The organism is Streptomonospora alba (genome assembly GCF_000826685.1).
Taxonomy (GTDB): Bacteria; Actinomycetota; Actinomycetes; order Streptosporangiales; family Streptosporangiaceae; genus Streptomonospora; species Streptomonospora alba.
On sequence record NZ_JROO01000036.1, the window covers coordinates 1 to 57671 of the forward strand.

At 72.3% G+C, this 57671-nt stretch carries 47 protein-coding genes, 1 tRNA gene and 1 pseudogene (1 of these 49 running past the window's edge); 9 read left to right on the forward strand and 40 right to left on the reverse strand.

Annotation, left to right across the window (positions count from 1 at the left end; all coding sequences use genetic code 11):
• Positions 1–488: pseudogene (locus tag LP52_RS18405) on the reverse strand (hypothetical protein); the annotation flags it as partial.
• 283 nt (positions 489–771) lie between these two features.
• Positions 772–1701, reverse strand: coding sequence for a sugar phosphate isomerase/epimerase family protein (locus tag LP52_RS18410; protein WP_040275329.1), 930 nt, complete (start codon positions 1699–1701; stop codon positions 772–774).
• A 111-nt stretch (positions 1702–1812) separates the two neighbouring features.
• Here LP52_RS18410 and LP52_RS18415 point away from each other — a divergent pair, with 111 nt between their 5' ends.
• Positions 1813–2511, forward strand: coding sequence for a class I SAM-dependent methyltransferase (locus LP52_RS18415; RefSeq protein ID WP_238580981.1), 699 nt, complete (start codon positions 1813–1815; stop codon positions 2509–2511).
• A 25-nt stretch (positions 2512–2536) separates the two neighbouring features.
• Here the strand turns inward: LP52_RS18415 and LP52_RS18420 are convergent, their stop codons facing one another.
• The gene (locus LP52_RS18420; protein ID WP_040275331.1) at positions 2537–3454 is read right to left on the reverse strand and encodes an SGNH/GDSL hydrolase family protein; all 918 of its coding nucleotides are present in this window, start codon (positions 3452–3454) and stop codon (positions 2537–2539) included.
• A 247-nt stretch (positions 3455–3701) separates the two neighbouring features.
• Here LP52_RS18420 and radA point away from each other — a divergent pair, with 247 nt between their 5' ends.
• Entirely contained in the window at positions 3702–5063 is a 1362-nt protein-coding gene (radA, locus tag LP52_RS18425) for a DNA repair protein RadA (RefSeq protein ID WP_040275332.1), read from the forward strand.
• A gap of 91 nt (positions 5064–5154) precedes the next feature.
• On the opposite strand, the gene LP52_RS18430 is transcribed toward radA, so the two are convergent.
• Positions 5155–5931 carry a hypothetical protein gene (locus LP52_RS18430; RefSeq protein ID WP_238580982.1) on the reverse strand — a complete coding sequence of 259 codons (777 nt, stop codon included), beginning with the start codon at positions 5929–5931 and terminating at the stop codon, positions 5155–5157.
• 96 nt (positions 5932–6027) lie between these two features.
• Here LP52_RS18430 and LP52_RS18435 point away from each other — a divergent pair, with 96 nt between their 5' ends.
• Complete coding sequence (locus LP52_RS18435; RefSeq protein WP_040275334.1) at positions 6028–6903, forward strand: HhH-GPD family protein; 876 nt, start codon at positions 6028–6030, stop codon at positions 6901–6903.
• 30 nt (positions 6904–6933) lie between these two features.
• Here the strand turns inward: LP52_RS18435 and LP52_RS18440 are convergent, their stop codons facing one another.
• The 4 genes from LP52_RS18440 to LP52_RS28475 all read right to left on the reverse strand — a co-directional run bounded on the left by LP52_RS18440 (position 6934) and on the right by LP52_RS28475 (position 11759).
• The gene (locus tag LP52_RS18440) at positions 6934–7797 is read right to left on the reverse strand and encodes a DUF3105 domain-containing protein (RefSeq protein WP_157036390.1); all 864 of its coding nucleotides are present in this window, start codon (positions 7795–7797) and stop codon (positions 6934–6936) included.
• 157 nt (positions 7798–7954) lie between these two features.
• Positions 7955–10462 carry an ATP-dependent Clp protease ATP-binding subunit gene (locus LP52_RS18445; RefSeq protein WP_040275336.1) on the reverse strand — a complete coding sequence of 836 codons (2508 nt, stop codon included), beginning with the start codon at positions 10460–10462 and terminating at the stop codon, positions 7955–7957.
• A gap of 449 nt (positions 10463–10911) precedes the next feature.
• Positions 10912–11250, reverse strand: coding sequence for a histone-like nucleoid-structuring protein Lsr2 (locus tag LP52_RS18450; RefSeq protein WP_040275338.1), 339 nt, complete (start codon positions 11248–11250; stop codon positions 10912–10914).
• Positions 11251–11474: 224 nt separating this feature from the next.
• A complete protein-coding gene (locus tag LP52_RS28475; RefSeq protein WP_052810013.1) occupies positions 11475–11759 on the reverse strand; it encodes a hypothetical protein in 285 nt (94 codons plus the stop codon).
• A 590-nt stretch (positions 11760–12349) separates the two neighbouring features.
• Here LP52_RS28475 and LP52_RS18460 point away from each other — a divergent pair.
• On the forward strand, positions 12350–15739 hold the full coding sequence (locus tag LP52_RS18460; RefSeq protein ID WP_040275340.1) for a UvrD-helicase domain-containing protein: 3390 nt from the start codon (positions 12350–12352) through the stop codon (positions 15737–15739).
• 134 nt (positions 15740–15873) lie between these two features.
• Here LP52_RS18460 and LP52_RS18465 read toward each other — a convergent pair whose 3' ends face one another.
• The 21 genes from LP52_RS18465 to dacB form a co-directional block, all read right to left on the reverse strand.
• Positions 15874–16419, reverse strand: coding sequence for an amino-acid N-acetyltransferase (locus LP52_RS18465; RefSeq protein ID WP_040275342.1), 546 nt, complete (start codon positions 16417–16419; stop codon positions 15874–15876).
• A 154-nt stretch (positions 16420–16573) separates the two neighbouring features.
• A complete protein-coding gene (locus LP52_RS18470) occupies positions 16574–16825 on the reverse strand; it encodes a LuxR C-terminal-related transcriptional regulator (RefSeq protein ID WP_394298214.1) in 252 nt (83 codons plus the stop codon).
• A 687-nt stretch (positions 16826–17512) separates the two neighbouring features.
• Complete coding sequence (gene lysX, locus LP52_RS18475) at positions 17513–19009, reverse strand: bifunctional lysylphosphatidylglycerol synthetase/lysine--tRNA ligase LysX (protein ID WP_040275345.1); 1497 nt, start codon at positions 19007–19009, stop codon at positions 17513–17515.
• Positions 19010–19076: 67 nt separating this feature from the next.
• The gene (locus LP52_RS18480) at positions 19077–19856 is read right to left on the reverse strand and encodes a type III pantothenate kinase (protein WP_040275346.1); all 780 of its coding nucleotides are present in this window, start codon (positions 19854–19856) and stop codon (positions 19077–19079) included.
• A gap of 32 nt (positions 19857–19888) precedes the next feature.
• On the reverse strand, positions 19889–22504 hold the full coding sequence (locus tag LP52_RS18485; protein WP_040275408.1) for an L-aspartate oxidase: 2616 nt from the start codon (positions 22502–22504) through the stop codon (positions 19889–19891).
• 50 nt (positions 22505–22554) lie between these two features.
• Complete coding sequence (gene panC, locus LP52_RS18490; protein WP_040275348.1) at positions 22555–23430, reverse strand: pantoate--beta-alanine ligase; 876 nt, start codon at positions 23428–23430, stop codon at positions 22555–22557.
• 32 nt (positions 23431–23462) lie between these two features.
• Positions 23463–24353: a Rossmann-like and DUF2520 domain-containing protein gene (locus tag LP52_RS18495; RefSeq protein ID WP_040275350.1), complete on the reverse strand. Its 891-nt coding sequence runs from the start codon at positions 24351–24353 to the stop codon at positions 23463–23465.
• A gap of 280 nt (positions 24354–24633) precedes the next feature.
• Positions 24634–24876 (reverse strand): chaplin family protein, encoded by a 243-nt coding sequence (locus tag LP52_RS18500; RefSeq protein WP_040275352.1) that lies wholly within the window; start codon positions 24874–24876, stop codon positions 24634–24636.
• Positions 24877–25202: 326 nt separating this feature from the next.
• Positions 25203–27884, reverse strand: coding sequence for a PH domain-containing protein (locus LP52_RS29010; RefSeq protein ID WP_394298213.1), 2682 nt, complete (start codon positions 27882–27884; stop codon positions 25203–25205).
• 3 nt (positions 27885–27887) lie between these two features.
• Entirely contained in the window at positions 27888–28388 is a 501-nt protein-coding gene (locus LP52_RS18510) for a PH domain-containing protein (RefSeq protein WP_238580983.1), read from the reverse strand.
• Positions 28389–28783: 395 nt separating this feature from the next.
• Positions 28784–29323 carry a DUF3180 family protein gene (locus tag LP52_RS18515; protein ID WP_084723319.1) on the reverse strand — a complete coding sequence of 180 codons (540 nt, stop codon included), beginning with the start codon at positions 29321–29323 and terminating at the stop codon, positions 28784–28786.
• 49 nt (positions 29324–29372) lie between these two features.
• Positions 29373–29888 carry a 2-amino-4-hydroxy-6-hydroxymethyldihydropteridine diphosphokinase gene (gene folK / locus LP52_RS18520; protein WP_040275356.1) on the reverse strand — a complete coding sequence of 172 codons (516 nt, stop codon included), beginning with the start codon at positions 29886–29888 and terminating at the stop codon, positions 29373–29375.
• Between the two features lie 59 nt (positions 29889–29947).
• Positions 29948–30319: a dihydroneopterin aldolase gene (gene folB, locus LP52_RS18525; RefSeq protein WP_202966141.1), complete on the reverse strand. Its 372-nt coding sequence runs from the start codon at positions 30317–30319 to the stop codon at positions 29948–29950.
• Positions 30316–30777, reverse strand: coding sequence for a nuclear transport factor 2 family protein (locus tag LP52_RS18530; protein WP_040275357.1), 462 nt, complete (start codon positions 30775–30777; stop codon positions 30316–30318). The genes folB and LP52_RS18530 overlap by 4 nt, the downstream gene beginning before the upstream one ends.
• Positions 30774–31625 (reverse strand): dihydropteroate synthase, encoded by an 852-nt coding sequence (gene folP, locus LP52_RS18535; protein ID WP_040275358.1) that lies wholly within the window; start codon positions 31623–31625, stop codon positions 30774–30776. Before folP ends, LP52_RS18530 begins: the two co-directional genes overlap by 4 nt.
• 334 nt (positions 31626–31959) lie before the next feature.
• The gene (folE, locus tag LP52_RS18540) at positions 31960–32550 is read right to left on the reverse strand and encodes a GTP cyclohydrolase I FolE (protein ID WP_202966142.1); all 591 of its coding nucleotides are present in this window, start codon (positions 32548–32550) and stop codon (positions 31960–31962) included.
• 35 nt (positions 32551–32585) lie between these two features.
• The gene (ftsH, locus tag LP52_RS18545; protein ID WP_040275360.1) at positions 32586–34679 is read right to left on the reverse strand and encodes an ATP-dependent zinc metalloprotease FtsH; all 2094 of its coding nucleotides are present in this window, start codon (positions 34677–34679) and stop codon (positions 32586–32588) included.
• Positions 34680–35156: 477 nt separating this feature from the next.
• On the reverse strand, positions 35157–35711 hold the full coding sequence (gene hpt, locus LP52_RS27945; protein ID WP_084723321.1) for a hypoxanthine phosphoribosyltransferase: 555 nt from the start codon (positions 35709–35711) through the stop codon (positions 35157–35159).
• A gap of 243 nt (positions 35712–35954) precedes the next feature.
• Positions 35955–36977: a tRNA lysidine(34) synthetase TilS gene (tilS, locus tag LP52_RS27950; protein ID WP_040275363.1), complete on the reverse strand. Its 1023-nt coding sequence runs from the start codon at positions 36975–36977 to the stop codon at positions 35955–35957.
• Between the two features lie 25 nt (positions 36978–37002).
• Positions 37003–38139, reverse strand: coding sequence for a zinc-dependent metalloprotease (locus LP52_RS18560; RefSeq protein WP_052810014.1), 1137 nt, complete (start codon positions 38137–38139; stop codon positions 37003–37005).
• Between the two features lie 125 nt (positions 38140–38264).
• Entirely contained in the window at positions 38265–39626 is a 1362-nt protein-coding gene (dacB, locus tag LP52_RS18565; RefSeq protein WP_040275365.1) for a D-alanyl-D-alanine carboxypeptidase/D-alanyl-D-alanine endopeptidase, read from the reverse strand.
• 80 nt (positions 39627–39706) lie between these two features.
• Between dacB and LP52_RS18570 the strand changes: the two genes are divergently transcribed.
• The gene (locus LP52_RS18570) at positions 39707–40228 is read left to right on the forward strand and encodes an inorganic diphosphatase (RefSeq protein WP_040275366.1); all 522 of its coding nucleotides are present in this window, start codon (positions 39707–39709) and stop codon (positions 40226–40228) included.
• 153 nt (positions 40229–40381) lie between these two features.
• Here LP52_RS18570 and LP52_RS18575 read toward each other — a convergent pair whose 3' ends face one another.
• The gene (locus LP52_RS18575) at positions 40382–41077 is read right to left on the reverse strand and encodes a hypothetical protein (protein WP_040275368.1); all 696 of its coding nucleotides are present in this window, start codon (positions 41075–41077) and stop codon (positions 40382–40384) included.
• A gap of 737 nt (positions 41078–41814) precedes the next feature.
• On the opposite strand from LP52_RS18575, the gene LP52_RS18580 reads away from it, so the two are divergent.
• Positions 41815–42351 carry a hypothetical protein gene (locus LP52_RS18580; protein ID WP_040275369.1) on the forward strand — a complete coding sequence of 179 codons (537 nt, stop codon included), beginning with the start codon at positions 41815–41817 and terminating at the stop codon, positions 42349–42351.
• 8 nt (positions 42352–42359) lie between these two features.
• On the opposite strand, the gene LP52_RS18585 is transcribed toward LP52_RS18580, so the two are convergent.
• Together LP52_RS18585 and LP52_RS18590 are read right to left on the reverse strand one after the other, a co-directional pair.
• Positions 42360–42728 (reverse strand): hypothetical protein, encoded by a 369-nt coding sequence (locus LP52_RS18585; RefSeq protein WP_040275371.1) that lies wholly within the window; start codon positions 42726–42728, stop codon positions 42360–42362.
• Between the two features lie 99 nt (positions 42729–42827).
• Positions 42828–43082: a hypothetical protein gene (locus LP52_RS18590; RefSeq protein ID WP_040275372.1), complete on the reverse strand. Its 255-nt coding sequence runs from the start codon at positions 43080–43082 to the stop codon at positions 42828–42830.
• A 260-nt stretch (positions 43083–43342) separates the two neighbouring features.
• Between LP52_RS18590 and LP52_RS18595 the strand changes: the two genes are divergently transcribed.
• Positions 43343–44191, forward strand: coding sequence for an exonuclease domain-containing protein (locus tag LP52_RS18595; protein WP_040275373.1), 849 nt, complete (start codon positions 43343–43345; stop codon positions 44189–44191).
• Between the two features lie 137 nt (positions 44192–44328).
• Here LP52_RS18595 and LP52_RS18600 read toward each other — a convergent pair whose 3' ends face one another.
• Positions 44329–45489, reverse strand: a complete 1161-nt coding sequence (locus LP52_RS18600) for a carbohydrate kinase family protein (protein WP_052810018.1) — start codon at positions 45487–45489, stop codon at positions 44329–44331.
• 169 nt (positions 45490–45658) lie between these two features.
• Between LP52_RS18600 and LP52_RS18605 the strand changes: the two genes are divergently transcribed.
• On the forward strand, positions 45659–47038 hold the full coding sequence (locus LP52_RS18605; RefSeq protein WP_040275374.1) for a family 4 glycosyl hydrolase: 1380 nt from the start codon (positions 45659–45661) through the stop codon (positions 47036–47038).
• 253 nt (positions 47039–47291) lie between these two features.
• On the opposite strand, the gene LP52_RS18610 is transcribed toward LP52_RS18605, so the two are convergent.
• The 6 genes from LP52_RS18610 to topA all read right to left on the reverse strand — a co-directional run bounded on the left by LP52_RS18610 (position 47292) and on the right by topA (position 56756).
• Positions 47292–47642 carry a hypothetical protein gene (locus tag LP52_RS18610; protein WP_040275376.1) on the reverse strand — a complete coding sequence of 117 codons (351 nt, stop codon included), beginning with the start codon at positions 47640–47642 and terminating at the stop codon, positions 47292–47294.
• A gap of 130 nt (positions 47643–47772) precedes the next feature.
• Positions 47773–47845, reverse strand: a tRNA-Thr gene (locus tag LP52_RS18615).
• A gap of 115 nt (positions 47846–47960) precedes the next feature.
• Positions 47961–49511 (reverse strand): alpha/beta hydrolase, encoded by a 1551-nt coding sequence (locus LP52_RS18620; protein ID WP_040275377.1) that lies wholly within the window; start codon positions 49509–49511, stop codon positions 47961–47963.
• Positions 49512–49666: 155 nt separating this feature from the next.
• Complete coding sequence (locus LP52_RS18625) at positions 49667–50866, reverse strand: DNA polymerase III subunit delta' (RefSeq protein ID WP_040275420.1); 1200 nt, start codon at positions 50864–50866, stop codon at positions 49667–49669.
• A gap of 187 nt (positions 50867–51053) precedes the next feature.
• Entirely contained in the window at positions 51054–53450 is a 2397-nt protein-coding gene (tmk, locus tag LP52_RS18630) for a dTMP kinase (RefSeq protein WP_040275378.1), read from the reverse strand.
• A 402-nt stretch (positions 53451–53852) separates the two neighbouring features.
• Positions 53853–56756 (reverse strand): type I DNA topoisomerase, encoded by a 2904-nt coding sequence (topA, locus tag LP52_RS18635; RefSeq protein ID WP_040275379.1) that lies wholly within the window; start codon positions 56754–56756, stop codon positions 53853–53855.
• A 231-nt stretch (positions 56757–56987) separates the two neighbouring features.
• On the opposite strand from topA, the gene LP52_RS18640 reads away from it, so the two are divergent.
• Positions 56988–57173 carry a DUF5703 family protein gene (locus LP52_RS18640; protein ID WP_040275380.1) on the forward strand — a complete coding sequence of 62 codons (186 nt, stop codon included), beginning with the start codon at positions 56988–56990 and terminating at the stop codon, positions 57171–57173.
• 430 nt (positions 57174–57603) lie between these two features.
• Here the strand turns inward: LP52_RS18640 and LP52_RS18645 are convergent, their stop codons facing one another.
• On the reverse strand, positions 57604–57671 hold the 3' portion of the coding sequence (locus LP52_RS18645; RefSeq protein ID WP_040275381.1) for a hypothetical protein. The gene runs 1345 nt beyond the window's last position; only the last 68 of its 1413 coding nucleotides appear in the window; its start codon lies beyond the right edge, outside the window — the gene reads right to left on this strand; its stop codon occupies positions 57604–57606.

Genomic DNA, 57671 nt, shown 5'->3' on the forward strand with positions numbered 1-57671 from the left:
GACTCGCCGTCGTCCGGCGGCGGAGTCGCGTCGTCGTCCTCGCAGCCGACCCACAGCACCTTGTGCTTCTTGCCCTTGAGCTGCGGCTTGCCCTCGAACTCCCACGTGACCTTGTAGTGCCCGTCGGTCAGGCCGATGTCGTCGGTGCGGCCGTGGCCGTTCTCGTCGAGTACGAGGGTGCCCTCCTCGGCGACCGTCGTGTTGTCGCCGGTGGGCTTCCACTCGACGGCCTTCCAGGAGACCTCCTGAGCGGAATCGAACCCGTTGCCGACGAGATAGAACTCGCAGACGTGCGGCTCGTTCTTCTTCAGCCACTCGTCGGTGGTCGATTCGTGGACCTTGATCGATCCGTTGTTGCCCTTGTGGCCGCCGTTCAACGCGCTGACGTCCGCGGTGGCGGTACCGCCCAGGGCGAGCGAGACGGATCCGATGAGGAGCGCACCTCCGGCGAGGCGCGCGGTGTTCTTCAGCCGGTAGCCGTGTGACAAGTGAGTCCTCTTCGCGAGTACGGGGGACGGACATGACTGTCGCGACTCACACGTCTCCGCCTGAGGCGGTAGCGGGGGGACGGGAGTGACCCGAGTGAAGATATCGCTGGCCAGGGCTTTTCGGACACCCGCAAACGTCACATCTGCACAACACCCGCACCCGGAACACCCGGAGCGATCGATCTCTCACCCGCGGCCTTCGCAGGCCGCGTCGCCTGCGCCGGTCGAGCCACGGCCGCCGGTGACCCGGATCCGCCGAAAGGGCCGGGTTTCGGACGGGCGCTCAGCCGGTCTGGGCCACCGTGCCTTCGGCGGAGACCGCGAAGGTGCGCGGCGGCGCCGACTCGGCGGTCTCGCGCAGCAGAGTGGTGCGCTCGCGTCGAGGGCCGCCGTCCGCGACCGGGTCGGTGCTGACTCCGGCGAAGTGCAAGCGGGTGAAGGCCAGTGCCTCGGCGAGCTCCAGGTGACGGGTCTCGGAATCGGCGGCCTTGCGTGTGTTGACCTCCAGCACGATCTGCCCGCCGTAGCCGGTGGTGGCCAGATGCTCCAGCAGGTCGGCGCAGGGCTGGGTGCCGCGGCCGGGGATCAGGTGCTCGTCGAAGTTCTGCGTACCGGTGCCGTCGGTCAGGTGCACGTGCGAGAGCCGGTCGCCGAGCCGCTTGGCCATCTCCAGCCCGTCGGAGTGGGACATGGCCGCGTGGGACAGGTCCAGCGTGACGTCGGGGTAGTCGCGCTCGATCGGGTTCCAGCTCGGGGCGTAGGGGACGACCTCGCGGTCGCGCATCCGCACCGGGTACATGTTCTCGACGGCGAAGACGACGTCGGTCTCCTCCTGCATCCGGCTGATGCCGGTCTCGAAGTCGCGGGCGTACTCGCGCTGCCAGCGGAAGGCCGGATGCACCACGACGGTCCGCGCGCCCAGCGCCTCGGCCATCTCCTTGGACTTGATCAGCTTGCCCCACGGCTCGCGGCCCCACACCCACTGGGTGAAGATCAGGCACGGTGCGTGCACCGCGAGGATGGGAACGCCGTGGTAGTCCGACAGCCGCCGGAGCATGTCGACGTCCTGGCTGACGGGATCGGTGGAGACCAGCACCTCGATGCCGTCGTAACCGAGCTTGGCGGCGATCTCGAAGGCGGCGGGGGTCTTCTCCGGGTAGACGGACGCCGTCGACAGCACGACCGGCGCGTCTGGGACCTGGACGGAACTCACTCCACCAAGACTATGCGCTGTCGCGGCCGAGTTGATCGGCACACGGCGCGGGCGCGGCGCACACGGGGGTCTGCGATGCGGTTCCGCCCTCGGGTCCCTATCCTTCCCCGGGTGAGAGCAGCGTTGGAGGGGGCCGTTCCCAGCCCCAACATCTGGCGGCACCCGCACGTCTACGAACTGGAGAACGAGGCCGCCGACCCGGACGGGGTCGTCGACGCGGCGATGCGCGCCGTGCGCGGCACGGCCGGCGCCCACGTGCTCGACATCGGCTGCGGCGACGGCTACCACCTTGCCCGCTTCGCGCGCGACGCCGCGCGCGTGACCGGGGTCGAGCCGCACGCCCGGCTGGCGCGGGCGGCACAGGCCCGCACTGCGGGGCTTCCGGGGGTCGAGGTGCGCACCGGCGTAGCCCAGCGGCTGCCCGTCCCCGACGCCTCGGTCGACGTCGCCCACGCGCGCCTGGCGTACTTCTTCGGTCCCGGCTGCGAACCGGGGCTGGCCGAACTGCGGCGTGTCGTGCGGCGGGGCGGCGTCGCATTCGTGATCGACAACGACGCCACCCGCAGCACCTTCGGCGGCTGGTTCCGCCGGTTCCTGCCCGACTACGATCCCGAGCGGGTCGAGCGGTTCTGGGTCCGGCAGGGTTTCCAGCGCACTCCCCTGACGATCCGCTGGTGCTTCGCCACCCGCGCCGACTTCGAGGCGGTCGTGCGCATCGAGCTGTCGCCGCAGGTGGCCGACGAGGTCGTCGCCGAGCACCCGGGCCTGGAGGTCGACTACGCCCTCAACCTGTGGTGGAAGGAGTACTGACCCGCCCCGCCCCGCCGCGTGGGGCTCAGACCTGCGGGCTGTCCTGCTGTACCCCCAGGGCCTCAAGCACCCTGTCGCCCACCTCGGCCATGCCGGCGGCGTTGGGGTGCACGGGGGCCGCGGGGCGGTTGGGGAAGATGCCCTCGACCCACCGCTGATCGGCCGGCGCGCACATGTCGTGGCCCGGTCCCGAGGTGTCGACGAAGACGGCTCCCGCGTCGGCGGCCTCCTTTTCGAGCACCGCGTTGAGCTCCTCCCAGACGCCGTAGAGGTACTCGATGTCGCCGTCGGCGTAGGGGGCCTGCAGGCAGGCTTCCTCCCGGGGAAGCAGTTCCAGGTAGCCCACGACCGCGACCGTCGCATCAGGGCTGCGCCGGCCCACGGCCTCCAGCACCTCGCCGACGCTCTCGCCCGCCTCGGGCAGGCGGTCGCGCAGCTTGTCGCCGTCGGGACCGGTGTAGTGGTCGCGGCAGGGGGCGCCGTCCAGGTCGGTGGCCGCCAGCGTCAGGCACGTGATCGCCATCTCGGCGTAGCCGAGGTCGTTTCCGCCGATGCCCAGGGTGACCAGTGTCGTCTCGGGGGTCAGCGCGTCCAGCTGGGGCGGGTTGGTGGCAAGCCCGAGCCCCTGCGGGGCCGCCATGTCGTCGGTCTCGGCACCGATGCAGCTGGCGTCGGTGAACTCGGACGCGCCCGTCGCCTCGGCCACCCGGTTGGGGTAGTTGGAGCGCGATCGCAGGCACAGCGCGGGGTCGCCGTAGGGCGACGGGATGAACGGGCCGGCGGTGAACGAGTCGCCCAGAGCGACGTATTCGGCGGCGAGTCCCTCGGCGCCGCCGTCGGTGTCGGCTCCGGCCGGTGCGGCGGTGGCTGTGGCGGTGAGAACGAGCGCCCCGGCGAGCGCGTAGACCGGGGCGCGGCGGCGAGATGCACTGTATGCGGACACGGGCGGCTCCTGGGTGCGGGCGGGCGGATCACGGGTCGTCCGGAGGCGGAACGGGCGCGGATGGGATCGCGGAGTGGGCCGACCTCGAATGTGACCGCACGCATCCGCGGAGTCGACCTCCCTGACCGCAACCGGTCAGCGACTCTCTGCAATCGAAGATAACTCAGAGTGTCTCTGATGGTCGGCGGCTTCCCCAGGCGCGCCAGGACCGGTCGGCGATGTCTGCGCCGGACGCTACGGTGCAGCCATGGCCAAGGCTGCGAAGACCACCTTCCGCTGCAGTGAATGCGGCTGGACCACCCTCAAGTGGGTCGGGCGCTGCGGCGAGTGCCAGGCGTGGGGCACCGTCGAGGAGGCCGGCGCACCCACCTCCACCGTGATCGCCCCCGCGCGGGTCACCACCGCCGCCCGCCCCATCACCGAGATCAGCGTCGAGAGCGCGCACGCCGTCCCCACCGGCCTGGACGAACTCGACCGCGTCCTCGGCGGCGGCGTGGTGCCCGGCGGCGTCCTGCTGTTCGCGGGCGAGCCCGGCGTGGGCAAGTCCACGCTGCTGCTGGAGGTCGCCGCGCTGTGCGCCGACTCCGCCCCGGTGCTCTACGTCACCGGCGAGGAGTCCACCGGCCAGGTGCGGCTGCGTGCCGACCGGCTCGGGGCCCTGTCGCCGCACCTGTACCTGGCGTCGGAGACCTCGGTGGCCTCGCTGGTCAGCCACGTCGACGCCGTCTCGCCCTCGCTGCTGATCGTCGACTCGGTGCAGACCATGAGTTCGCCCGACGTGGCCGGCGTGCCCGGCGGCGTCAGCCAGGTCCGCGAGGTCGCGGGCGCGCTGATCCGGCTGGCCAAGGAACGCGACATCCCCACGGTGCTGGTCGGCCACGTCACCAAGGACGGCTCCATCGCCGGTCCCCGACTGCTGGAGCACCTCGTCGACGTCGTGCTGCAGTTCGAGGGCGACCGCCACTCCCAACTGCGCATGCTGCGCGCCGTGAAGAACCGCTACGGCCCCACCGACGAGATCGGCTGCTTCGAACTCACCGACTCCGGCATCCTCGGCCTGCCCGACCCCAGCGGCCTGTTCCTCACCCGCCGCAACGAACCCGTCCCCGGCACGTGCGTCACCGTGACGCTTGAGGGCAGGCGGCCGTTGATCGCCGAGGTGCAGGCGCTGGTGGCCTCCTCCAACCTGCCCCAGCCCCGCCGGGCCAATTCCGGGCTCGACTCCGCGCGGGTGAACATGGTGATGGCGGTGCTGGAGCGCCGCGCCCGGGTGCGCATCGCCAACTCCGACGTCTACGCCTCCACCGTCGGCGGCGTGCGGCTGGGCGAACCCTCGGTGGACCTCGCGCTCGCCCTGGCGGTGGCCGGCTCGGTGCGCGACGAGGCGCTGCCGCGGGGCCTGGTGGCCATAGGCGAGGTCGGCCTGGCCGGCGACGTCCGGGCGGTCACCGGCGTGCAGCGGCGGCTGGTCGAGGCGCAGCGGCTGGGCTTCACCCGGGCGATCGTGCCGCGCAACAGCGAGGAGCCGATCGAGGGCTTGGAGGTCGTGGGCGTCGACGACGTCGGCGCGGCGCTGCGCTCGGCGTTCACCGCGCCGCAGCCGAGCTGAGTGGCGTCCGCCGCCGCTGCGCCGTGAACGGCGCCGAAACGAACGAGCGCCGACCGGGCCCGCCGGTCGGCGCTCGCGGTCGCGTCGGGGGTCAGTTCAGCCGGAACACCTGCGGTTCGGCGCCCTGGTCGTATTCGCTGTGCAGCCGCACCACGTAGGTGCCCGGGCGCTTGGCCGTGACGTCCTTGTCGGGGCAGTCCTTCCACGAGCGCTTGCGGTTCCAGGTGACGGTCGTGGTGTCGGGCACGCCGCGCTGGAGCTTCTGCTTGTCGCTGTCGGAGCCGTCGGCGCAGTCGGCCGTGGAGAACACGCGGTCGTCACCGGAGGTGACGCGCAACTCCATACTCTCGGGCCCCACGTCGACGGTGCAGGTCTGATCCTCGGTGTTGACCAGGGTCAGCTTGAACTTCGGCTTGTCGTCCCACGCGTAGTCGCTCTTGTCGGTTTCGAGGGTCACCACCACGTCGGAGGGCCGGCAGGGGTCGCCGGGCTCCTCGGGGGCGGCATGGCCGTCGGAGCCGCCGGATCCGCCGTCGGATCCGCCCCCCGACTCGTCGCCGGAGTCGCCCCCGCCTCCGTCGCCGGAGCCGTCTTGGGAGCCGCCGTCGCCTCCCTCGGCGTCCTCGCCCTCGCCGCCACCGCCGTCCTCGCCGACACCGGCGGAAGCGCTGGGGGAGGCCTCGGGGGACTCCGAAGGTGAGACACTTGGCGGCGATGACTCCTCAGGCGTCGGGTTCGGAGACGTGCCGGAGGCCTCATCGCCGTCGTCCGTCGAGGGCCGCGTGCACGCGTAGGTGATCAGGGCTACGACGACGAAGAGCCCCACCAGCACGAAGACACGCCTTCTCCAATATGTTTCGGGACTCACCGGCCCCGGTTGTCCAGCACTTGACGCCATAGGCGTAGTATTCCGGGTTTCCCGGCGCCACACCTACTCAACCCGCCGATCCGCACATCGATTGACATGTTCGACAACCCTTACAGCACAGCCGTTCTCGCGTGGTACGAGACCAATGCCCGCGATCTGCCCTGGCGCCGCGACGACGCCACCCCCTGGTCGATCCTGGTCAGCGAGATCATGCTGCAGCAGACCCCCGTCTCACGGGTGCTTCCCGCCTGGGAGGCGTGGATGGAGCGCTGGCCCACTCCCGCCGACCTCGCCGCGGAGCCCTCGGGCGAGGCGGTGCGCATGTGGAACCGGCTGGGATACCCGCGGCGGGCGCTGAACCTGCACGCGGCCGCGTGCGCCGTGGTCGAGCGGCACGGCGGCGAGGTCCCCTCCTCCCACGCCGACCTGCTCGCGCTGCCGGGCGTGGGCGCCTACACCGCGGCCGCTGTGGCCAGCTTCGCGTTCGGCCAGCGGCACGCGGTACTCGATACCAACGTGCGGCGGGTGCTGGCGCGCGCCCACACCGGTGTGCAGTACCCGCCCAAGACCCAGACCAAGGCCGAGGCGGAGCTGGCGGGCTCGCTCGTGCCGGCGGATCCGGACGTGGCCGCCCGCTGGGCGGTGGCGGTGATGGAGCTGGGCGCGCTGGTGTGCACGGCCCGCTCGCCGGCGTGCGCCGACTGCCCCATCGCCGCGCAGTGCGCGTGGCGGCTGGCGGGCAAGCCCGCCTACGACGGCCCGCCGCGGCGCGGCCAGACCTATGCGGGGACCGACCGGCAGGTACGCGGCCGCCTGCTGGCCGTGCTGCGGGAGTCGCCCGCGCCGGTGCCCAAGTCGGCGCTGGACGTGGTCTGGCAGGAGCCGGTGCAGCGCGAGCGGGCGCTCGACGCGCTCGTGGCCGACGGTCTGGTGGATCCCCTGGAGGACGGCACCTACGCCCTGCCGAACTGACCGGTCCTGACGGGCGGGACCGCCCGCCCGTCAGGCCGCCTGCATGGTCTCGTCGGTGCCTCCGGTGCAGGGCGCCCCCGGCTCGGGGGTCTGCGGACCCTGCACGTAGGTGTTGAGGAAGTCGATCAGGCTCTGATCGTCGCCGAGGTCCTCGACGACGAGCCGCTTGCCCCAGGCCACCGCGACGATGTCCTCCTGCTGGCGGGGGTGCGCGGGGCTCACGATCAGGTAGTCGCCCTGCTCGTAGAGCCGCTCCAGCTCCTCCGCCTGGCCGCCGGGTAGGTCCTCGCGGTAGCTGATCCACACGGCGCCGTGCTCCAGGGAGTGGACGACGTGCTCGGGTACCAGCTCCCGGCTGTAGACGCCGCAGTTCTGCCACACCGGGTGGTGCTCGCCGCCGGGCGGCGGATAGACGTCGTAGGAGACCGGGTCCTCGGTGTGCTCGCGGGACACGTCGGCGAAGGTCCGCACGCCCTCGATGTCGCCGGGTTCGACGCGGCCGGGCTGCGGCGCCCCTCCGGCGGCGCCGGAGTCGCCGGAGTCGCCGAGGTCGCCGAGCATCACGTAGGCGGCCACGCCGCCGCCGGTCAGAACCAGGACCAGCACGAGCGCGGCGGCCCCCAGGACCCACCACAGCGTGGCCGAGGACCCCTTCTCGGGAGCCCCGCCGGCCGGCGGGGGCCAGGCCCCGTAGCCGCCGTAAGGCGGTTGCCCCGGAGGCGGGCCGTACTGGCCGGGCGGACCCGGCGGCTGCGCCGGCTGCGGGCCGTAGCCGTCGTGGCCGGGAGGCGGCACGGCACCGCCCTGCGGGGGAGGCGGCGGGGGTCCGCCCTGCGGTTGCTCAGCGCCGCCGGAGGGGCGCTGGTGCGGAGGATTGCTTTCGGGATGAACCACGGCCGAAACCTTATCGGGCGGCGCCGCACACGGCACGTCGCGCACGCCGCACCCCTCGCACGGCAGCCCCGGCACACCGAAGGGGGCGGCCCCGAAGGACCGCCCCCTTGGTTACCGTTCGCGCTACGGCGCCGGGTTCACCCGCCCGGCTCGGGCTCTACTCGTTCGATCCGGCCTTCTCCTCCACAGCGGGAGTGTCCGGGACGGAGTCGGGCTTGGGCACGCCGCTGAAGGTGAACTTCCCGTCGGTCCCCTCGCCCTCGGCGTCGATCACCACGATCTGGCCGGGCTTGAGGTGGCCGAAGAGGATGTTCTCCGACAACTGGTCCTCGATCTCGCGCTGGATCGTCCGGCGCAGCGGCCGGGCGCCCAGCACGGGGTCGTAACCGCGCTCGGCCAGCATCTTCTTGGCCGCCGGGCGCAGCTCCAGCCCCATGTCGCGGTCCTTGAGCCGCTCATCCAGGGCGTTGACCATCAGGTCGACGATGTCCATGATCTCGCGCTGCGTGAGCTGGTGGAAGACGATGACGTCGTCGACGCGGTTGAGGAACTCGGGCCGGAAGTTCTGCTTGAGCTCTTCCTGGACCTTGGCCTTCATCCGGTCGTAGTTCGTCTGCTCGTCGTCCTCGCGGGCGAAGCCCATGGCCGCGCCCTTGGAGATGTCGCGGGTGCCGAGGTTCGTCGTCATGATGATGACGGTGTTCTTGAAGTCGACGTTGCGACCCTGGGCGTCGGTGAGGCGCCCTTCTTCCAGGACCTGCAGCAGCGAGTTGAAGATGTCGTTGTGGGCCTTCTCGATCTCGTCGAACAGCACCACGGAGAACGGCTTGCGGCGCACCTTCTCGGTGAGCTGACCGCCCTCCTCGTAACCCACGTAGCCCGGAGGCGAGCCGAACAGCCGCGAGACGGTGTGCTTCTCCATGAACTCGCTCATGTCGAGCTGGATCAGCGCCTCCTCGTCGCCGAAGAGGAACTCCGCCAGCGTCTTGGACAGCTCGGTCTTACCCACGCCGGACGGGCCGGCGAAGATGAACGAACCACCCGGGCGCTTGGGGTCCTTCAGGCCGGCGCGGGTGCGCCGGATGGCCTGCGAGAGCGCCTTGATGGCGTCCTCCTGGCCGATGACCCGCTTGTGCAGCTCCTCCTCCATGCGCAGCAGCCGGGAGGACTCCTCCTCGGTGAGCCGGAAGACCGGGATGCCGGTGGCGGTGGCCAGGACCTCGGCGATGAGCTCCTCACCGACCTCGGCGACCGTGTCCATGTCGCCGGCCTTCCACTCCTTCTCCCGCTGCGCCTTCTGGTTGAGCAGGTTCTTCTCGTCGTCGCGCAGCGACGCCGCCTTCTCGAAGTCCTGGCCGTCGATCGCCGACTCCTTGTCCTTGCGGACGTCGGCGATCTTCTCGTCGAACTCGCGCAGGTCCGGCGGCGCGGTCATGCGGCGGATGCGCATCCGCGAACCGGCCTCGTCGATGAGGTCGATCGCCTTGTCCGGCAGGAACCGGTCGCTGATGTAGCGATCGGCGAGCTGGCCCGCGGCCACCAGGGCGCTGTCGGTGATCGACACCCGGTGGTGGGCCTCGTAGCGGTCCCGCAGGCCCTTGAGGATCTCGATCGTGTGCGAGATCGAGGGCTCGTCGACCTGGATCGGCTGGAAGCGGCGCTCCAGGGCCGCGTCCTTCTCCAGGTGCTTGCGGTACTCGTCCAGCGTCGTCGCGCCGATCGTCTGCAGCTCGCCTCGCGCCAGCATGGGCTTGAGGATCGAGGCCGCGTCGATCGCGCCTTCGGCCGCACCCGCGCCCACCAGCGTGTGCAGCTCGTCGATGAACAGGATGATGTCGCCGCGGGTGCGGATCTCCTTGAGGACCTTCTTCAAGCGCTCCTCGAAGTCACCGCGGTAGCGGCTGCCGGCCACCAGGGCGCCGAGGTCGAGCGTGTAGAGCTGCTTCTCCTTGAGCGTCTCGGGGATCTCCCCCTTGACGATCTTCAGAGCCAGCCCCTCGACGACGGCGGTCTTGCCGACACCGGGCTCGCCGATGAGCACCGGGTTGTTCTTGGTCCGGCGCGACAGCACCTGCATCACACGCTCGATCTCCTGGTCCCGCCCTATGACCGGATCCAGCTTGCTCTCGCGCGCCGCCTGGGTGAGGTTGCGCCCGAACTGGTCCAGCACGAGCGAGGTGGAGGGGGTGGACTCCGAGGAGGCACCCGTGGCTTGGGGCTCCTTGCCCTGGTAGCCGTGCAGGAGCTGGATGACCTGCTGGCGCACCCGGTTGAGGTCGGCGCCGAGCTTGACCAGCACCTGGGCGGCCACGCCCTCGCCCTCGCGGATGAGGCCGAGCAGGATGTGCTCCGTGCCGATGTAGTTGTGCCCGAGCTGCAGGGCTTCCCTGAGGGAGAGCTCCAGAACCTTCTTAGCGCGGGGGGTAAAGGGGATGTGGCCGGAGGGGGCCTGCTGGCCCTGACCGATGATCTCCTCTACCTGCTGCCGAACCGCTTCGAGGCTGATTCCCAGGCTCTCCAGAGCCTTCGCAGCGACGCCCTCACCCTCGTGGATGAGGCCGAGCAGGATGTGCTCTGTACCAATGTAGTTGTGGTTGAGCATCCTGGCCTCTTCCTGGGCCAGGACCACCACGCGCCGCGCGCGGTCGGTAAACCTCTCGAACATGTCTCGTCGCTCCTCACAGAGCGGTCAGGCAGGGACGGAAGTTCCGACCCTCGCTTTCCGCATTTCGGCCCCTCAGGGGAAAGCCCCGTGGAGGCGCTGCCGCACCGGTCCACCAAGCGGCCGACGTCGCGGCGCGCCCGACGAACACATCCGCACGGAAGGAGGCTGCCCGCCTCCCGTGCCGGAGACTTTCCCCGACGATAGGGCGTTCATCCTCATCCAACTACCTATCAGGGGGTCCGTGTTCCGGCTACGCCGCAAGCGAACGGCCCGTGCACCCTGGTATATCGAGGGCACACGGGCCGTGAACATGCTCTCGCGCGCATATTTGCTCTGAGCGAACACCGGCCGCCGCCGACCGGCCCGGCAGTAATGGCCTTGCGCGGGTCTCCCGGGTCCGAAAGAGCTCCGCGCAACCGCCACTCGCACACCGGCGCCGGCCGTCGGGGTCAGCGCTGGGCGGCCTCGTATTCGGCCACGATGGCAGCCGGGATCCGGCCGCGCTCGTTGACCTGCTTTCCCGCTGCCTTGGCCCACGCACGGATCTCGGCGCTGCGCTCGCGGCTGGGGGCGTTGCGCTGCTGGCGCTTGCCGCCGCGCCCACTGCTCTTGGACGGGGCCTTGCGGGCCGCCTCGACGTAGGGAGCCAGAGCCTCGCGCAGCTTGGTGGCGTTGTCGGCGCTGAGGTCGATTTCGTAGGCGGAACCGTCGACCCCGAACGAAACGGTCTCCTCGGCCTCGCCGCCGTCCAGATCGTCGACGAGAAGCACCTGAACCTTTTGTGCCATAGATAGAACCTTTCCAGCAGAGCGGTGCGATGGCACCTGAATATAAAGCTATCCCGGAAGAACGCCGAAGACAATTCTCCGCGCGATCGAAATCCCGGCCAGCCTATGCCCCGGCCGTGTGCGGGGAGCAAATCCCGACTCGACGGCCGATACGACCCCGCGCCTCCCCGGGCCCGCGGCCGTTAACGCCTCAGGCGCGCCGCTTCCATTCGTGCGCATGCCGGTTAGCCGTCGGCGCGCTCCGTACCATCGCCGGGAACTTCCGGTCCGGAACCCTCTGCGCTCTTTGCCCGGCCTTCCGCCGCGGCGCCGTCCGCCTCAGGACGCGACGCCGTCGCGGTACTCGAAGTTCCCCTGCCGGATGCCGTGCTGCTCGCATCAGCTTCACTCGCGAGCCGCCCGTCCGACGTTCTCGGCGCCATCTCCTTACGGAGGAGCTTCACCACGAACGTGCAGAAGACGGCCGCGACCACAGCCGGGGGAAGCAGCGCCGCCAAAACGTCCCCCATCGAGCGCACACCCTTCCTTGATGTCACTTTATGCAGCAATTACCCCACGGAGGGACGCCGCCGACTCGGATCGGTGACCGGCCGCGGCACCCGCTCATTCAACGGGAGCTGACTCCGACATCATAGACACCGTTCGCACCTGTATGGACCCGCCCCCGCGGGACGGCTTTAGCCGAGTTCCAAAAGCCCGTCGTATAAGGGGTTCCGGGCACGGCGGAGGTGTCGCGGAGCCCCTCCGCCGAGTCGACCGCAACCGAATCGCCATTGAAAAGACGGCGGTTCGTAGCCGACCGCCGCCGTGATTGGATCCGCGAACGGATCGGGCATATCGATCGGCGTCGCGCCAGGCGGAGGCGGCGGCGAAGAAGCCCTGGACGCCGCACCGCAGATCTCCGCAATCCACACATTACCTGGCCGGATACGCATCCCCCGGCCAGGTCGGCATAGGCTTCGAAGGCGCGCGTCGTTTGTGGGACCGTGGCCCCCCGACCGCGAGTCCGGCATCGGCGGCTGCGCGCCGGCGGGAGTTCCCGCGCGTCCCCCTTACGCTTGCGCGGCCCGGTCACTGTGGGCATTGAGAGGACCTCACCGTGGAGTTCCACGCAGATCTGCATATTCACTCCAAGTACTCGCGGGCTTGCAGCAAGGATTGCGACCTGGAGCACCTGGCGTGGTGGGCCGCGCGCAAGGGCATCGCAGTGGTCGGCACCGGTGATTTCACTCACCCCGCTTGGCGCGAGCAGTTGCGCACCAAACTCGTGCCCGCCGAGCCGGGACTGTTCCGGCTGACCCCTGATATCGAAGCCGAGGTCCTGCGCACTCTGCCGCCGGCGTGCCGGAATCCGGTGCGCTTCATGCTGTCCGTGGAGATCTCCACCATCTATAAGCGGGGCGAACGGACCCGAAAGGTGCACCATTTGCTCTACGCGCCCACGATGGAGGCGGCAGAGGCCATCACCGCCGATTTGGCCAGGATCGGCAATCTCGCCTCCGACGGGCGCCCCATCCTGGGCCTGGATTCACGCGACCTGCTGGAGATCACCCTCGCCAGCGACCCGGGCAGCTATCTGGTGCCGGCCCACGTGTGGACCCCGTGGTTCGCCGTTCTCGGTTCGAAATCGGGATTCGACGCCGTCGGCGACTGCTACGCCGACCTCGCCGAGCACATCTTCGCCGTCGAGACCGGACTCTCCAGCGATCCGGAGATGAACTGGACGGTGTCGTCGCTCGACACCTACACGCAGGTCAGCAATTCCGACGCGCACTCGCCGCCGATGCTCGCCCGCGAGGCCACGCGCTTCGACACCGACCTCGATTACTACGCCGTGCGCCGCGCTCTGGAGACCGGCGACGGATTCCGCGGCACCGTCGAGTTCTTCCCCGAGGAAGGCAAATACCATCTCGACGGCCACCGCAAATGCGGGGTGCGCCTGGAACCCGACGCCACCCGCGACCACGGCGGGCGCTGCCCGGTCTGCGGCAAGCCCTTGACGGTCGGGGTCTCCCACCGCGTCTTCGAGCTGGCCGACCGGCCCGTCGGCCACCGCCCCTCCGGTGCCGCCGGTTTCACCAGCCTGGTGCCGCTGCCCGAGATCGTCAGCGAGATCGTCGGCGTGGGCCCCAAGAGCAAGCGGGTGCGGGGCGAGGTCGGTCGGCTGGTGGGCGAGCTGGGATCGGAACTGGACATCCTGACCACCGCGCCCACCGACGAGGTGGCCCGGGTCGGCGGCACCCTGCTGGGCGAGGCGGTCACCAGGCTCCGGGCGGGCGCCGTCGTGCGCGATGCCGGCTACGACGGCGAGTACGGCAGGATCCACATGTTCGAACCCGGCGAGCTGAAGAGCTCCGACTCCGCGCCGGCCCTGTTCGACGCCGACGACCTGGCCGGCCCGTCGCCGGCGCCCCGGCCCGCATCCGGCGGCCCGACGGCGCAGAAGCCGCCCCCGCGCGGCGGCGCGGAGCCGGACGGCGGCGCCCGCGACGCTGCGGGAACCGGGCCCGAGGGCGGCCGGCACGAAGCAGGCGAACGCGACGGCGGCGGGTCCGAGGGCGGCGAGGACGGCGGTCCCAGCGGGCCGCGCGCTGCCGTCCTGGTGCCTGAGGCGGCCGCCGGACCCGCCGTGGACGCCGGAACCTCCGCCGGGTCCGCAGCGACGGTCTCGGCGCCCGCGTACGCGCCCTCTCCCGCCGCGCACGGGGCGCCGGCCGCCGACTCCCCTCCGCTGTTCCCCGACGGCGCCTGCACCGCCGCTCCCCCGGCGCGCAGCGTGCTCGACGGACTCGATCCCCAGCAGCGCGCCGCGGCCGAGGCCCCCGGCGGACCGCTGCTGATCGTCGCCGGCCCGGGCACCGGCAAGACCCGAACGCTCACCCGGCGCATCGCCCATCTGGTGGCCGAGCAGGACGTGGCCGCGGCCGGGTTCCTGGCGATCACCTTCACCCGCCGCGCCGCCGAGGAGCTGAGCGAGCGGCTGGGCGACCTGCTGGGCGAGCGCGCCCGCGACCTCACCGTCGCCACGTTCCACCGCCTGGGTCTGCTCCTGCTGCGCGAGCAGTACGAGCGCGCCGGGCTTTCCGCGGACTTCGGCATCGCCGACACAGCGCAGCAGCGGGAGATCGCCGCCGTGGTCGCCGGCTCCGAGAAGGAGGGGCGGCGGCTGCTGGACCGGCGCGACTCCGACGAAGCGACCGAGGAGGACGCCGCCTACGAACGCCGACTGCGCGAGCTGGACCTCGTCGACTTCACCGACCTCGTCGCGCTGCCGGTGCGCCTGCTCGGCGCGGACCCGGAGCTGGCTGAGCACTACCGGCGCCGCTGGCCCTGGATCAGCGTGGACGAGTATCAGGACGTCGACGAGCGGCAGTACACGCTGCTGCGGCTGCTGACCGCCCCTGACGGCAACCTCACCGCCATCGGCGACCCGGACCAGGCCATCTACGGGTTCCGCGGCGCCGATGTGGGCTTCTTTCTGCGCTTCACCGCCGACTTCCCCGGCGCCGCCACAGTGCGGCTGGGCCGCAACTACCGCTCCAATGCCACGATCGTCGACGCCGCGGTCCACGCCATCGCCCCCGCCTCGCTGCTGCCGGGCCGGGAGCTGCGGGCGGTCGGCGACTTCTCCGACCCGCCGCGCATCGGATTGCACACGGCCGCCGACGAGAAGGCCGAGGCCTCGTTCGTGGCCCGCTCGATCGACCGGTTGCTGGGCGGCACCTCCTGGCACTCGCTGGACAGCGGCCGGGTGACCGGCGACGGCGACGGCGGCCTGTCCTTCAGCGACTTCTGCGTGCTCTACCGCACCGACGCGCAGAGCGAGGCGATCATGCGCGCCTTCAACACCGCGGGCGTGCCGTACCAGAAGCGTTCGCACGACCGGCTGCTGGCGCGGCCGGGCGTGCGGATGGTCGCCGACGAGCTGGCCCATCACGCCCAGGGACCGCTGGTCGAGCAGGTGCGTTCGGCGGTGGCGCTGCTGTGCGAGCGGCACGCCGGCGACGAGGAGCTGTGCACGGACCTGCGCACGGCGGGCGAGCTGGTGCGGCCCCTGGCCGCCGAGTGCGGAGAGGACCTCTCCGAGCTGCTGTCGGCGCTGGCCATGGGCGCCGAGGTCGACGCGTTGGACCCGCGCGCCGACCGGGTGGCCCTGCTGACGCTGCACGCCGCAAAGGGGCTGGAGTTTCCCGTGGTGTTCCTGGTGGGCTGCGAGGACGGGCTGCTGCCTTTCCGGCTTCCGGGCGAGGGCCGCATCTCCTCTGGCGCCGGCGAGGACGAGGAGCGGCGGCTGTTCTTCGTCGGGATGACCCGCGCACAGCAGCGGCTCTATCTCTCGCGGGCGCGGCGGCGCACTCGGCGCGGAACGGCCTCGGATACCGCACCGTCGCCGTTCCTGGATGCGCTCGACGCCGGTCTGACCATGCCCGTGGACGAGGAGTCCGCCGTGCGCAAACGGCCGCGCGACCGGCAGATGCGCCTGCTGTGAGGCGGGGCCCGCGGGCGGAGGGTGCGGAATCCGCGGCGCCGAGGTCCTCTACGCATCAGCGTTGATCTTGTACCTACGGTCATTGTGAGCGATCACATGTGACCGTAAGTACAAGATCAACGGAGGAACAGGCCCTAGCGGGAGCGCGGGGTGCCGGGTTCGTTGAGATGGACCAGCATCCGGGTGTTGCCCAGGGTGTTGGGCTTGACCCGTTCCAGGTCCAGGAACTCGGCCACGCCCTCGTCGTAGGAGCGCAGCAGCTCCTCGTAGACGCGCGGCGAGACGGGTGCGCCCTGGATCGGCTCGAAACCGTGCCGGGCGAAGAACTCCGTCTCGAAGGTCAGGCAGAACACGCGGCGCACGCCCAGCTCGCGGGCGCGGTCGAGCAGCGCGGAGACGATGCCGTGGCCGACTCCGCGGCCCTGAGCGACGGGGTCGACGACCACGGTGCGGACCTCGGCGAGGTCCTCCCACAGGACGTGCAGCGCACCGCAGCCCACGATGGAGCGCTCAGCACCCTCGCCGATCTCGGCGACGCAGAACTCCTGGACGTCCTCGTAGAGGTTGACCGTGCTCTTGGTGAGTACGCGGCGCTCCCCGCTGAAGGAGTCGACGAGCCGGCGGATGTGCACGACGTCGCGAGTGCGGGCGCGGCGGACGGTGACCTGGGTTGCGGGCATTTCCCCGCCAGACTACTGGTCCGCGGTGCCGTGCGGCTACGAAGCGCAGCCCACCGCCCCGTCCGCGAGAGGCGGTACGGGGCGGCGCGCCGCGGCGTCGGTTCATCCAGGGGGCGTTCAGCCGGATGGTGCGGTCGGATCCTTCTTCGACTGGCTAGATCAGCTGCTTGCGCGCCGCCCAGACGACGGCCTCGATGGGGGTGTTGACCCCCAGTTGGTCGCAGATGGCGCGGAGACGGCGGCGCAGGGTGCGCGCGCTCAGCTCCAGCCGCCGCGCGGCGACGTCGGTCGTCACCCCTGTGGCGATCTCGGCGAGCAACTGGAGTTCGTCGTCGGTCAGACTGACCGGAAAGTTCTTCCCCGGGTCGGGGACCGTCACCGGGGCCGGCGCGATCCCCTCCCGCATCAGCGGGGTACCGGGGTCCTTCGCGGTACGACGTACGAGTGTGGCCTGTTCCACTCCGTCCTCCCTCATCCGTGGTGAGTGCGGAACATCAACTCGTCGCCGCAGAGACCTCCGACGGCCGGAGGCGCACACCTCTGGACACGCGGACGCCGACGTTCCCCGGTACCGCCTCCCGGCTCCGGTGCGACGCGCCCTTCTGGCACAAGGGCGGACGCCCCGGTGAGCTGGGAGTGCGCGGTCCCGGTCGGTGCGGTCTGGGACGGACAGACCGCACGTGGGCGCACACGGCCAAGGATGGTCGAGCCCGGCCAAGCCGTGCCCAGCCATCCTCACTCACCGTCATGTCGATCCACTACGGCAAACCAGCGGAGTAGAACTCCGCTCGATTTGAAACGCTAGGCCGATGCGAACGGCCCGTCAAGGTCGGTTTGACTACCGCGCGTAACGTCTCGGCCATCGCTGGTCACCGAGGTGTCCCCTGAGGAAACCTCAAAGACGAGAATGACCTGCGAAAATAACCTTCATACCGGTGGTTCCACCGAACCCCGCCGGAGACGGGCACCCCTCATCCGCCACTCTTCGCCACACGGTCCCTGACCTGGGGTTTCCCGAATTCCAGGAACATCACGATCCGACAACGAGATCGTGGTGGGGCGGCACCCGGCCACCAGCCGGGTGCCGCTGCGCTCACTCCGGCTTGACCAGGGGGAAAAGGACGGTCTCACGGATGTTGCGGCCCGTAAGCGCCATCAGGAGCCGGTCGACGCCCACGCCGACACCGCCCGAGGGCGGCATGCCGTACTCCAGCGCCCGCAGGAAGTCCTCGTCGAGCTGCATCGCCTCGGGGTCGCCGCCGGCGGCCATCAGCGACTGCTCGGTCAGGCGGCGCCGCTGCTCGACGGGGTCGACCAGCTCGGAGTAGCCGGTCCCCAGCTCCATGCCGAACCCGATCAGGTCCCACTTCTCGGTGATCAGCGGGTCGTCGCGGTGCTGCCGGGTCAGCGGGCTGGTCTCCAGCGGGAAGTCGCGCACGAACGTGGGCTGCTGCAGGGTGTGCTCGACCAGTTCCTCGAACAGGTGCTCGGTCAGCTTTCCCTGGCCCCAATCGGGGCTCCACTCGACACCGCGGGCGTCGGCGAGCTTGCGCACCGACTCCACCGGAGTGCGCGGCGTGACCTCCTCGCCCAGCGCCTCGGAGACCGCGTCGTACAGGCGCACGGACGGCCATTCGCCGCCGAGGTCGTACTCGGCGCCGTCCCGCTCGACCACGGTGCCGCCGAACGCGGCGCGCACCGCCTCCTGCAGCAGGCCGCTGGTGAGGTCGGCCATCACGTCGTAGTCGGCGTAGGCCTGGTAGAACTCCAGCATCGTGAACTCGGGGTTGTGCGTGGCGTCCGCGCCCTCGTTGCGGAAGTTCCGGTTGATCTCGAAGACCTTCTCCATGCCGCCCACCACGAGCCGCTTGAGGTACAGCTCGGGCGCGATGCGCAGGTACAGGTCGAGGTCGTAGGCGTTGATGTGGGTGGTGAAGGGGCGCGCGGTCGCACCGCCGTGCACCGGCTGCAGCATCGGGGTCTCGACCTCGGTGTACCCGCGGTCGTGCAGCCCGTCGCGCAGCGCGCGGATGGCCGCGGCGCGGCTGTGCACCATCGCGCGGGCATCGGGGTTGACGATCAGGTCGACGTAGCGCTGGCGCACCCGGGCCTCGGGGTCGGTCAGGCCCTTGTGCTTCTCCGGCAGCGGGCGCAGGCACTTGGCGGTCAGCTTCCAGGAGTCGACCATCACCGACAGCTCGCCGCGGCGGGACGTGATGACCTCGCCTTCGACGCCCACGTGGTCGCCCAGGTCGACGTCGCTCTTCCAGGCCGCCAGCGCGTCGTCGCCGAGCCTGTCCAGGGACAGCATGACCTGCAGGTCGCCCGTGGCGTCACGCAGCGTGGCGAAGCACAGCTTGCCGCCGGTGCGGTAGAGCATGACGCGCCCGGCGATACCCACGCGCTCGCCGCCGGCCGAGTCGGGGGCGAGGTGCCCGTGTTTGTCGCGGATCGCCCCGACCGAGGTGGTCCGCGGGAACCCGAGCGGGTAGGGGTCGATCCCCTCCTCGCGCAGGCGGTCCAGCTTCTCGCGCCGGACCCGCATCTGTTCGGGCAGGTCGCCGTAGGAGTCGTCCAGTCCTTCGCTCACGGTGAGAATCCTATCGGCCCGGGGCGGGTGGCCCCGACGTCCCGGGCCACCCGGCCACCGCCCGTGGTCAGGAGTTGCGCTGGTAGACCAGGCGCAGACCCATCAGGGTGAGCCAGGGCTCGTGCACGTCCACCGTCTCGCACTCCTCGACCACCATCGGCGCCAGACCGCCGGTGGCCACCACGGTGACGTCGTCGACGTCGTCGCTCAGCTCCTGGGCCATGCGGTCGACGATGCCGTCGACCTGCCCGGCGAATCCGAAGACGATGCCCGAGCGCAGCGCCTCGGTCGTGTTCTTGGCCACCACCGACCGGGGCTTGACCAGCTCCACCATGTGCAGCTGCGCGCCCCGCCGCGACAGCGCCTCCACCGAGATGTCGATCCCGGGCGCGATCGCGCCGCCGACGTACTCCCCCTTGGAGCTGACCGCGTCGAAGGTCGTCGCGGTACCGAAGTCCACCACCACCGCCGGCCCGCCGTACTGCTGCACCGCCGCCAGCGCGTTGACGATGCGGTCGCTGCCGACTTCCTTGGGGTTGTCCATGCGCACCGGCACCCCCGTTTTGACGCCGGGCTCGACGATGACGGCCGGCACGTCGCCGAAGTGGCGGCGGAACATCTCGCGCATCTCGTGCTGGACCGAGGGCACCGAGCAGCACAGGGCGATGCCGTCGATCTGCCCGCTGCCGATGACGGAGCTGCCCCTGATCAGGCCGTGCAGCACTACGGCCCATTCGTCGGCGGTGCGGCGCGCCTCGGTGGAGACCCGCCAGTGCTCGACCAGCTGCTCGTCGTCGAAGAGACCGAGAACCGTGTGCGAGTTGCCGACGTCGATCGCAAGGAGCATCTGGGGCCTCTCCTGGTGGATTGTGCAGGACCTCAGTGAATGTCCCGAAGATCGAGCGCGATGTCCAGCGCGGGACTGGAATGGGTCAGTGCCCCCACCGCCAGATAGTCCACCCCCGTCGCGGCGACAGCGGCGGCATCGACCAGCCGCAGACCGCCGCTGGACTCCAGCCGGGCCCGCCCGGCCACCCGCAGGACGGCTTCACGAAGCTCCTCGACGGTGAAGTTGTCCAGCAGGATCTCCTCGGCGCCCGCGGACAGGGCCGGCTCGATCTGGTCGATCCTGTCGACCTCGACCTCCAGAGGGACGCCGGGAAACGCGGTGCGCACCGCGCGCACGGCCTCGGCGACGCCGCCGGCGGCCAGGACGTGGTTGTCCTTGATCAGCGCGGCGTCGGCCAGGCCGAAGCGGTGGTTGACGCCGCCGCCGCAGCGCACCGCGTACTTCTCCAGCGCGCGCAGGCCCGGGTGCGTCTTGCGGCTGTCGCGCACCCGCGCGTCCGTGCCCGCCGCGGCCTCGACCCAGGCCGCGGTCGCGGTGGCGATCCCCGACAGGTGGGTGAGGATGTTCAGCGCCGTGCGCTCGGCGGTGAGCAGGTCCCGGGTGCGGGCGGTCACGCTCATCAGCACGTCGCCGCGGGCCACCCGGCCGCCGTCGGCGGCGTGCCGCTCGACCTCCATGACGCCGCCGGTGGCCTCCGCGAGAACGAGCTCGGCCACCGGCAGCCCGGCCAGCACGCCGTCGGCGCGTGCGACCACGTCGGCGGTGCGGATCTGGGTGGCCGGTATGGTCGCGGCGGTCGTGACGTCGGCCCCCCGGCCGCCGGCCTCCCCGGGCAGGCTCAGGTCCTCGCTCAGGGCCGCGCGCACGCTCTGGAGCACCCCGGCGGCGCCCCCGCCGCTGTGGCTCCCCGAGCGGGCGACACGCTCCAGCTCGGCGCCGAGCGGACCGTCCAGCGGGTCGGACTCGGCGGCGACCGCTTCCCCGGGCCCGTCGAGTCCGACCCGGATGTTGAGCCGAGCCGGGACCGGGGCCGCCGGACCGTGCTCGGCGGCGGCCCGACCGTCGGCGCGGACGCGCAGCAGCGCCGCGCGGACCAGGGTGGCGGCCACCGTGAGCAGGTTGGTCGCCTCCCACGCGGCCGTGCCGGGTTCGGCCGTGCCGTTGGCGGGGTCGGCGGCCACTTCGGCGAGCTCCTCAAGCGCGGTGCGCAGGCCCGCCTCGTCGCGCACCACGCCCGCGTAGCGCGACATCACTGCGCGGATCCTGGCGACGTTGGCGGGGGCGACCAGGCCGCCGCGACCGTCGGGCGCCGCAGCGGCCGGTGCTGTGGCGAGCGGCTCGGCGGCGTCCGCGGAGGTTCGCTCGGCCAGGTCCCGGGCTGCGCGATGGGCGAAGACCACGCTTTCCAGAAGCGAGTTCGAGGCCAGCCGATTGGCGCCGTGCACGCCGGTGCGGGCGACCTCGCCGACGGCGTAGAGGCCCCGGATTCCGGTGCGCCCCCGCAGGTCGGTGCGCAGTCCCCCGGAGGCGTAGTGGGCGGCGGGCGCCACCGGGATCAGGTCGGTCACCGGGTCGACTCCGTGCTTGCGGCACGCAGCGAGGATCGTCGGGAAGCGCTCCTCCCACATCCGCGCGCCGAAACCGCGGGCGTCCAGCAGCACATGGTCGGCTCCGGTGCGCGCCATCGCCTCGGCCGCCCCCCGGGCCACCACGTCGCGAGGGGCGAGGTCGGCCTGCTCGTGGCGGTCGCGCATGAAGCGGTGGCCGTCGGTGTCCACGAGGAACGCGCCCTCACCGCGCACCGCCTCCGAGATCAGCGGCTGCTGGCCGCGCGCGTCCGCGCCCAGCCACAGCACCGTGGGGTGGAACTGGATGAACTCCAGGTCCTCGGCCGGGGCTCCGGCGCGCAGGCCCAGCGCCAAGCCGTCGCCCGTGGAGACCTCGGGATTGGTGGTGGAGGCGAAGACCTGGCCGATGCCGCCGGTGGCGAGCACGACGGCGCGCGCTCGAACCCGGCCCACGCCGCCGCGCTCGCCCTCGCCGATGACGTGGACGGTGACGCCCGCCGCGGAGGGCTCTGCGCCCGGCCCGGCGGGGCGTGCGGTCAGCAGATCGGGGGCGAAGGCGTGCTCGATCACCTCGATGCGCGGGTCGGCGGTGACGGCGTGGATGAGCGCCCGCTCGATCTCGGCTCCCGTGGCGTCGCCGCCGGCGTGGACGATGCGGCGGGCGCGGTGGCCGCCCTCGCGAGTCAGCTCCAGGCGGCCGTCGTCGTGGCGGTCGAAGGCCGTATCGTGCTCGACCAGCCAGCGCAGCGCGTCGGGGCCGGCTGTGACCAGCGTGCGCACGGCCGCCGCGTCGCACAGCTCGCGTCCGGCCACGATCGTGTCGACCATGTGCGACAGCGGCGCGTCGGCCGGGTCGGTCACAGCGGCGATCCCGCCCTGGGCCCAGCGGGTCGAGCCCGTGGAAAGCAGGTCCTTGGTGACCAGCACCACCCGTCCCCGCGGCGACACCTCGGTGTAGCGCAGGGCGGTGCTGAGCCCGGCGATACCCGAGCCGACGACCACGACGTCGGCCGAGGCCGTCCAGCCCGGATCGGGCGCGGTCAGCCTGCGCGGCGGTTCGGGGAGCGTCTCCGACACCGCGGATCCTCCTTCGTGCCGGGTGCCGCGCCCGCCGACCGCGAAGCGGTTCACAGGGAGAGCGGCACGTTGTCGATCAGCCTGGTCCGCCCGACGCGTGCCGCGACCAGGAGCACGGCTTCGCCGCGGAAGTCGTTGGGGACCTCCGCGAACGTGTTCGCGTCGACCAGGGCCAGGTAGTCCACGGTGACCGGTGGCTCGCCCGCGGCGGCTTCGTCGAGGACGGCGCGGGCCGCACTGAGGATACCGACAGGGCCCGTGACCGAGGCGTCCGCCCCCGCCAGCAGCGCACGGGACAGGGACAGGGCGCTGCGGCGCTCCGCGGGGCTCAGGTAGGCGTTGCGGCTGGAGGAGGCGAGGTTGTCGGAATCGCGCATCGTCGGTGCCGCGGCGATGTCGACGGCCATGTTCAGGTCGCGCACCATGCGGCGCACCAGCGCGAGTTGCTGGGCGTCCTTCTGGCCGAACACGGCGACGTCCGGCTGCACCAGGTTGAACAGCTTGTTGACCACGGTGAGCACGCCGCCGAAGAAGCCCGGGCGGAACTCGCCCTCCAGCACGCGGCCCATGTCGCCCGGGTCGATGCGCACGATCTGCTCGCCGGGGTACACGTCCTCCACCGAGGGCGCGAACACCAGGGCCGCGCCCTCCTCGGCGCACACCCGCATGTCGGTGTCGAGGTCGCGCGGGTAGCTTTCGTAGTCCTCGCCGGGCCCGAACTGCAGCGGGTTGACGAAGACGCTGGCGACGATCGTGTCGGCCTGCTCGCGGGCGGCGGCCATCAGGGCGCGGTGCCCGCCGTGCAGGGCGCCCATGGTGGGCACCAGCGCCACCCGGCCCTCCAGGCTCCGGCGCAGGCAGGCCAGTTCCTCGGGCGTACGAGCGAGCGCGGGCGCGCTGCGGTGTGCTTGGGCGGCGTCGGTCATGGGGATGTCTCCCTGGTTGCGGGGGAATCGCCTCACGCCTGGAGGACGTCCAGCAGGCGTTCGGCGTCGTGGGGCTTGAGCAGTCCGGCGGCCAGAGCGCGGTCCGCTGTCAACCGCGCCAGCGCCACGTAGGCGTGCACGCTCTCGGGCGAATGCCGGCGCAGCTCGCCGAGGTGGGCGGAGACGGTCTCGGTGTCCCCGCGCAGGACCGGGCCGCTGAGGCCGTCCATGCCCAGCCGAAGGCCGTTGTCCAGGGCGGCGCCCAGCAGCGGGCCGAGCATGCGCGAGGGGTGCTCGACGCCGGCTGCTTGCAGCAGCGAGGCGCTCTCGGCGACCAGCGTGACCAGGTGGTTGGCGCCCCCGGCCAGTGCCGTGTGGTACAGCGTGCGGTGCTCCTCGGCGATCCACACGGGTTCGGCCCCCATCTCGACGACCAGCGCCTCGGCGATGGGGCGCAGCGCCTCGGGAGCGGTCACGCCGAACGAGCAGCTGGCCAGCCGGTCGACGTCCTCGTCGCGGCCGGTGAAGGTCATCACCGGGTGCAGCGCGAGGGGCAGGCCGCCTGCCGCGGTAGCGGGCGCGAGGACGTGGTAGCCGTGGGCGCCGCTGGTGTGGACCAGGAAGGTGCCGCCGACGTCGGCGCCGGTCTCGACGAGCCCGCGTGCGAGCTGCTCCAGCGCGTCGTCGGGCACGGTGAGAAGGACCAGGTCGGACTCGGCGACCACCTCGGCCGGCTCGGCCACGCGGGCCGTAGGCAGGCGCCGGCTCACGCGATCACGCGAGGCCTCGGAGACCGCGGAGGCGGCCACCACCTGGTGTCCGACCCGCGCCAGTGCCGCGCCCAGCACCGATCCCACCCGGCCGGCGCCGACCACGCCGACACGCAACCGTGCGGGCCGCTGCGCATTCTCCGACTGCTGCATCGCACCTCGTTCCAGTCCACTCGGGTACCGGACATCCGCGCGGCCAGCTTACTGACCGCCCGCGGTGCGCGGACCACCACCGCCCGCGGACGGGCGGGCTCGGTGACCGGTGTCTCGCTCGATCCGCCCGCACGGGCGGGGCGCCGCCGCCGAAGCCGAGCGCCTACGGCTCCGGGGCCCGCTCGCCCCGAAACAGCACGGAGCCGACGCCGCCCCTCGGGCGACGCCGGCTCGCTGTGCTCGGCGGTGCCCCCGCGGAGCGGGAGCACGAAAGCCGGTGCTACTCCCAGACCATCGCGCCGGACTTGTGGCAGGCACCCCCGCCGTTGCCGAGGATGCCGATGCCGTTGCCGCAGACGTTGACCGGGACGTTCAGGTCGGCGACGGCCTGGTTCCCGCTCAGGATCGAGCCGTTGCCCGAGGTCATGATGTCGTCGTCAGCGGATGCGCTCGGTGCGCTCGCGAGAATCGCGCCGGCCGCGGCGGCGGTGAGGGCACTGGCGAGCAGAGTCTTCTTCAGCACGTGGATTTCCCCTTGATCCAGGCCGGACGGACACGCCCGTCCGACATGTTCGACTGAACGTGAGAACGCGATTACTCCTCGCGTTCGAGACACCAATCTAGCCACCGATACGGGCTCGCGTCCCGCTTTTTGCCCAACTCGGCGAATACGAATAACTAACTGCATTCATTCAGGCACTGTCCGTTGCGCCTATTGTCCGGACATTCCCCCACGAAACTCTGGGAACACGGGACCCCGCGGTGCCGACTCGCCTTGGGGTGACACACGCCACACCGGCGACGGAAGTGGCGGGCGACGCTGTGCGGAACACGCCTTGATCAGTGCGGTCACGGGGGCGACGACGGGGCGTCGCTGCGGGTCGCCCAGCGTTCGGGGCCCGCGCTCCTTCGGCGAGCGGCGTGCCCGTAGGCGGCCGTCCCGTCGACGATCCGGCGCGCCTCCCCGATCTCACGCCCGCTCGCACGCGCCCGGATCGGCCCGGGCGGGGTGTCGGCCTCGACCGTGGCCACGCCGCGCCGGCGGCTCAGCGGCCCGACGGTCATCCGCAGGCTCTGCGTCCGCGTGTGCGGCACGATCTCGGTCACGCGGCAGACCAGCCCCCGGCGTGTCACGAACAGCTGCTCGTCCACACCCAGCGCGCCGTCGCGCGCGCGGCCGCTGCCCGCCGGATGCATCTCCGTGCGCGAGACGTCCGTGCCGGGGAACAGTTGGCCGGCCAGCAGGTAGCCCAGGCGCCGCGGGACGACCGGGAGGAGGGTCGAGGAGTCCATCTGCCGCTCGCCGACGTAGCCCGCGACGTTGGCCTCGACGCGTACGACGCCCAGCGCCCGCCACAGCACGGGTTCGACGATGCGCACCGCCTGCACTCGTCCCGGCGGCACCGTCTGCATGCGCGCCTGGAAGATCCCGTAGCGCAGCCGCAGCCCGTCCGGCGACAGGGAGGCGTAGAAGTCGGTGTAGCGCAGCAGCGGGCCCAGGAAGCCGCGCATCAGCCCCAGCAGCAGCGGGACGGCACCGCCGAGGACGCCCGGCTCGAAGTAGCCGGTACTGCCGAAGGCGGCCGCCCCCGCGGCGATGAGGAGCACGAACAGCAGCACACTGCCCAGCACGGGCAGCCGGAAGGCCAGCGCGCCCAGCAGCAGCCCGAAGGGCAGCCGGTAGAAGGGCCACTCCGGCGCCTTGGGTGTCGTCCCTGACAGACCCGCCGCGTGGGCGAGCAGCGCCGCGCGCAATCGTTCGGCCCGTCCCCAGGTCAGGTACCGCAGCCGGATCTCGCCGGCATCGCCCCCGGCCAGCTCCACCCGCAGCTCGGCCAGGCCCAGGACCTGCATCAGCAGCGGCCGTACGACGTCGACGGCCTGGAGGCGGCTCAGCGGGATCTCCCGCGACGCCCGCCGGATCAACCCAGAATGGACGACAAGGTGGTCGTCGCGCAGCCCGAAGGAGGAGTTCCACCAGGACAGCAGGCTGAAGGCGATCGCGCCGCAGGCCACCCCCAGTGTCATGAGCAGGAGCCAGCCGAACCCGAGCTGCATGATCAGGGTTCCGGGCAGGGCCAGGAAGACCACGACGGCCAGCAGCACCTGCAGCGGCACGGTGGCCCAGTGCGTGCGGTGGGCGCCGCGGGCGACGTCCGATTCGCTCGGCTGCCTCGGGCCGCCCTCCGGATGCGGCGGCGCCTGGCCCTGCGGCTCGGGAGGTGCGTCGGCCGTCGGCGGCAGGAAGCGCACCTGTCCGCCGCCGGCGGGCGCCGCCGGGCGGGGCCACACGGCGCCCGAAGCGGCGGGGTCGGCACGGCCTGCGTCGTCGGCCGACGGAGGTCTCTGCTGGCGCCCGTGATCCCCGGGTACCCACCACGGCGCCGCGTACGTGCCGGACGGGGCGGGCGGCGGTGGGGGCGGGGCTCCGAGCGACGGGGGCGCGTGCGGCGGCGGTTCGTGCGGACCCGCCGGCGGCGCCCCCGGTGATCCGCTGCCGTGGCCGTAGGGCGGTGACTGGGCGTCGGGCGGTGGCGGCTGCTCGGGGCCGTCGAGCCCCGATGGCGCGGCGGGCGGCCGCGCCCACTCCTGCGGAGGCAGGCGGTCGGGCTCCCCGCTTTCGCCTGAGTCTCCGGCGGGCGGTGCGGGCGCCGCGGGAACGATCCGGGGAGCGCCTCGGCGCCGCCGCGCGGCTGCTGAGGAAGGCTCACTCACCGGCTCCTCGACCGGGACGCCGGTGGCGTCGGTGCCGACGATGCCGCCGCCGGAACCGCCGCCCTGTGCGTCGGCTCGTCGGCCGTGCTCGCCGTGCTCCACCCGGTCACCGGAACCGCGGTGGCCGTCCGGCCCCTCGGCGGCACCGTCCTGTTCGGGCCGGTCTCCGCCGCCCGGCCGCTCGGCCCGGCCACCGCCCGCGTCAGCGGCGCGTTCCGCGCCCGGGATCGGCTCCTCGCCGGCACCGCCGACCGGCTCGGTGCCGCTACCCCGCAGCGGGGCATCTCCCGGCGTGCCGCCGCCGGCGAAGCGCCGCAGGCCGGACCTGTCGCCAGGGTGCTCGGCCGGGATCCCCTCGGCCTCGTCCGCGGCCTCGCCGCCCCAGGCGCTGCCGTCGTCCCGGGCTGCCGCGTCCCCCGTGTAGTACGGGCGGTCCCGCACGGGAGGAGGCGCGACCTGTTCGGAGCGGTGGGTGTCGGTGGGAGCCGTCACCGGACGCAACTCGGGAACCCCGCGCTCGGCGGAGGCGTCTGTGTCCTCGGCGCCTTCAGCGCGTTCCTCGCCGCCCGAACGGCGGCCCGTTCCGACCCGGCCGGCGCTGTGCTCCGCCCGCCCGTCGCCGCCTTCGGCGGCAGGCTCGGGAGCCGGGTCCCGCTCACCGCGCTCCAAACCGCCTTCCGCCGCGGCGTCGGCGGTCTCCGATCCGAACCACTCGCGGTCCCCGTGGGCCGGGTCGGCGGATTCCGGTCGGCGGCGGTCGTCAGCGGATCGGCCGCCGGAATGCGGACCGGACGCGGTGCGGTCGGCGTCGCTCACAGATCACAGCCCCGTCGAGAAGGTCTCGCTGCGTGCCGCCAGCCGGTCGCGCAGCTGCACGGCGTCGTCCAAGCGCAGCCCCGGGATACGGGTATCGGCGGTCGTGGCCGCCGTCCGCACCTGGACCGTGGCCATGCCCAGAGCCTGCTCCAGCAGATCGGAGGTGACGTCGACGACCTGCATGCGGCCGTAGGGGATCACCACGAGCTGGCGCGTGACCAGCCCGTAGGTCAGGTACAGGTCGGTCTCGCCCTCGGCGTAGCCCCAGGTGTCGCGCACGGCCCGGGCCGCCCACCAACCCGCGGCTGCGGCCACCGCGACCAGCACGGCCCAGGCGAGGGCCCACCACCAGCCGACGATCCACAGCGCGGCTCCGCCCAGCACGAGTGCGGGCACCAGCACCGCCACCAGAACCGCCCTGCGGTACCAGGTCAGCGACGCGGAGACGCGGGTCCACGACGTGCCCGTCGGCGCGGCGAAGGCCGCATCGATGCGGGCGGTCAAGGATTCGCGCTCGCTCTGCTCCGAGTCCGCGGGCGCGCCCGGGTCGGGTCGCGGCCCGCTGTCCTCGCGCGGGCCGGACCCGGCTTGCTGAGAGCCTGGCTCAGACGCGGCAAAGTCCACGATTCCAGTCAATCATCCCGATGCCACTCCGCGGCGCCACAGCACACGAGCCGGGCGAATCGGGCCGCAAGCGCGGGCGGCGGGCGTCTCCCGGCGTGCCGCGCCCGGCTGCGGACCGCCCGCCTCGAAGCCCGGCGCCCGCTCCGTCGCCGAGAGCCGCGGACGGGCAGGGCTCTAGCGCCGTGCCACGTCCGCACACCCGACCGTTCCCCACCGGGTGCCGCAGACGGCGGGCGGGGCTTAAGCGCCGGCGGCCCGCCCGCGCCCGCGGTGCCTCACGCCCGGGACCGGTTCGGCTCCTCATCGCCCGGAACGCGGCAGGAGTGCTCCAGGAACAGTGCGGCGGCCAGCAGCACCACCGCCGACAGCAGGGTCCCGCCGGCCGTCAGGGCGTCGGCGCGGACGTCCACCGCGTTGAAGCGCTCCGCCAGCGCGGCCAGCATCCCGCCGAAGCCGCCGACGGCCAGCGCCGCGAACACCACGCTGGCCTTGGCCAGCGCCAGCAGCCGGGCCGCGCTCAGCGGCTCCATCGGCTCGGTGCCCGGAACGCGCCGGATCCGGCGCCGGGTGTGCACGGCGGCGATCGTCTCGGCGGCGGCGAGCAGCAGCAGCGTGGGGATCGCGCTCCACGGCAGCATCGGGATGCTGCCGTAGATCCTGTCGATCACCAGATAGGACAGCACACCCGTCACCGCGGCCACGGCCACCGGCACCCGCCAGTCCGTCGGCCGGATGTGCCCTTCGCCGTCGCCGCCGTCGCCGCCGCTGCCGCGGACCGGGTGGTCCTCGGGCCGGTCCTCGTTATCGTCGTACACAGTCCTCACAACCTCAGCAGCGGCCTCGGCGGCACCGCTCCGCCGGTGCTCACACCTGCAGGAGCAGGTCGTCGCGGCGGTGCAGCTCCTGGCCTTCGATCCCGGCCAGCAGGTCGCGGACCGGGCCGCGGCCCACGATCTCGGCGTCGGGGTCGATGTCGGCCCAGGGGCGCAGCACGAACGCGCGCTCGTGAGCACGCGGATGGGGAAGCGTGAGCCGGGGGTCGTCGCTGCGCTCGCGGTCCACCGCGATGATGTCGACGTCCAGGGTCCGCGGTCCCCACCGCACCTCGCGCACGCGCCCCAGCGCCTCCTCGACCGACTGTGTGCGCTCCAGCAGCACGTCGGGGGGGATCCGGGTATCGGCGGTCACCACGGCGTTGAGGAACGGCCCCTGGTCGGGACCGCCCACTGGAGCGGTCTCGTAGATCGGCGACAGGGAAACCGGCTCCAACTCCGGCGCGTCGAACAGCCCGTCGACGGCGCCCTGCAGCGCGGCCATCCGGTCGCCCACGTTGCTGCCCAACGACAGAACGACCCGTCGCAGTACCGTCAGTCCGTTCATGGCCCACCCTCTGTCACGACTTCTGGAGTGCACACGGGGTCCAGCGGCCGCCGCACCGCTCACCCGCCCCCGCGGACGACGGTGACGGAGACGTCGCCGAAAACGTGCGGGAGGGGCGCTTGCGGCTTGTGCACCGTCACCTCGGCGCGGCGTACCCGCGGTTCGGACAGGCACACCGCCGCCAACCGCTCGGCCAGCGTCTCGATCAGCTGCACCGCGTCACCCTGCACCACCGCCACCAGGCGGTCGGCGAGCTCACCGTAGTGCACCGTGTCGGCGAGGGCGTCGCTGCGCCCGGCCGCGGCCAGGTCGAGCCCGAGCCCGACGTCGACGACGAAGTCCTGGCCGTCACGGCGCTCGTGCTCCAGTACCCCGTGGTATCCGCGGACACGAAGGCCGCTGAGCCGGATGCGGTCCAGCTCCTCGTTCACAGCACGTCCCCGCCCTGGTCGCCGTCCTCGTCTTCGTTCTCGTCGAGCAGGACCGGCGAGGCGTGGTGCGACCACAGCCGCCAGCCCTCCGGGGTGTGCACGAACATGTTCGTGGTCACCACCTGACCGCCCGCGACGAAACCGGGAGTGTCGTCCTCGGCGGTGAGGACGTTCTCCTCGCAGGTGACCATGGCCACCTCGCCGCTGACGCCGATGTGGGTCTCGGTGAGCACGTACTGGATGTAGGGCACGTTGGCCATGATCAGCGTCCAGGCGCGCATGATCTCGGAACGGCCGCGCAGCAGCGGCCAGCCGGGATTCACGCAGACGAGGTCGGGCGCCTCGTCCTCCTCGGCCCAGACGCGGCGCATCAGGTCGATGTCGCCGTTCTCGATGGCGCCGTAGAACTGCGCGTTGGCCTCGGCCACGCGCTCCATGACCTCCTGGCGGGACTTCACGCGCCGCTCCGGCCGACGAGCTCGCCACGCCCTTCGTCGAGGTGGGCCCCGCCGGTGCCCCACGCGGAGGCGACCCGCACCGCGTCGGCGTTGGGCCGCACGTCGTGCACGCGCACGCACCAGGCGCCCCGGGCCGCGGACAGGGTCGTCAGCGCGACGGTCGCGTCGTCGCAGCCGGTGAAGTCGCGCGGGTTGCCGTCGGCGTCGCTGAGCAGCCGGCCGAGGAAGCGCTTGCGGGAGCCTGCGATCAACAGTGGACGCCCCAAGTCGTTGAATCGGTCGAGGTGTGCGAGCAGCGCCCAGTTGTGGGCGCGGTCGGGCAGTTTGGAGAACCCGAGCCCGGGATCGAGCACGATCTGGGCGGGGTCGACCCCCTCGTCGGCCATGGCCGACATGCGGTCGCGCAGTTCGTCGTGGACCTCGCGGACCACGTCGTCGTAACGGGCGCGGTCCTGCATCAGGTGGCTGTGGCCCCGCCAGTGCATCAGCACGTAGGCGACACCGGTCTTGGCGACGAGTCGGGCCATGGCGGGGTCGGCGAGTCCGCCGCTGACGTCGTTGACCAGCCGCGCGCCCGACTCGACCGCGTGGGCGGCGACCTCGGCGCGCATGGTGTCGACGCTGACCGCGATCCCCTGGCGGGCGAGCTCGCGCACCACCGGACCCACGCGGCGCAGTTCCTCCTCTAGGGAGACCCGCTGGGCACCCGGCCGTGTCGACTCTCCGCCCACGTCGATGACGTCGGCCCCCTCGTCGGCGAGGTGCAGGCCGTGCTCGATCGCGCTCGAGGTGTCGAACCAGGCCCCGCCGTCGGAGAACGAGTCCGGAGTGACGTTGACGACGCCCATGACCAGGCACCGCCGCCGAACCGGAAGGCCGGGGAGGTCCCGGCCCGAAGGGAGCGGGGCGGGGCCGGCTCCGGCGCCCTGCCCCTGCTCGGATCCGTTCGCTTCGATAGCCGTGATCTTCTTTTCCCTCCCGTACGTGGGCCGCCGCGGCCGACGGGCGGATCGTGCGGTCAGCCTACGAGACCCCCGGCTTACGCTGCGACCCGCCTCTTGATCGATCATGCCCGGCGCGGCCGGTGCCAATCGACCGGTTGCGCTCAGGGCCGAACGGTCGACCGGGGAGTCCGGGGAGTCCGGGTGCGGCCCGCGGGACCGGCGGGATACCGGCGGCGGATCAGTCGCGCCCCAGGATCAGGCTCATCGCCTCGGAACGCGTGCGGTCGCGGTTGCGGAAGTCGCCGCGCACCGCCGAGGTCACGGTCTTGGCGCCGGGCTTGCGCACTCCGCGCATCGTCATGCACAGGTGCTCGGCCTCGATGACCACGATCACGCCCCGCGGATCCAGGTGGGCCATGATGCCGTCGGCGACCTGTGTGGTCAGCCGCTCCTGGACCTGCGGGCGGCGGGCGTAGACGTCCACCAGCCGGGCGATCTTGGACAGACCGGTGATCTGGCCCTTGCTGTTGGGGATGTAGCCCACGTGCGCGCTGCCGTAGAAGGGCACGAGATGGTGCTCGCAGGTGGAGTACAGCTCGATGTCGCGGATCAGCACCATTTCCTCATGGCCTGCCTCGAACACCGTGGTCAGTACGTCCTCGGGCTTTTGCCCCAGTCCCGCGAACTGCTCCTCGTAGGCCCGCGCGACCCGGGCGGGGGTGTCGCGCAGGCCGTCGCGTTCCGGGTCCTCGCCGATGGCCAGGAGGATCTCCCGGACCGCCTTCTCGATGCGCGCGTGGTCGACCTCGTGGTGTTCGGGGACGACCAGCGGGATATCGGTGTCCGGGCGAGGGCCTTCGGCGCTCACGCCTGGTCCCCGGAGTCGTCCCCGGACTCGTCCGGCCGGCGCCCGCTGCCGTTCACACCGCCCGGGGAACCGTCCTCGTGCTCGCCCCGGCGGTCGGACTCGTCCCAGGGCTCGCCGCCGGAGTAGCCGCCCTGGCCGTTGCCCGAGGACACCTCGTCCAGGTCGCGCGCGCCCAGCACGGCCATCTCCTTGGGCGTCTTCACGGGCGGTTGCGACGAGGGCTGGCGCTTGCCGTAGCCGGTGTAGGAGCCGCGCGACGGCCGCGTGGCCACCGGAGCGAAGATCTCCAGGACCTCCTCGCGGGACAGGGTCTCCTTGTCCAGCAGGTGCAGCACCAGGTCGTCGAGGACGGCGCGGTACTCGGTCAGGATCTCCCAGGCCTCGTCGTGCGCCGACTCGATGAGGCGGCGCACCTCCTCGTCGATGACCGAGGCGATCTCCTCGGAGTACTCGCGTGCGTGCGACATCTCGCGGCCCAGGAACGGCTCGGTGTTGCCGCTGCCGAACTTGCGCGCGCCCAGCCGCTCACTCATGCCGTACTCGGTGACCATGTTGCGGGCGAGGCTGGTGGCCTTGTCGATATCGTTGCCCGCACCCGTGGTGGGCTCGTGGAACACCAACTCCTCGGCGGCGCGCCCGCCCAGCATCATGGCCAACTGGTCCATCATCTCCGAGCGCGAGGTGAGGAACTTGTCCTCCATCGGCACCGACATGGTGTAGCCCAGCGCGCGACCGCGCGGCAGGATGGTGATCTTGTGCACGGGATCGGCGTGCGGCAGGGCGTGGCCCACCAGGGCGTGGCCGCCCTCGTGGTAGGCGATCATCTTCTTCTCGGCGTCGGCCATGACGCGGGTCTTGCGCTCCGGACCCGCCATGACGCGGTCGATCGCCTCCTCCATGGTCTCCATGTCGATGACGTTGCGGCCGGCGCGGGCCGACAGCAGGGCGCCCTCGTTGACCACGTTGGACAGGTCGGCGCCGGTCATCCCGGAGGTGCGCCGGGCGATGACGCCGAGGTCGACGTCGTCGCCCATCGGCTTGCCCTGGGCGTGCACCTTGAGGATGCCCTTGCGGCCCTCCATGTCGGGGCGGTCCACGACGATCTGGCGGTCGAAGCGGCCCGGGCGCAGCAGCGCGGGGTCGAGGATGTCGGGCCGGTTCGTGGCGGCGATGAGGATGACGCCGCTCTTGATGTCGAACCCGTCCATCTCGACGAGCATCTGGTTGAGCGTCTGCTCGCGCTCGTCGTGGCCGCCGCCCATGCCGGCGCCGCGGTGGCGCCCGACGGCGTCTATCTCGTCGACGAAGATGATGGCCGGCGCGTTGGCCTTGGCCTGCTCGAACAGGTCGCGCACCCGCGAGGCGCCGACACCGACGAACATCTCGACGAAGTCCGAGCCGGAGATGGAGTAGAACGGCACGCCCGCTTCGCCGGCGACGGCGCGGGCGAGCAGCGTCTTACCGGTACCGGGAGGCCCGAAGAGCAGCACGCCCTTGGGGATCTTCGCTCCCATCGACTGGAACTTCGAGGGGTTCTGCAGGAAGTCCTTGATCTCGTGGAGTTCCTCGATCGCCTCGTCGGCGCCCGCGACGTCGGTGAAGGTGCTCTTGGGAGTGTCCTTGGTGATCAGCTTGGCCTTGGACTTGCCGAAGTTCATCACCCGGCCGCCGCCGCCCTGCATCTGGTTCATGATGAACAGGAAGATGGCGATGATGATGATCAGCGGCAGGAAGCTGAACAGCAGCGACACGAACATGCTGTCCTGCGGGACCTCGATGTCGTAGGAGCTGAGGTTGCCGTTCTCCTGAAGGTCCTCGAGCCGCTGCGCGATCTGGTCGCCCTGGCCGGCCACCCAGTTGGCCTCATAGACGTCGCCGTCGGTGGTCGTGACCTCGATCCGCTGTTCCTTGTCGATCAACTTGGCGTTGTCGACGTCGTCCTGGGAGATGATGTCGAAGACCCGGGAGGAATCGACTTTCTCCGGCTCCTGGCCGGATCCCAGTCCGGTGAGCTGGAAAACGAGGATCATCAACAGGCCGATGGCCAAGAACCACAGCCACGGCCCGCGGTAAAAGCGCTTGAGATTCATCTATCCGGAACCCCGCTGGGTCCGTCCCTCCTGACCAGCCGGCTTGCCCCGAAAACCGCAGGGGTCGGCTCGGCCGCGGATGCCGGGTGCAGGCGCCTGCGCGCCGTTCACCGCACCCGGGCCGCTCAGCCGAGTAGCCCCATGTGGCCGCCGGAGGCGGAACCTATCGGACACGTTTCCTACATTCGCGGATGGCCTGCGGTGCTGCACAGCCCCCGCAGTTCCCTACCACGTCGGGATAATCGACGGTACACCCCGTTCATCACCGGGTGCACTCGCGCGTCTCCACGTTCGCGGACGGTGGAACCCGTCACGGGTCAAACGTGCGGGCAGGGGGCTGTTGTTCCCGCCCGCCTCTTCTAACGGACCGCTGACGCGCACGGATCTCCGCTACCCGCCTCCCCCGCCCCCTGGCGGAGCGCGCCGCCGACCGCTGCAGAGCCGCGGCATGCGCAGCGGCCCCCAGCCGGCGCGTCCTCAGTCCTGGTAGACGTGCGGCGCCAGAGTGCCGATGAGGGGGAGGTTGCGGTACTTCTCGGCGTAGTCCAGCCCGTAGCCGACGATGAACTCGTTGGGCAGATCGAAACCCACGTAGCGCACGTCGAGCTCCACGTCGAAGGCGAGCGGCTTGCGCACCATGGTGCAGATCTCCACCGACTCCGGGCCGCGCGACTTCAGGTTGCCCACCAGCCAGGAGAGGGTCAGCCCGGAGTCGATGACGTCCTCGACGATCAGGACGTTGCGGTCCTTGATGTCGATCTCCAGGTCCTTGAGGATCCGCACGACACCCGAGGACGTCGTGCCCGCCCCGTAGGAGGACACCGCCATCCAGTCCATCTCGCACGGATGGTGCAGCTCGCGGGCGAGATCGGCCATGACCATGATGGCGCCCTTGAGGACGCCGACGAGCAGCAGGTCCTTCCCGGCGTAGTCGGCGTCGATCTCGGCCGCCATCTCGCCCAGCTTGGCGCTGATCTGGCTCTCGGTCACCAGGACCTTCTCCAGATCCTCACCCATGTCTTTCGCGTCCACGCTTGACTGACCTCGCTGCTCAGGTCGGGGTTGGAGAACGTCCCCAGAATAGACGGGCACCGGGGCGCCACCGTCCGCCGGCACCCGGCCGCGTCGGAGCGTGCGCGCGGCGCTCGTCCGCTCCGGCGGCCGCTTCAGGCACGCGGCACCGCCGAAGGGCGGCCCCTCGGACCTCGGGTGCCGGGCGCGGCAGGGGCGGCGGTGTGACAGTGATCATGCACTGCCGGGACCTGCCCGCGCGGTTCACGTTCGCTGCGCGTCGCCCCGCGCGTCGCCTTCCGCGGCGGCGCCGCCAAAGGCGATCCGGTCCCGGATGCGCAGGCCGCGGACCCCGCCGGGCAGGTCGACGTGCGCCTGCCCCCGCCAGTCGGACACCAGGCGGTCCAGCTCCTGCACGTGCACCGCGAACAGGGTCCCGGCCGGGGCGCCCGCCGCGATCGCCGCGCGGCGCAGCAGCCGGGTGCGCACTGCGCGGGGCAGTTTCGCCAGCGCCGTAGCGTCCAACGTGGTGCCGCCGCCCGAGCCCGCACGCACACTCTCCTCGGCGGAGTCGGCCCATCGGTCCAGCGCGTCGGCGTCGTCGCGCAGCAGGTCGGAGGTGCGGGCGAGCGCCTCGGCGATGCCCGGGCCCAGCTCCCGCTGCAGCACCGGCAGCACCTCCCGGCGCACGCGCGAGCGCGCGTAGGCGGGGTCGGCGTTGTGCGGGTCGGACCACGCGGCAAGCCCCATGTCGGCGCAGGCCGTGTGCACCTGCGCGCGAGACAGCCACAGCAGCGGCCGCAGGTAGCGCCCGCTGCGCGCCGGCATCCCCGACAACGAGCGGCCGCCCGAGCCGCGCGCCAGCCGCAGCAGCACCGTCTCGGCCTGGTCGTCGCGCGTGTGGCCGAGCAGCACGGCCTCGGCGCCCAGCCGCCGCGCGGCGTGGTCCAGAGCGGTGTAGCGGGCGACGCGGGCGGCGCCCTCGGGCCCGCCCTCGGCGCCCACGTGCACGACCGCGCTTTCGGCCGGTTCCAGGCCGAGTCCGCGCATGGTCGTGACGACCTCGGCCGCCCGCAGTTCCGAGCCCTCCTGCAACCCGTGGTCGACGGTGATCCCGCCCGTGCGCAGTCCCATCCGCGGGGCGGCGAATGCGGTCGCACCCGCCAGCGCCAGCGAGTCGGCGCCGCCGCTGCAAGCCACGAGCACCAGGGCGCCGGAGTCCAGGTGGGACAGCGCGCCGCGGACGGCGCGGCGGACCGCCGCGACAGCGGGGGGCGGCCCGGTCACGTCGGGCCTCCCGCCGCTGCGGGCGTCACTCCGGAGACGGGCCGCCCGCGGTCCCGCCCTCGGACGCAGGGCCCTCCCCGAACTCCTGCGGCAGTGCGGCGGGGCGCACGACGCGGTCGATCCAGGCGTCGGGGTTGCGGATCTCCTTCAGCGTCGGCAGCGTCTCGGGCGACTCCCACACGCGGTTGAAGTCGGCCATGCCGACACGGGAGACCACGCTGCGCACGAAGGCCGCGCCCTCCTCGTACTGCTTCATCTTCAGGTCGATGCCGAGCAGCTGGCGGATGACCTTGTCGACGCGGTTGACGCCCTCGCGGCGGCGCTGGAAGCGGCGCCGGATCTCGGCGACGCTGGGCACGACCTCGGGGCCCACGGCGTCCATCACGTAGTCGCCGTGGCCTTCGGCGAGGCTCATGACCGCGGTGATGCGGTCCATGATCTCGCTCTGCTCCTCGCTCTGGAACGCCTCGATGAGGTTGGCGTCGCCGCCGCGGATCGCCTCGGCGACGGCCTCGCCCGCCGAGCGCAGCCGGTCGAGCAGCTGGCCGGCGTCGACGTTGGAGGCCAGGAGCATCTCCTGCATCTGCTCCTGCACGTAGTCGCGCAGCCAGGGCGAGGACGTGAACTGCATGCGGTGGGTCTCCTCATGCAGGCACACCCACAGCCGGAAGTCGTGCGGGTCCACGTCGAGCTCGCGCTCGGTGTGCACGATGTTGGGAGCGACCAGCGTGAGCCGTCCCGTGGGCGCCCGGCCGTCGGGGTCGGGCGGCAGGAACAGCTCGTACTGGCCCAGTACCCGGCCGGCGAGGTAGGACAGCACGGCGCCCAGCTGGACGCCGGTGACGCGGGAGCCCACGGCGGTGGTGAGGTTGCCGGCGGCGCCGGAGTTCATCCGTTCGCCGCCGAGGCGGTCGAGGATGGGCTCCAGCACCACCCGGAACCCGGCGACATTGGCCTTGATCCAGCCGGGCCGGTCGACGATGACCGCTGGTCCGGCCGGCTCAAGGGGTTCCATACCGGTGAATTCGCGCACATGGCCCTGCGCGGTGGTGGACAACTCGCGCAGCTGCGCCACCGCCTGACGGGCGTCTGCGAGATCCACCTGCGGGCCGGGCCGAACAAGTCGGACACCGGTACTGACGGCTACGTCCCAGTCGATCAAACTCACGCCTTCACCGTACCCACGAAACCGCCGAGTGGGCGTGCGCCGCGGGGATTTCGGGGTTTCCTCAGGGAAGTTCCCCACCACGGCCCCGGCATCGGGGAGCGGCGCCGTCCTGCGCCTCGCTAGCTGCAGCCGCACTCGGCGAGGGCCGCGGCGAAGGTGTCCAGGGTGCTGCCCAGCGCAGAGGGGTCGTTGACCATGAACGCGAACGCCAGCAGCCGCCCGTCGGCGTCGTAGGCGGTGCCGGCCAGGGTGCTCACGCCGCTGAGCGTGCCGGTCTTGGCGCGGATGCGTCCCGCGCCGGATGCGGACCCGCTGGCGCCGGAGTAGCGGTTGGCGAGGGTGCCGGTGAAATGGGCCGTCGGCAGTCCGCTGACGGCCGAGTACAGGCCCGGCCGCTCGGGATCGGCCGACAGCCGCACGAGGGCGACGAGCGCCTGGGGCGTGATGGTGTTGTTGACCGACAGCCCGCTGCCGTCCTCGACGTGCACGTCCTGCACGCCCAGCTCCTCCATCACGTCGCTCACGCCCTCCGCGCCGCCGGCGAAGGAGGCGTCGTAGCCCTGGGCCAGGCCGATCTTGCGGAACAGCGCCTCGGCGATGTTGTTGTCGCTCTCCAGAAGCATCCACTCGACCAGCGAGGAGATGGGCGGCGACTGCACCGCGGCCACGGCCTCGGCGTCCCCGGGCGCCTCGGCGGGGCTGGGTTCGCCGGTGACCTGCACGCCCGCGGCCTCCAGCTGCTCGGCGAAGGCGTCGGCGGTGACCCCCGGCGGGTCGCCGACGCGCTCGCTGTAGTGGTCCGCGGGGTCGACGCGTCCGCCGTCGAGCATCAGTGCGTGCACCGTCGAGACGCTGCCCTCGTCGACGTAGCCGGGCTTCCACCCCGGGCCCATGTTGGAGCCGCTGTAGTGGGAGTCGTCGTAGCTGAGCTCCACGGAGTCGGTGCCGGACTCCTCCAGCGCGGCGGCGGTGTCGGCGGCGAGTTGTTCCAGAGTGGCCGGACGCGGGTAGTGGTCTCGGTCACGGGTCTCGGTGAGGGTGGGGTCGCCGCCGCCGACGAGCACGATCCCGCCGTCCTCGTCGCGGACCACTTCGGTCCTCAGCCGGGTGTCGGGGCCCGCGGCGTGCAGTACCGAGACCGCGGTGACGATCTTGGTCGTGGAGGCGGGCACGGCTCCCCGGCCCGCGTCGCGGCCGTAGAGCCGCTCGCCGGTGCCGGCGTCGGCCACGTACGCGTAGAGGCCGTCGGTGACCCCGGAGTCGGCCATGGGATCATCGAGCTTGTCCCGGAGCCGCTCCGGATCCACCTGGGCGGCGTCCTGCTGCGCCGTGTCGGGCGCGTCCTCGGCGAAGGCGACAGGATAGGGCATCGCCGCGGGTGGCCGGGAGTCGATGATGTCGATCGCGACGGCACCCGCCACCAGCACGAATATGTTGAGGACGGCCAACGCGGACAGCGCACGGGCCCGTACCTGCCGCACCCTGGACCTGCCTTCCGTTGGCATACGACGACCTTTGACTGTTTGTAGCGACACTAGCCGCAGAGGAAGCCGAGAACAGCATGGAATTCGACGTCACGATCGAGATCCCCAAGGGCGAGCGTAATAAGTATGAGATGGATCACGAAACAGGACGTATCCGTCTGGACAGGATGCTGTTCACGTCGACGAGCTACCCGGCCGACTACGGGTTCATCGAAGGCACGCTCGGCGAGGACGGCGATCCCCTGGACGCGCTCGTCCTGCTGAAGCACCCCACGTTTCCCGGGTGCCTGATCCGCTGCCGTGCGGTGGGCATGTTCCGCATGCGCGACGAGGCCGGCGGCGACGACAAGGTGCTGTGCGTACCGGCGACGGACCCGCGCATGGAGCACCTTCGTGACATCCACCACGTCAACGAGTTCGAGCGGCTGGAGGTCGAGCACTTCTTCAGCGTCTACAAGGACCTGGAGCCCGGCAAATCCGTCGAGGGCGCCACGTGGGTGGGCCGCCACGACGCCGAGCAGGAGGTCCTCGGCTCGGTCAAGCGCGCCGAGGAAGCCGGTGTGCACGGCGACACCTCCCACATCAAGACGGGCGAATAGGCGCCGAGGACGGGGAAGCGTGCCGCGGGTCGCCGCCGCGGCTCGGACGGGCCGTTTCGGGATCCGCGATGCGGTGGCGTTGCGCGGAGGCGTGCCGGTCCCAGGGGTGGCGGCACGCTGCCGACCGCTGAGCGCCGCGCTGCGTGAGCCGGATCAGTCCGCGTGCAGATGGCGCTCGATCCGCCCGGCGATGCGCTCGATCCGCCCGGCGGAGAGCACGGAGTCCCGGGTGAGGATGTGCCTGACGGCGGGGCGGGGGCGCGCCAGCAGCACCCGCCCCGGTTCGAACTCCACGACCGGTCCCGGTCGTCGCCCGGCGACCAGCACCACCGCCGTCGTCGCCGGAGTGTCCGCCGCGCCGCCGCTCCCGCGGCTGGGCGCGGCTCCCTCTTCGGCGGCCAGGACGCGGTCCAGGCGGACCGCCTGCGTCGCCAGGCGCTCGGCGATCCGGTCGGCCGGCATCCCGCCGACGCGCCACCCGCGCCTGCCGTGCGGCGCCGCGGGACGCCCTGTGGCCACCAGCAGGAACACCCCGCCGGGACCTACCGCCACATAGCGGGCGGCGCCGTCGCGGACGAGCCGGTAGCCGGTGCCGCGCAGCGTCCGCAGCGCCCAGCGCAATCCGCCCGCGCCCGAGGGCGGGCGTCGTCCGGCCGCGTCGAGCAGGACATAGCTGAAGGCGGTCAGGCCTGCCACCAGGACACCCGCCTGCACGTCCAGGAAGCCCGCGGCCATGATCCCGGCGGCGGCCGAGATCAGCGCACGTACCGCGGTCCGGGCCCATCCGCCGTCGGGCGCGGCGGAGGAGCGCCCGGATCCGTCCGGCCGGACCGCTCCATCGCCCCCCAACGATCACCTCCGGCGCGACCCGCGCGAACAGGCGCGCACTCGTTCCCGTCCCGCTCCCCCGTGCCGACCGGTCGGCGGCCTGGCGGTCTCCGCTCCGCGCGCCCGTGCGGGCCGGCGATGCGCGCACTCGCCCCGCGGCCGGCCTCCGCGCCGAGCCGGTGCGCCGATACGGGCCGCGACCGCGGCCGCCCCGCGGATTTCCGGTCTTTTAGCGGCCTCTTATGCCATCACCGAATCAGGCGGCACCGCAACGCGTTTACCTGAAATCGGCCCGGACACATCCCCCGATTCCGGGCCATGAGCTGCGGTTCCCCCTGCTCGCCCGGCGTACGCACTCCGCGGTTCGGCGCGCGTGTCGTGCCGAGTGATACGAGCGACACTCCGCATGCACGGGTATCGCTTGACACTCCGCGCGGGTGTTGGTGTTCTTAGCGGTATGCATCCGCGCACCCGTTCTGATCGGCCCCTCATGGCTCGCAGCGCCTTCGTCGGCGCTCGCCGTGCGGTCGGTGCGCGCTGCCTGTGTTGCTGTCCGCCCTGCCGCGACCACCGCTGAACCGCGGCGCGCCGCAGGCCGCCGCCTGACGGCGCCTTTCCGCGCGACCCCGCAGGTCCCACTGCGCCGACGCCTGTCGGCGGACGCCCCTGGCGCCCGGCGCCCGGCCGGACCGGCCCCCCGCATCCGCGCAGCTCCGGCGCCCGCGCCGAGCACTCCACGCCTAAGGACAGCTGCACCCATGACCAGCGAAACCTCCGCTACCGCGACCGCCACCGAACACACCGAGCGCCGGCACGAACACGCAGAGCGATCGCCCTCCTCGCCCGAAGGCATCGGCGACATCGTGCTCGCCGGGCATCCCGCCCCCTACCCGCACCTGCAGACGCGCAGTGCACCGACCATCGGGCGGCTTGCGGCCGCTGCCCGCGCCGCAGCGTCGGCGCTGGCGCGGCCGGTGCTGCGGCCCCGCCTCAGGGGGCGCTGGCAGCCCGCGCCGCGCGCTGTCCGCCGTGCCGTGTCCGGGCGGATGCGCGTGAGCACCCTGGTCCTGGAGCCCAACGGATTCGCCGCGGTACCGGCACCGGGCCCGCGCGATGCGGCCGTGCTGCATGTGGCGCACGGCCGCGTGCACATGGTCACCATCGCGCCCGACCACCGGATGCAGGCGGTCCAGGAGCTGACAGGCGAGCGTGCCCGGGTACTGGGGTCGGGCGACGGCCACCAGCTCATCAACACCGGGGGCGAGCCCGCGGTGGTCGTGCGCATCACCGGCTGAGGCCGCGCCTATTCGGGTCCGCCCGCCGCCGCGCGCAGTGCCTCGTCCACGGCCTCGATCGACCGCAGCAGGGCCGCCATGCGCTTTCCCTCAGCCTGGTAGGCGTGCATGACCTGGTCGACGGCGTGCTGGGGCAGATGGTCGCGAAGCTCCACCCGGGCGGTGCGGTACCCTTGGCGCGCCCCTTCGAGCGAGAAGGCGACGTGCTGGCGCGCCAGCCGCGAGAGCGCCACCGGATGCCGTCGCAGCACGCCGTGCAACCGGTAATCGGCAGGCACGTGGTCGAACAGCCAGACCGTGGCTGTCTGCTCGAACGAGTCCGAGCCCGGCGGGTGCACGCTCTCCGGCCAGTCCGGAGATAACTGCTGGTCAGGCATGCCACAAGCCTACCTGAACCCGTACACGTGTTCGATACCGGGAGGCCGTCCGCTTCGAGGGACCGTCCCGCGCCCCCGGGGGGGGAGGGGCAGCCGGGCCTACCCCGGCAGCTCCTCCGAGGAGCCCGCCGAATCCGAGGACTCCTGCGACGACTCCCCCTCCTGCGAAGCCTCCTCCTCGGTGCGCCGCTCCACCTCGACCCGGAGGGCGTACTCCGCGGCGTCGACGGCCGCACGCGCGGTGATCGCGTTGGTATGCGCCCGCTCCAGATCGTCCAGTTCGATGCAGTCGAACGCCACGCGTGCGTCGTGGATGGCGGCTTCGAGCTGGCGTCCTGCCTCGTCCAGGCTCATGGTCTCCCCTTCCCTACGGCGTGCGGCCTCACCCGACCGCGACGTTCGGCCTCCGGGTGCTCCATGCGCGAATCCGTCGCGAGGAGCCGCGCGTTGAATCTCTCTACCCCCATGACCCAGGGGTCATGTCGCCCCCTGCGTGACTCCCCGCACAGCGGCGCGCCCCCGAGCCCGCGCACTGCCCTCGATCCCCGAAACGGCAGGGAACGTCGTCGCCCGCCGCTACCATGACCGGGATCCGAAGAGAGCAGGAGAGTACGATGCGCAACCGCTTCCCGGGAACATGCACCTCCTGCGGCACCCCCGTCGCGACCCAGGCCGGAGTCGTCCTCAAACAGGACGGGAGGTGGCGTACCTACTGCACCGAACACGAACCCCGCCCCGAGCCCCCGCCGCGCGGCGACCACCTCGGCTGGCACACCGGCCCGCTCGCCGGCTACGACTGCGAGACCTCCGCGCGCGATCCACGCACGGCCTTCCTCGTCTCCGCCGCCTTCGTCGACTCCGCGGGCACCGAACGCACCTGGCTGGTCGACCCCGGCGACCGCGAGATCCCCGATGACGCCATCGCCGTCCACGGCATCACCAACGAGCGCGCCCGCGACGAAGGGGTGCCCGCGGCCAAGGCCCTGGACGAGATCGCCGAAGCCGTCAGCGCCCATCTGATGTCCGGACAGGGCCTGGCGATCTTCAACGCCCCCTTCGACCTGACGGTGCTGGCGAGCGAGCTCCAGCGCCACGAGCTCGCGCCGCTGAGCGAGCGCATCGGCACCGACACCGTCTCCCCCGTTCTCGACCCCCTGGTCATCGACCGCGGCAGCGACCCTTATCGGCGCGGGTCCCGCAACCTCGCGGCCATGTGCGAGTTCTACGGCGTCAGCCTGCACGGCGCCCACACCGCCGTGGGCGACGCGGCGGCCTGCCTCGCGCTGGCGTGCGAGATCGCCGCGCGCCGCCCCGACGTCGCGGCACTGGGCCTGGAGGAACTGCACCGCCGCCAGATCGAATGGGCCGCGGCCTACGCCCGAAGCCGCCAGGAGTGGCTCGACAAGCGCCGCCCCGACCACGGCACCGTCGTCGACGGCACCTGGCCCTGCGCGGCCGTCTGAGCGCCGTGCAGGGTGTGTCGGACCGTTCCGTCCGCAGCGGGCGGCGCAACGGCGCGGGCCCCGCGCCCCAGGAGCGAAGCGCCGCTTCGGCGCGGGGCGCCGCGCAGTAGGCCGGCGCCCCCTCGAACACGCGCGAGCTAGGTACGCAAGCCGATGGTGGCGCTGGCGCGGCGCTGCTCGGTGGGCAGCCACGACAGCGGCACCAGGTCGGCCAGGAAGGCGTAGTCGCGGGCCAGCTTGCGCTCGCTCCCGCTCTGGCCGGCCGCGGTCTGGCCCCACCACGACGCGATGTCGGCCCAGCCCGGCGCGGACAGCGACCCGCCGGTGTGGCGCAGAGACAGCGCGGCCGACAGGTTGGCGAACCGCAACCGCTGCTCCAGCGGCCAGTTGGCCAGCGTCCCCACGACGAACGCGGCGCCGAACACGTCGCCGGCCCCCGTGGTGTCGATGGCCTCCAGCACCAGCCCTTCCACCTCGGCGCTCTCGCCGGTGCACTGGTCGACGGCCAGCGCACCGCGCGGCCCGTCGGTGACCACCGCCACCGGCACCCACTCGGCCAGTGCCGACAGCGCCGATGCCGGACTGCCGGTGCGGGTGTAGGACATCGCCTCGATGGCGTTGGGCATGAACACGTCGCAGTGCCGCAGCTGCTCCAGCACCGACCCGCTCCAGGTCTCGCTGTCGTCCCAGCCCACGTCGGCGAAGATCCGCGCCCCGTTGGCGGCCTGGTCCAGAGCCCACTGCGGCATGCCGTCGTTCATGCTCAGACTGACGAAGGCCGCGCGGGCCTGCGGCAGCGCACGGGCCATCTCGGCCTGGGGCGTGGGCGAGGGGTGCTCGTGCGTGACCATGCTGCGGTCGCCGCGGAAGGCCAGCGACACGGTGAAGGGCGAATGCCAGTCGGGAATGCGCCGCGACGCCGACAGGTCGACGCGCTCCTGCACGCTCAGCGTCTCCCAGGCGAAGTCGCCGTAGACGTCCTCGCCGAAGGCCGCCGCCACCGCCGTGCGCAGTCCCAGCCGCGACGCCGCGACGGCCGGGTTGGCCACACCGCCCGGGCACGAGCCCATACCCTCGGCTCCCACCTCGGTTCCGGCGGCGGGCGGAGCGGTCAGTCCGGTCAAGACGATGTCGAAGAAGACGGTCCCGCTGAGCGCCAGGTCGACGGCCGGGCTGTCCGGCTCGCGCTCGGAGGCCAGGACGTCGTGCGGCAGGCCGACGAGGGGCGCCGACTCCAGCCTGCCGTCGGCCGTCGGCACCTGCTTGCCCTTCCCGCTACCGCGCTTCTGCACGCCCATGGTCATCCTTGCGATCGCCCGCCCCCGTGAGGGCTCCTGCCCGAAGGTCCTGGACATGCAGGCTACGCAAGGCGGCCGCCGTAGGCACGCTTGATCTCGCGCACATTCGCCCGAGCCGGGGCCGACTACGGTGGAGCGGGCGAGCGTTCCGGGGAGAGGAGGCGCATACGTGCGACTGGCAATTCTCGGCGGCGGCGGGTTCCGCGTACCGCTGGTGCACCGCGCCCTGCTCGCCGAGTCCCTGCGCAGCGACGCCGTCGTCTCCGAGGTGGTGCTGTTCGACCCCGACGAGCACCGGCTGCGCGGCATCCGCGCCGTGCTCGACCGCCAGCGCGACGCCCACCGTGCCGCGCACGGGCGGCTGCAGCTGACCGTGCGCACCGCGGAAAGCCTGCCCGAGGCCCTGGACGGGGCGGGGACGGTCTTCTCGGCCATCCGGGTCGGCGCGATGCCGGGACGGGTCACCGACGAGCGCGTCGCGCTGTCAGCCGGGGTGCTCGGCCAGGAGACGGTCGGCGCCGGCGGCATCAGCTACGGCCTGCGCACCCTGCCCATCGCCCAGCGCGTCGCCCGCGCGGTCGCCGAGCACGCTCCCGAGGCCTGGGTCGTCAACTTCACCAACCCGGCGGGCCTGGTCACCGAGGCGATGTCGGAGGTGCTCGGCGACCGCGTGATCGGCATCTGCGACTCCCCCGTCGGCCTGACCCGCCGCGCGGCCCGCGCACTCGGCCTGGACCCGGCGGCGGTTCGTGCCGACTACGCCGGACTGAACCACCTGGGATGGCTGCGCGGCCTGTGGAGCGGCGGCCGCGACCGGCTGCCGGAGCTGCTGGCCGACGCCGAAGCGCTGGAGTCCTTCGAGGAGGGCCGCCTCTTCGGCGCCGAATGGGTGCGCGCCCTGGGCGCGCTGCCCAACGAATACCTGCATTACTACTACATGGCGCGCGAGGCGGCCGCCGCCTCCGCCGACACCGCCCGCGAGGGCCTGACGCGCGGCGAGGAGCTGGTGGAGCAGCAGCGCGGCTTCTACCGCGAAGCCTCCGCGCGGCCGGGCGAGGCGTTCGAGCTGTGGGACCGCGCGCGGCTGGCGCGCGAGCGCGGCTACATGGCCGACAACCGCCGTGCCGCCGGGGGCGTCGAGCGCGCCGGCGAAGACCTGGACGGCGGAGGCTACGAGGAGGTGGCGCTGGCGGTGATGCGGGCGCTGGCGCGCGACGAGCCGGCCCGGCTCATCGTGGACGTGCGCAACCGCGGCGCCCTGGCCGGGCTGGACGAGGACGCGGTGGTCGAGGTGCCCTGCCTCGTCGACGCCGGCGGCGCGCAGCCGCTGTCGGTCTCCCCGCTCGCGGGGCACCAGTCGGCGCTGGTGTTGGCGGTGAAGTCGGCGGAGCGCGACGTCATGGAGGCGGTCCGCACCGGCTCGCGCACCGCGGCTCTGCGGGCCTTCGGCACCCATCCGCTGGTGGACTCGGTGACCACCGCCCACACCCTCCTGGACCGCTACCTGGAGGCGTTCCCCGACCTGGGAGAAGTGCTGCCGAACGCGTGAGAGAACCAAGCGGGCCGACGGCGCTCCCCGGTTCCGCCGAGAAGCCGGCCGCTCGGCCGGCCGGGACGGCGTCTATCGCGTGGCTCCCCCCGTCGCGGGTGCTCAGGAGGGCGGGTGGAAAGCACGCGGTAGATGCGGCCGCCTCGCGGAGAAGCGGACGATCGGGCGCAGGAGGGCCGGAGGTCGCTCGGCCGTCCGCGCACCGCAACCGACCGAGGCCGCTCCCGACCTCGGCTGCCCTCAGTCGCCGGCGCTACGGCCGCTCCGCGTCGCGGATCTCCGCGACGATCTCCTCGGCCCGCTGCGGGCCGCAGCCGGTGGCGTCGCGGACCGCGCCGACGGCCTCGTTGCCGCGGCCTTCGGCGAGGAGGCCGCGGACGCGGGCCAGCGTGTCTCCCGGAAGCGCGGCCTCCGCTCGCTCCCGGCCGTCTTCGAGCAGGGTGTAGCCGCCGGCGGGCGGGTCGGCCGGGGCGGCGACCGCCGGAGCGGCCGCGCCCGGTTCCACGTCCTGGTCGCCGCGGCGCAGCTGCGCCGCCACCCAGGCGCCCGTGCCGAGCACGGCCAGTGCTCCCAGCAGCGCCAGCACCATCAGCAGCAGGCTCATACCCCGATGACTACCCAGCGCGCCGAAATTCTCACCGTCCGTGCGTATACGCGAAGGCGCGGAGGTGCACACCACGGCACAGTGAAAGGCCCGGGCCGACCGATGGGGTCGGACCGGGCCTGTCGAAGGGAGCCGCCTGCCGGAATCGAACCGGCGACCTATTCATTACGAGTGAATCGCTCTACCGACTGAGCTAAGGCGGCACAGCCCCGCCTGCGCGGAGCGATCACCAGTGTAGCGCCTTCACGCCGCCGATCGGTACGCGGAACCGACCCGCCGCGCCCGGCCGCCACCCGCCGCATCTCGGCCCGCTTCCTGTCACGAGCACACGGTGCCCTCCTCGGGAGGCTCCGCTCGCAGCAGATAGGCGTCGACGGCCTCGTCCACGCACTCGTTGCCGCGCCCGTAGGCGGTGTGGCCGTCGCCGTCACGGGTCAGCAGCACGCCCGACTCCAGCTCCGCGGCCATGTTCTCGGCCCATTCATACGGTGTGGCCGAGTCCCGGGTGGTGCCCACGACCAGGATGGGCGGCGCGCCGGGGGCGTCCAGCGGCTCGGGCTCGGCCACCGCCTGTTCAGGCCAGTAGGCGCAGGTCAGCCCGCCCCAGGTGAGAGCCGCCCCGAACAACGGAGCGTCCTCGTCGGCCCGCTCGGCCGCCTCGGCGAAGGCGTCGATGTCGCGCGGACTCCGCCGGTCGGAGCAGTTCACCGTGACCAGCGCGGAGGTGTAATTGGTGTACGCGTCGGCGTCGTCGCGGTTGTAGAGCTCTCCGCCCATCCGCAACAGCCGGGTTCCGTCTCCGTCGAAGGCCTCGCTCAGGGCGGTGCGCAGCTCGGGCCAGGAACTCTCGCTGTAGAGCGCCGAGTGGATCCCCAGCTCCAGCCAAGAGCGACCGGCCGTGCGCCCGTCGTCGAGTTCGCTGCGCAGCGGCTCGTGACCGGCTTCTTCGAGCAGGCCGGTCAGCCGCTCGACCGCGGCTTCGACCCCGTCCCCCCTATCGCCCAGCGGGCAGTCGGCCCGCTCCAGGCAGTCACCGATGAAGGACCGCAGCGCCCTCTCGGAGCCCTCGGCTTGGCGCATGCCCAGCTCCACGATGTCGGCCGAGGGGTCCATCGCGCCGTCGAGCACGAGCGCCCGGACCCGCTCGGGGAACGTGTCGGCGTAGTGCGCGCCGAGGTAGGTGCCGTAGGACTTGCCGAGGAAGCTGAGCCTGTCGTCGCCCAGCGCCGAGCGCAGCACGTCCATGTCGCGTGCGACCTCGTCGGTGCCCATGTGCATCATCAGCTCGCCGGAGTGCTCCCGGCAGCCCTCGACGAACCCCCGGTTGAGCCGGGCGAGTTCGTCGAGGCCCTCGTCGCCGACCTCGGCGGGGTCCGAGCCGCCGTCGCGGCCGGTGAAGTCGACGGCGATGAAGTCGTCCATCCCCGACCGCCGCAGGCAGGTGAGGGGCGAGCTGCGCTCCACGCCGCGCGGGTCGAAGCCCACGATGTCGAAGCGCTCGCGGACGGAGGCGCCGAACGTACGGGCCGCCGTCTCGGCGTACTCGAATCCCGATCCTCCGGGCCCGCCGGGATTGACCACAAGCGAGCCGACGGGGCGGCCTCCGGTGGCGGGTATCCGCTGCACCGCGATCTCCAGCCGCTCGCCTGCGGGCTCGTCGTAGTCGAGCGGGACCTCGACGGTGCCGCACTGGGCGCCGTCGTCGCCGCAGTCGCGCCAGTCGACCTGCTGGCCGTAGAACCGCGCAGGCGCGCCGCTGGGAGCGTCGGATGCGTCGGATGCGCCGGGCGGGGCCTCGTCGCCGCCCGAGCCGTGGCAGCCGGCGGCCGCGGCGGCAAGGGCGAGCGCCGCTGCCGCCGCGCGCAGCATGCGCCGCGCAGGAGGCCGGGATGGGCGCCCCCGGGGCGGGGTGGGGGATGCCTTCGTGGTGTCCACAGCGACACCCTAGCCGCGCGGTAATCCGCGGGCCCCGGCCGTCCGCAGCCCCGTGCGGCCAGGGCCGGCCGGTGGCGCTGCGCCGGCCCTCAGCCCTGGTAGAGCGCCGCGGTCATCGCCTCCATGGCGATCTGCGGGTGCACGTTGGCGGCGATGCGCTCGCGGCAGAGCATGATGGCGTCGATGCGGCGCAGGGTGGACTCCGGCGTGGACGAGCGCGCGACGCGCTGCAGATCGCCCTCGTGGCTCGCCGTGGACAGCTCCACCCGCGCACCGAGCTGCACGGCAAGCACGTCGCGGTAGAACGCCACAAGGTCCATCAGCGCGGTGTCGTAGGTGTCGCGCTTGATCCGGGTCGCCCGGCGCTTCTGCTGCTCGTCCAGGTCCTTGAGCGCGCCCGAGGCGCCGCGCACCGCCTTGGCCACGCCCTTGCCCGTGGACCCCTCGCCGAAGGCGGCCTTGAGGTCGGCGCGCTCGCGTTCGTCCAGGCCGGTCGTCGTGGCCTTGGCCTCGGCCTCGGCGAGCTCGTACAGCCGCGCCGCCGCTGCCACGCACGCACCCGTGCCGTCCAGCCGGGCCGGCATCCCCAGCACCTCCGAGCGCCGGTCCCGCGCCTCGGCGTCGGTGGCCAACTGCCGCGCGCGCTCGACGTTGCCCGCGGCTGCCCGGGCGGCCTCGGCCGCCTGGTCGGGGGTGACGCCCTCGCGCCGGACCAGCAGGTCGGCCACCGCCCGGGTGGGCGCCGCGCCCAGGGCGACCTGGCGGCAGCGCGAGCGGATGGTGACCAGCATGTCCTCGGCGGTGGGGGTGCACAGCAGCCACACCGTGCGCGGTGAGGGCTCCTCGACGGCCTTGAGCAGCGCGTTGGACGCGGCCTCGGTGGCGCGGTCGGCGTCCTCGAACAACACGATGCGGAAGCGGCCGCCGGTGGGCCGCGACGCCGCCTTCAGCACCAGCTCGCGGGTCTTGTCGACGCCGAAGCTCAGCCCACTGGGGCGTACGTAGAGGACGTCGGCGTGCGTGCCGGCGAGCACCTGGTGGCAGGCGTCGCACGAACCGCAGCCGCCCGAGCGGCACTGCAGCGCGGCGGCGAACGCGCGCGCCGCCGCGGCCCGCCCGGATCCGGGAGGGCCGGTGAACAGCCACGCGTGGGTCATTCCCTCGCCCGGCCCGCCGGCGAGCAGGTCGTCGGCGGCCCGCACCGCCGCACGCAGCCGCTCGACCGCGGCCTCCTGGCCCACCAGGTCGCCGAAGACGCCGGCCTGGTCGGGTTCCGTTCGTTCGCTCACCGCTGCGCCCCGCTGCCGCTCCATCGCCGATTCGGCCTGCCGGGGACGGCGGCGCCGCCCCGGTCCGGCTCCAGGATAGGCCGCTGCACCGACACTCGGCCGCCGCAAGCGCGCGGCTCGGCGGACGCGAACCGGCCGCCGGAGTCGCGGGGACTCCGGCGGCCGGTGTGCCGCGTTGCGTGGGGCACTATTCCTTGATCGTGGGCATCATGCCGGTGATCGCCTCGGCGTCCTTCGGCACAGGGTCGGGAAGCAGCGGGCGCAGGCGCCGCTGGATCTCGCGGGTGAGCTCCTCGGCGGGCTCACGCGCGTCGATGACGAGGTAGCGGGACGGGTCGCGCTCCGCCAGCTCGCGGAAGCTCTGGCGCACGCGCGTGTGGAACTCCTCCGACTCGGCCTCCATGCGGTCGGTGGTGCCGCCGAGCCGCGAGAGCCCCTGGTCGGGCGGGATGTCCAGGAGCACGGTCAGGTGCGGGACCAGCTCCTCGGTCGCCCATTCGTTGACGCGCTCGATGTCGTCGCGGACCAGTTCGCGGCCGGCCCCCTGGTAGGCCAGAGTCGAGTCGACGTAGCGGTCGCTGATGACGATCGCGCCGCGGCGCAACGCCGGCAGGATCACCGACGAGACGTGCTCGGCGCGGTCGGCCGCATACAGCAGCGCCTCGGCACGCGCCGACATCTCGGTGTCCTCGCGGTCCAGCAGCAGCGCCCGCAGCCGCATTCCCAGCTTGGTCGAACCGGGCTCGCGGGTGGTCACCACCTCGAAGCCCTCGTCGCGCAGCCACACCGACAGGCGCCCGGCCTGCGTGGACTTGCCGGCGCCCTCGCCGCCTTCCAGGACGATGAAGGTGCCCGGCAGGCGCCGCTCCTCCTGCTGGACGTCGGTGGTGGGCAGCGGCACGCCGCGCAGTGCGGCCAGCAGCTCCCTCGAAAGCGCCACCTCGCCGCCGCGGTCGACCCGGCGGTAGGTGATCAGCGAGGCCGGCAGCACCAGCACGCCCGCGATGAGCAGCACCGCACCGGTGCCGAGGAAGCCGTAGCTGAGGTCGCCGTAGCCGAGCGTGTAGTCGCCGATGACCGCGGCGAGCAGGGGCGCGGCCACCACCGCGACGAGCAGCTCGGCGCGGGCCACGGCGTTGAGATAGCCCAGGGTGCGGGTGCGGATGTCCTCTTCCAGCTCCTGGTGGATCAGGGTGATGCCGGTGATCCAGGCGGCGCCGGCGGCACAGCCGGCCAACGTGACCAGCACGGCGGCCATGACCATGTTCGGGATCAGGCCCGCGGCCAGCAGCGCGACGGCGGCCGCGGCCATGCTCACCGCGAACAGCCGCGGGCGGCTGAGGTTGTGCAGGATGCGCGGACCGGCGAGCATGCCCAGCCCCATGCCCGCGAACACGGCGGCGAAGAGCACACCGAACCCGGCGTTGCCCGCTCCCAGGCTCGCCACATGCAGCCGGGCGACGCCTGCCACAGCGGCCACGGCGGGGAACACGCTGACCATGCCGGCCAGCAGCCCGCGCACCAGCGGGGTCGTGCCGGCGAACCGGCCGCCCTGCCACAGCGTGCGCAGGAGGTTCTCCGGCCGGTAGCGCTCTTCGGCAGGCTGCGCGGGCTCCGGGCGCTGCGCCGAGGGCTGGGCGGAGGCGGCTTCGGTGCCCTGCGGTGCCGGCGCGAACTGCTCGGTGCGCTCGTTGTCCGACGACCGTGCACCCGTGGCCAGCGGTGCGGTGCGCTCGTTTCCGGCGGCCGCATCGTCGGCGGCTTCGGTCGTCTGCAGTTGAGCGGTGGCCTCGTTGTCCGACGACTGCGCGCCTGTGGCCAGCGGGGTGGTGCGCTCGTTCTCGGCGGCCGCGCCCGGCACCGCGGCCGGGCCCGCCGGTGCCGCCGTCGGCGGGGTCTCCGCCGCGGACCGGCGCGGCTTGGGCAGCGCCCAGGCGGTCAGCGCCGCTGCCAGGTACGCCACCGCGGCGGCGTACAGGGCCGCGTCGGTCTGGGGGGTCAGGAAGGCATCCGCTCGCTCGCCGCCTCCGGGCAGCAGGGCGCCCACCAGCCAGCTCAACGACGCCAGCACGGCGAAGACCGCGCCGGCAACCGGGGCTGTCCCGTAAGAGGTCAGCACTCCCAGCCGGGTGGCCTGGTCCAGTCGGCGCTTGGGCACCAGCCCGGTGAGAGCGGCGTCCTTGGCCGGGCCCCACGCCAGCGCCGCGATCTCGGCGAGGAAGCCGGCGATGAGCAGCCAGTCCAGGCGCCCGGCGAGAGGAACGGAGAGGTAGAGAAGGGCGCGCACGGCGTCGGCGACGACCATGGTCAGCCGCCGGTCGAACCGGTCGGCCAGCAGGCCGGCCAGTGGGCTCAGCAGCACCGGGGGTGCGAGCTTGACCGCGGCGGCTCCCGCGACCGCATAGGCCCGGGTCATCGGATCCGCGTCGGCGGTCAGCGCGGCGGCCAGGGCGAGGAGTGTGAGCAAGCCGAGCCAGTCGCCGAGGCTGGACAGCGACAGCGCGGCCCACAGGCGGCGGAACGGCTTGCTGGACAGGACGCCGCGCGCCTCGCCCGGCGCTCCTAGGGGGGCAGATCTGCTCATAGCGATAAAGGTATCGACTGTTCTGATGCTGGGAAGTGGGCTTGTGCCCCGATCGGGCCGGGGACGGCGGCGACCGGCTCATGCTGCGGGCGCAGTCGCCAGCCTAGTGCGAGACAGGGAGAAGGCGTTAGCTCGCTCGGCAGTGCGGGGTCCAAATCCCCGCGCCTCGCGCCGCGCGGCGTGCAGAGAGCGTTCGCGGCACTGTAACGCCGGGCGCATGCGGACGCCACCCCCTGCGGCGCGCCGCACGCGGGCGCGTACACCGGTGGGAAGGCCGGATGCGGGCGCCGACCTGGAGGGGTGCGGCGCGAGGGGCGCGCGTGACGTTTCGGTCACACCGCGCGTCCGCTCACACTCCGGGCGCTGCGCCGCCGAGGGCCGCCGAGCCGTGCCGGGCCGGGATCAGCCCTGCGAGGCCCCGCCCTTGGGAGTCCCGTCCTTGGTGCCGGAGCCGGCGGTGGCGGTCGTGCCCTTCTTGCCTGCCGTGCCCTTCTTGGCGCCCGTCTTCTTCGTGCCCGTCGACTTGGAGGACGAGGACGCCGAAGAGTCGGTTGAGGACTTCGCCGACTTGGTCGACTTGGTCGACTTGCTGGAGGAGGAGTCGGCCGAGGACGACTTGCCCGTGGACTTCTTGGCCGGCGCCTTGGCTCGCCGCTCGGCCAGCAGCTCGCCGGCCCGCGCGTCGGTGATCGCCTCCACCTCGTCGCCCTTGCGCAGCGAGGCGTTGGTCTCCCCGTCGGTCACATACGGGCCGAAGCGGCCGTCCTTGACCACCATCGGCTTGCCCGTCTCGGGGTCGTTGCCCAGCTCGCGCAGCGGGGCCGCGGCCGCGGCGCGGCGGCCGCGCTGCTTGGGCTGGGCGAACAGTTCCCTGGCCTGCTCGACGGTGATCGTGAAGATCTGCTCCTCGGTCTCCAGCGAGCGGCTGTCGGTGCCCTTGCGCAGGTAAGGACCGAAGCGGCCGTTCTGCGCGGTGACCTGATCACCGTCGATCTCGCCCACCACCCGCGGCAGCGACAGCAGCTTGAGCGCGTCTTCGAGGGTGATCGTGTCCAGAGACATCGACTTCAGCAGCGACGCGGTGCGCGGCTTGGGCGCGTTCTTGGACTTCGACTTGGACTTGCCGCCGCTGGAGGACGCCTCGGACTCGGACTCCTCCAGCACCTCGGTGACGTAGGGGCCGAACCGTCCGTTGCGCGCGACGATCCGGCGCCCGGTCTCGGGGTCGTCGCCCAGCTCGCGGTCGCCGCTGGGCTGGGCGAACAGCTCCTCGGCCTTCTCCGGGGTCAGCTCGTCCGGGGCCAGTTCCTCGGGGATGTTCACACGCTGGCTGTCACGCTCCATGTAGGGGCCGTAGCGCCCTACGCGGATCATGATGTCGGTGCCCAGCAGCGGGAAGGAGCTGACCTCCTTGGGGTCGATCTCGCTGAGCTGGTCGCCCACGAGCTCCTTGAGCCCCGGCTCGTCGTCGCCGCCGTAGTAGAACCGGCGCAGCCACGGCACGCTCTCGGCCTCGCCGCGGGCGATGCCGTCGAGCATGTCCTCCATGCGGGCGGTGAAGTCGTAGTCGACCAGGTTGCCGAAGTGCCGCTCCAGCAGCTGCACCACCGCGAAGGCCAGGAAGGACGGCACCAGCGCCGAACCCTTCCGGAACACGTAGCCGCGGTCGAGGATGGTTCCGATGATCGAGGCGTAGGTGGAGGGCCGCCCGATTCCGCGGTCCTCCAGCTCCTTGACCAGGCTGGCCTCGGTGTAGCGCGCCGGCGGGCGGGTGCTGTGGCCCTCGGCCTCGACCTCCTCGGCCTTGAGCGGGTCGTCCTCCTCGAGCGGCGGCAGGCGGCGCTCGCGGTCGTCGAGCTCGGCGTCGGGATCGTCGGATCCCTCGACATAGGCCTTGAGGAACCCGTGGAAGGTGATGACCTTGCCGGTGCCGGTGAACTCGGCCACCTCGCCGGCGGTGGAGGTGCCGGTCACCTTGACGGTCACCGACTCGCCGACCGCGTCCTTCATCTGGGAGGCGACCGTGCGCTTCCAGATCAGCTCGTAGAGGCGGAACTCCGCACCGCTCAGCCCGGTCTCGGCGGGGGTGCGGAAGGTGTCGCCGGCCGGGCGGACGGCCTCGTGGGCCTCCTGGGCGTTCTTCACCTTGCTGGAGTAGGCGCGCGGCTTGTCCGGCAGGTAGTCGGTGCCGTAGAGGCGGGTGGCCTGGTCGCGGGCCGCGGCGATCGCGTTCTCCGACAGCGTGGTGCTGTCGGTGCGCATGTAGGTGATGAACCCGTTCTCGTACAGCCGCTGGGCCACCTGCATGGTCTGCTTGGAGGACAGCCCCAGCTTGCGCGACGCCTCCTGCTGCAGCGTGGTGGTGCGGAAGGGAGCGTAGGGCGAGCGCTTGTAGGGCTTGCGCTCCACCGAGCGCACCGCGAAGTCGCTGCCCGCCAGCCGCTGCACCAGGCCGCGCGCCGCCTCCTCGTCCAGGTGCAGCGCGCCCGAGGACGAGCGCAGCTCGCCCGAGGAGGTGAAATCGCGGCCCACCGCCACCCGGGCGCCGTCCACACTGGCCAGGGCCGCGGTGAAGTTCGTCGGCTCGCCGTCGGAGCCGCGGCCCACCGCGTCGAAGACCGCCTTGAGACCCCAGTAGTCGGCCGATACGAAGGAGATCCGCTCGCGCTCCCGCTCGACGACCAGCCGCGTGGCCACCGACTGCACCCGCCCCGCCGAGAGCTTGGGCACCATGACCTTCTTCCACAGCACGGGAGAGACCTCGTAGCCGTAGAGGCGGTCGAGGACGCGCCGGGTCTCCTGGGCGTCGACCAGCCGGAGGTTCAGGTCGCGGGTGTTCTCGGCGGCGTGGCGGATGGCGTCCTTGGTGATCTCGTTGAACACCATGCGGCGTACGGGGATCCGGGGCTTCAGCTCCTCGAGCAGGTGCCAGGCGATCGCCTCGCCCTCCCGGTCCTCATCTGTGGCGAGGTAGAGTTCGTCGGCCTCGGCGATCAGCTCTTTGAGTCGCTTGACCTGCGGCTTCTTATCCGGAGTGACGACGTAGAGGGGCTTGAAGTCGTGCTCGACGTCCACCCCGAGCCTCGCCCACGACTCGCCCTTGTAGCGCGCCGGGACATCGGCGGCCTTGGTGGGCAGGTCGCGGATGTGGCCGACGCTGGACTCCACGACGTATCCGCGGCCGAGATAGCCGGCGATGGTCTTGGCCTTGACGGACGACTCGACGACGACCAGCCGGGTGGTGCCGTTCTGCTGGCCAGTGTCCGTGGAGCCGTTCTCGCCGGCGCTGCCCTTCTTGGGTGGCACGCTTTTCCCCTACATCTCGCCTTGCGCTGTCTGTGCGACCGGTCAACGGGTTCGTGAGCCATCGGAATTCCCAGCCACTGACGGTAACCGACGGCGACGCGATCCCGCCCTCCCGAGACGGCGGGAACCGCCGACCCCCGCTTGCGGACGAGGCCGCGACCGGTGGGACCGGAGGTTCACGTGTACGAACGGTATGGCACGAACACCGCGGACGGTCGCAGAATGAGAGCGATGCTTGAGTACGAATACCGGGAGATCCGCTTCCCCCGCGGCACATCGCGCAGTGTCACACGCCAGGCGCTGACCGAGCAGGCCGAGTATGGAAAGTGGGAACTCGCCCGGGTACGCCTGTTTCCCGACGGAAGCCGATACGTGACGCTACGCAGGAAGATCCTCCGACAGACGCCGCTGATGTGATTTCCACCACACTTGGGGCGCGCCTCCGGCCGCCGGAGCCGACGTGGCCGGATCCGGCCCGCCCGCATCCCTGACCACCGCCCCCGGTGACCCCGCGTGCCCGCCGTCCCTGCCGTGTGCGAAGTTGCGCACACACGAGCGGCGAGCCCTCTCGGAAGCTCCGAGAGGACCGCCGCCACGGCCGGTGGGCCCCCGCCTGTCCACCACGACATCCTTGCTTGCGGGAGACCGCACCGGCCGGGCGCCGGTCCGTCACGGAAGCCCCGGAAGGACTCGCCGCTACAGCGACACGGCCGCCGTCCCGACTCCCCCGCCGTCCACCACGACGTCCTTGCATTACGGGAGAGCACCACGCCGGCCGCGCGCCGGTCCATTCGTCACCGCGGCGCTCCGCCTCCCGGCCGGGCCGGGTGCGGGGCCGCGTCCGGGCTTACAGGCCCAGGTCGCCCACCTGGTCCTCGATCCCGCCGACAGCGCCGGACCCCTGCTCGGTCGCCT

Bases quoted from the DNA above. Each gene is read 5' to 3' on its own strand.
- LP52_RS18465 (WP_040275342.1), bottom strand. From the start codon at position 16,419: ATGCCCGCAACCCAGGTCACCGTCCGCCGCGCCCGCACTCGCGACGTC.
- LP52_RS18610 (WP_040275376.1), bottom strand. From the start codon at position 47,642: ATGAGCCTGCTGCTGATGGTGCTGGCGCTGCTGGGAGCACTGGCCGTG.
- LP52_RS18570 (WP_040275366.1), top strand. From the start codon at position 39,707: ATGGAATTCGACGTCACGATCGAGATCCCCAAGGGCGAGCGTAATAAG.
- LP52_RS18450 (WP_040275338.1), bottom strand. From the start codon at position 11,250: ATGGCACAAAAGGTTCAGGTGCTTCTCGTCGACGATCTGGACGGCGGC.
- ftsH (WP_040275360.1), bottom strand. From the start codon at position 34,679: ATGAATCTCAAGCGCTTTTACCGCGGGCCGTGGCTGTGGTTCTTGGCC.
- folK (WP_040275356.1), bottom strand. From the start codon at position 29,888: ATGAACGGACTGACGGTACTGCGACGGGTCGTTCTGTCGTTGGGCAGC.
- LP52_RS18445 (WP_040275336.1), bottom strand. From the start codon at position 10,462: ATGTTCGAGAGGTTTACCGACCGCGCGCGGCGCGTGGTGGTCCTGGCC.
- LP52_RS18470 (WP_394298214.1), bottom strand. From the start codon at position 16,825: ATGCGGGAGGGGATCGCGCCGGCCCCGGTGACGGTCCCCGACCCGGGG.
- tmk (WP_040275378.1), bottom strand. From the start codon at position 53,450: ATGAGCAGATCTGCCCCCCTAGGAGCGCCGGGCGAGGCGCGCGGCGTC.
- LP52_RS18480 (WP_040275346.1), bottom strand. From the start codon at position 19,856: ATGCTCCTTGCGATCGACGTCGGCAACTCGCACACGGTTCTCGGTCTC.
- LP52_RS18595 (WP_040275373.1), top strand. From the start codon at position 43,343: ATGCGCAACCGCTTCCCGGGAACATGCACCTCCTGCGGCACCCCCGTC.
- LP52_RS18495 (WP_040275350.1), bottom strand. From the start codon at position 24,353: ATGCAGCAGTCGGAGAATGCGCAGCGGCCCGCACGGTTGCGTGTCGGC.
- LP52_RS18640 (WP_040275380.1), top strand. From the start codon at position 56,988: ATGCTTGAGTACGAATACCGGGAGATCCGCTTCCCCCGCGGCACATCG.
- LP52_RS18580 (WP_040275369.1), top strand. From the start codon at position 41,815: ATGACCAGCGAAACCTCCGCTACCGCGACCGCCACCGAACACACCGAG.
- LP52_RS18590 (WP_040275372.1), bottom strand. From the start codon at position 43,082: ATGAGCCTGGACGAGGCAGGACGCCAGCTCGAAGCCGCCATCCACGAC.
- folP (WP_040275358.1), bottom strand. From the start codon at position 31,625: ATGGGCGTCGTCAACGTCACTCCGGACTCGTTCTCCGACGGCGGGGCC.
- LP52_RS18620 (WP_040275377.1), bottom strand. From the start codon at position 49,511: ATGCTGCGCGCGGCGGCAGCGGCGCTCGCCCTTGCCGCCGCGGCCGCC.
- radA (WP_040275332.1), top strand. From the start codon at position 3,702: ATGGCCAAGGCTGCGAAGACCACCTTCCGCTGCAGTGAATGCGGCTGG.
- LP52_RS18600 (WP_052810018.1), bottom strand. From the start codon at position 45,489: ATGGGCGTGCAGAAGCGCGGTAGCGGGAAGGGCAAGCAGGTGCCGACG.
- panC (WP_040275348.1), bottom strand. From the start codon at position 23,430: ATGACCGACGCCGCCCAAGCACACCGCAGCGCGCCCGCGCTCGCTCGT.
- LP52_RS18585 (WP_040275371.1), bottom strand. From the start codon at position 42,728: ATGCCTGACCAGCAGTTATCTCCGGACTGGCCGGAGAGCGTGCACCCG.
- LP52_RS28475 (WP_052810013.1), bottom strand. From the start codon at position 11,759: ATGGGGGACGTTTTGGCGGCGCTGCTTCCCCCGGCTGTGGTCGCGGCC.
- LP52_RS18435 (WP_040275334.1), top strand. From the start codon at position 6,028: ATGTTCGACAACCCTTACAGCACAGCCGTTCTCGCGTGGTACGAGACC.